51 protein-coding genes, 3 tRNA genes and 1 riboswitch (2 of these 55 running past the window's edge) are annotated in these 57,671 nt (G+C 58.4%); of the genes, 32 read left to right on the top strand and 22 right to left on the bottom strand.

Annotated elements, in window-relative coordinates; genetic code table 11:
- Both ACIP6G_RS09650 and ACIP6G_RS09645 read right to left on the bottom strand, forming a co-directional pair.
- Positions 1-821: the 5' portion of a phytoene desaturase family protein gene (locus ACIP6G_RS09650; RefSeq protein ID WP_400289724.1), read on the bottom strand. Its footprint begins 613 nt before the window's first position; the window shows 821 of its 1,434 coding nt (coding positions 1-821); it begins with the start codon at positions 819-821; the stop codon falls past the left edge of the window.
- Positions 818-2,281: a glycosyltransferase family 87 protein gene (locus tag ACIP6G_RS09645; RefSeq protein WP_133833771.1), complete on the bottom strand. Its 1,464-nt coding sequence runs from the start codon at positions 2,279-2,281 to the stop codon at positions 818-820. The genes ACIP6G_RS09650 and ACIP6G_RS09645 overlap by 4 nt, the downstream gene beginning before the upstream one ends.
- Before the next feature lie 240 nt (positions 2,282-2,521).
- Between ACIP6G_RS09645 and ACIP6G_RS09640 the strand changes: the two genes are divergently transcribed.
- The 7 genes from ACIP6G_RS09640 to ACIP6G_RS09610 all read left to right on the top strand — a co-directional run bounded on the left by ACIP6G_RS09640 (position 2,522) and on the right by ACIP6G_RS09610 (position 10,681).
- Positions 2,522-3,706, top strand: a complete 1,185-nt coding sequence (locus ACIP6G_RS09640; RefSeq protein WP_400289722.1) for a cytidylyltransferase domain-containing protein — start codon at positions 2,522-2,524, stop codon at positions 3,704-3,706.
- Between the two features lie 12 nt (positions 3,707-3,718).
- Positions 3,719-4,612, top strand: a complete 894-nt coding sequence (locus ACIP6G_RS09635) for an N-acetylneuraminate synthase family protein (RefSeq protein WP_105656602.1) — start codon at positions 3,719-3,721, stop codon at positions 4,610-4,612.
- A gap of 87 nt (positions 4,613-4,699) precedes the next feature.
- A complete protein-coding gene (locus ACIP6G_RS09630) occupies positions 4,700-5,695 on the top strand; it encodes a glycosyltransferase family 2 protein (protein ID WP_105656603.1) in 996 nt (331 codons plus the stop codon).
- Positions 5,692-7,035, top strand: coding sequence for a polysialyltransferase family glycosyltransferase (locus ACIP6G_RS09625; RefSeq protein ID WP_105656604.1), 1,344 nt, complete (start codon positions 5,692-5,694; stop codon positions 7,033-7,035). The genes ACIP6G_RS09630 and ACIP6G_RS09625 overlap by 4 nt, the downstream gene beginning before the upstream one ends.
- The gene (locus tag ACIP6G_RS09620) at positions 7,032-8,057 is read left to right on the top strand and encodes a hypothetical protein (protein WP_105656605.1); all 1,026 of its coding nucleotides are present in this window, start codon (positions 7,032-7,034) and stop codon (positions 8,055-8,057) included. Before ACIP6G_RS09625 ends, ACIP6G_RS09620 begins: the two co-directional genes overlap by 4 nt.
- 8 nt (positions 8,058-8,065) lie before the next feature.
- Entirely contained in the window at positions 8,066-9,298 is a 1,233-nt protein-coding gene (locus tag ACIP6G_RS09615) for a DUF6716 putative glycosyltransferase (RefSeq protein WP_400289719.1), read from the top strand.
- Between the two features lie 297 nt (positions 9,299-9,595).
- The gene (locus ACIP6G_RS09610; protein WP_105656607.1) at positions 9,596-10,681 is read left to right on the top strand and encodes an inositol-3-phosphate synthase; all 1,086 of its coding nucleotides are present in this window, start codon (positions 9,596-9,598) and stop codon (positions 10,679-10,681) included.
- Between the two features lie 188 nt (positions 10,682-10,869).
- Here ACIP6G_RS09610 and ACIP6G_RS09605 read toward each other — a convergent pair whose 3' ends face one another.
- Positions 10,870-10,992 carry a hypothetical protein gene (locus tag ACIP6G_RS09605; RefSeq protein ID WP_255209577.1) on the bottom strand — a complete coding sequence of 41 codons (123 nt, stop codon included), beginning with the start codon at positions 10,990-10,992 and terminating at the stop codon, positions 10,870-10,872.
- Positions 10,993-11,575: 583 nt separating this feature from the next.
- Positions 11,576-13,027 (bottom strand): CCA tRNA nucleotidyltransferase, encoded by a 1,452-nt coding sequence (locus tag ACIP6G_RS09600; protein WP_105656608.1) that lies wholly within the window; start codon positions 13,025-13,027, stop codon positions 11,576-11,578.
- A gap of 124 nt (positions 13,028-13,151) precedes the next feature.
- On the opposite strand from ACIP6G_RS09600, the gene ACIP6G_RS09595 reads away from it, so the two are divergent.
- From ACIP6G_RS09595 to trxA, 5 genes are all read left to right on the top strand, one after another.
- On the top strand, positions 13,152-13,691 hold the full coding sequence (locus ACIP6G_RS09595; protein WP_105656609.1) for an NUDIX domain-containing protein: 540 nt from the start codon (positions 13,152-13,154) through the stop codon (positions 13,689-13,691).
- A gap of 37 nt (positions 13,692-13,728) precedes the next feature.
- Complete coding sequence (gene murJ / locus ACIP6G_RS09590; RefSeq protein ID WP_286134650.1) at positions 13,729-15,432, top strand: murein biosynthesis integral membrane protein MurJ; 1,704 nt, start codon at positions 13,729-13,731, stop codon at positions 15,430-15,432.
- 126 nt (positions 15,433-15,558) lie between these two features.
- On the top strand, positions 15,559-17,145 hold the full coding sequence (locus ACIP6G_RS09585) for a hypothetical protein (RefSeq protein ID WP_400289716.1): 1,587 nt from the start codon (positions 15,559-15,561) through the stop codon (positions 17,143-17,145).
- Between the two features lie 100 nt (positions 17,146-17,245).
- Entirely contained in the window at positions 17,246-18,211 is a 966-nt protein-coding gene (gene trxB, locus ACIP6G_RS09580) for a thioredoxin-disulfide reductase (RefSeq protein WP_400289714.1), read from the top strand.
- Positions 18,212-18,239: 28 nt separating this feature from the next.
- A complete protein-coding gene (trxA, locus tag ACIP6G_RS09575) occupies positions 18,240-18,563 on the top strand; it encodes a thioredoxin (protein ID WP_105656613.1) in 324 nt (107 codons plus the stop codon).
- Between the two features lie 112 nt (positions 18,564-18,675).
- Here trxA and ACIP6G_RS09570 read toward each other — a convergent pair whose 3' ends face one another.
- From ACIP6G_RS09570 to rpmH, 10 genes are all read right to left on the bottom strand, one after another.
- The gene (locus tag ACIP6G_RS09570; protein ID WP_400289712.1) at positions 18,676-18,888 is read right to left on the bottom strand and encodes a hypothetical protein; all 213 of its coding nucleotides are present in this window, start codon (positions 18,886-18,888) and stop codon (positions 18,676-18,678) included.
- A gap of 3,445 nt (positions 18,889-22,333) precedes the next feature.
- Positions 22,334-22,681 carry an ATP-binding protein gene (locus ACIP6G_RS09565; protein ID WP_400289709.1) on the bottom strand — a complete coding sequence of 116 codons (348 nt, stop codon included), beginning with the start codon at positions 22,679-22,681 and terminating at the stop codon, positions 22,334-22,336.
- 2,206 nt (positions 22,682-24,887) lie between these two features.
- Positions 24,888-26,081 carry a ParB/RepB/Spo0J family partition protein gene (locus tag ACIP6G_RS09560; RefSeq protein WP_400289706.1) on the bottom strand — a complete coding sequence of 398 codons (1,194 nt, stop codon included), beginning with the start codon at positions 26,079-26,081 and terminating at the stop codon, positions 24,888-24,890.
- Positions 26,082-26,279: 198 nt separating this feature from the next.
- Entirely contained in the window at positions 26,280-27,203 is a 924-nt protein-coding gene (locus ACIP6G_RS09555) for a ParA family protein (protein WP_105658699.1), read from the bottom strand.
- Positions 27,204-27,380: 177 nt separating this feature from the next.
- Positions 27,381-28,022: a 16S rRNA (guanine(527)-N(7))-methyltransferase RsmG gene (rsmG, locus tag ACIP6G_RS09550; protein ID WP_105662203.1), complete on the bottom strand. Its 642-nt coding sequence runs from the start codon at positions 28,020-28,022 to the stop codon at positions 27,381-27,383.
- A gap of 46 nt (positions 28,023-28,068) precedes the next feature.
- Positions 28,069-28,596 (bottom strand): R3H domain-containing nucleic acid-binding protein, encoded by a 528-nt coding sequence (locus ACIP6G_RS09545; RefSeq protein ID WP_133833763.1) that lies wholly within the window; start codon positions 28,594-28,596, stop codon positions 28,069-28,071.
- Positions 28,597-28,598: 2 nt separating this feature from the next.
- Positions 28,599-29,573, bottom strand: coding sequence for a membrane protein insertase YidC (yidC, locus tag ACIP6G_RS09540; protein WP_400289703.1), 975 nt, complete (start codon positions 29,571-29,573; stop codon positions 28,599-28,601).
- Positions 29,573-29,950, bottom strand: coding sequence for a membrane protein insertion efficiency factor YidD (gene yidD, locus ACIP6G_RS09535; protein WP_105662201.1), 378 nt, complete (start codon positions 29,948-29,950; stop codon positions 29,573-29,575). Before yidD ends, yidC begins: the two co-directional genes overlap by 1 nt.
- Positions 29,950-30,303 (bottom strand): ribonuclease P protein component, encoded by a 354-nt coding sequence (gene rnpA / locus ACIP6G_RS09530; RefSeq protein WP_105658694.1) that lies wholly within the window; start codon positions 30,301-30,303, stop codon positions 29,950-29,952. Before rnpA ends, yidD begins: the two co-directional genes overlap by 1 nt.
- Before the next feature lie 64 nt (positions 30,304-30,367).
- Positions 30,368-30,505 (bottom strand): 50S ribosomal protein L34, encoded by a 138-nt coding sequence (rpmH, locus tag ACIP6G_RS09525; RefSeq protein ID WP_075972541.1) that lies wholly within the window; start codon positions 30,503-30,505, stop codon positions 30,368-30,370.
- A gap of 516 nt (positions 30,506-31,021) precedes the next feature.
- Between rpmH and dnaA the strand changes: the two genes are divergently transcribed.
- From dnaA to ACIP6G_RS09470, 11 genes are all read left to right on the top strand, one after another.
- Positions 31,022-32,458 (top strand): chromosomal replication initiator protein DnaA, encoded by a 1,437-nt coding sequence (dnaA, locus tag ACIP6G_RS09520; RefSeq protein WP_105658693.1) that lies wholly within the window; start codon positions 31,022-31,024, stop codon positions 32,456-32,458.
- A 466-nt stretch (positions 32,459-32,924) separates the two neighbouring features.
- Positions 32,925-34,052, top strand: coding sequence for a DNA polymerase III subunit beta (gene dnaN / locus ACIP6G_RS09515; protein WP_105658692.1), 1,128 nt, complete (start codon positions 32,925-32,927; stop codon positions 34,050-34,052).
- Between the two features lie 58 nt (positions 34,053-34,110).
- Positions 34,111-35,274 carry a DNA replication/repair protein RecF gene (recF, locus tag ACIP6G_RS09510; RefSeq protein ID WP_400289700.1) on the top strand — a complete coding sequence of 388 codons (1,164 nt, stop codon included), beginning with the start codon at positions 34,111-34,113 and terminating at the stop codon, positions 35,272-35,274.
- On the top strand, positions 35,267-35,824 hold the full coding sequence (locus tag ACIP6G_RS09505) for a DUF721 domain-containing protein (RefSeq protein WP_400289698.1): 558 nt from the start codon (positions 35,267-35,269) through the stop codon (positions 35,822-35,824). Before recF ends, ACIP6G_RS09505 begins: the two co-directional genes overlap by 8 nt.
- Positions 35,825-36,167: 343 nt before the next feature.
- Complete coding sequence (gene gyrB / locus ACIP6G_RS09500; RefSeq protein ID WP_400290080.1) at positions 36,168-38,171, top strand: DNA topoisomerase (ATP-hydrolyzing) subunit B; 2,004 nt, start codon at positions 36,168-36,170, stop codon at positions 38,169-38,171.
- Positions 38,172-38,229: 58 nt separating this feature from the next.
- Positions 38,230-40,857: a DNA gyrase subunit A gene (gene gyrA, locus ACIP6G_RS09495; RefSeq protein ID WP_400289696.1), complete on the top strand. Its 2,628-nt coding sequence runs from the start codon at positions 38,230-38,232 to the stop codon at positions 40,855-40,857.
- A complete protein-coding gene (locus ACIP6G_RS09490; RefSeq protein ID WP_133833758.1) occupies positions 40,854-41,462 on the top strand; it encodes a DUF3566 domain-containing protein in 609 nt (202 codons plus the stop codon). The genes gyrA and ACIP6G_RS09490 overlap by 4 nt, the downstream gene beginning before the upstream one ends.
- Before the next feature lie 122 nt (positions 41,463-41,584).
- Positions 41,585-41,658: transfer RNA gene (locus ACIP6G_RS09485), tRNA-Ile, on the top strand.
- Positions 41,659-41,689: 31 nt separating this feature from the next.
- Entirely contained in the window at positions 41,690-41,809 is a 120-nt protein-coding gene (locus ACIP6G_RS09480; protein ID WP_219844366.1) for a DLW-39 family protein, read from the top strand.
- 7 nt (positions 41,810-41,816) lie between these two features.
- Positions 41,817-41,889: transfer RNA gene (locus ACIP6G_RS09475), tRNA-Ala, on the top strand.
- 95 nt (positions 41,890-41,984) lie between these two features.
- Positions 41,985-42,057: transfer RNA gene (locus ACIP6G_RS09470), tRNA-Ala, on the top strand.
- Positions 42,058-42,124: 67 nt separating this feature from the next.
- On the opposite strand, the gene ACIP6G_RS09465 is transcribed toward ACIP6G_RS09470, so the two are convergent.
- Positions 42,125-43,267: a glycosyltransferase family 1 protein gene (locus ACIP6G_RS09465; RefSeq protein WP_286134352.1), complete on the bottom strand. Its 1,143-nt coding sequence runs from the start codon at positions 43,265-43,267 to the stop codon at positions 42,125-42,127.
- A gap of 109 nt (positions 43,268-43,376) precedes the next feature.
- On the opposite strand from ACIP6G_RS09465, the gene ACIP6G_RS09460 reads away from it, so the two are divergent.
- Together ACIP6G_RS09460 and ACIP6G_RS09455 are read left to right on the top strand one after the other, a co-directional pair.
- On the top strand, positions 43,377-44,348 hold the full coding sequence (locus tag ACIP6G_RS09460; RefSeq protein WP_400289694.1) for a bile acid:sodium symporter family protein: 972 nt from the start codon (positions 43,377-43,379) through the stop codon (positions 44,346-44,348).
- Between the two features lie 129 nt (positions 44,349-44,477).
- Positions 44,478-45,344, top strand: coding sequence for a DMT family transporter (locus tag ACIP6G_RS09455; RefSeq protein ID WP_105658702.1), 867 nt, complete (start codon positions 44,478-44,480; stop codon positions 45,342-45,344).
- A 6-nt stretch (positions 45,345-45,350) separates the two neighbouring features.
- Here ACIP6G_RS09455 and ACIP6G_RS09450 read toward each other — a convergent pair whose 3' ends face one another.
- On the bottom strand, positions 45,351-45,557 hold the full coding sequence (locus ACIP6G_RS09450) for a hypothetical protein (protein ID WP_105658684.1): 207 nt from the start codon (positions 45,555-45,557) through the stop codon (positions 45,351-45,353).
- A 171-nt stretch (positions 45,558-45,728) separates the two neighbouring features.
- Between ACIP6G_RS09450 and ACIP6G_RS09445 the strand changes: the two genes are divergently transcribed.
- A complete protein-coding gene (locus tag ACIP6G_RS09445) occupies positions 45,729-46,274 on the top strand; it encodes a peptidylprolyl isomerase (protein ID WP_105658683.1) in 546 nt (181 codons plus the stop codon).
- A 237-nt stretch (positions 46,275-46,511) separates the two neighbouring features.
- Positions 46,512-47,231, top strand: a complete 720-nt coding sequence (locus ACIP6G_RS09440) for a rhomboid family intramembrane serine protease (protein WP_332594768.1) — start codon at positions 46,512-46,514, stop codon at positions 47,229-47,231.
- A 481-nt stretch (positions 47,232-47,712) separates the two neighbouring features.
- On the opposite strand, the gene ACIP6G_RS09435 is transcribed toward ACIP6G_RS09440, so the two are convergent.
- The gene (locus ACIP6G_RS09435) at positions 47,713-48,330 is read right to left on the bottom strand and encodes a LysE/ArgO family amino acid transporter (RefSeq protein WP_400289691.1); all 618 of its coding nucleotides are present in this window, start codon (positions 48,328-48,330) and stop codon (positions 47,713-47,715) included.
- 76 nt (positions 48,331-48,406) lie between these two features.
- On the opposite strand from ACIP6G_RS09435, the gene ACIP6G_RS09430 reads away from it, so the two are divergent.
- Positions 48,407-49,285: an ArgP/LysG family DNA-binding transcriptional regulator gene (locus tag ACIP6G_RS09430; RefSeq protein ID WP_133833754.1), complete on the top strand. Its 879-nt coding sequence runs from the start codon at positions 48,407-48,409 to the stop codon at positions 49,283-49,285.
- Positions 49,286-49,290: 5 nt separating this feature from the next.
- A riboswitch (guanidine-III (ykkC-III) riboswitch) is annotated at positions 49,291-49,356 on the top strand.
- An 11-nt stretch (positions 49,357-49,367) separates the two neighbouring features.
- Positions 49,368-49,685, top strand: a complete 318-nt coding sequence (locus ACIP6G_RS09425) for a multidrug efflux SMR transporter (RefSeq protein WP_105658679.1) — start codon at positions 49,368-49,370, stop codon at positions 49,683-49,685.
- A gap of 60 nt (positions 49,686-49,745) precedes the next feature.
- Here the strand turns inward: ACIP6G_RS09425 and ACIP6G_RS09420 are convergent, their stop codons facing one another.
- Positions 49,746-50,003: a cell division protein CrgA gene (locus ACIP6G_RS09420; RefSeq protein ID WP_105658678.1), complete on the bottom strand. Its 258-nt coding sequence runs from the start codon at positions 50,001-50,003 to the stop codon at positions 49,746-49,748.
- Positions 50,004-50,224: 221 nt separating this feature from the next.
- Here ACIP6G_RS09420 and ACIP6G_RS09415 point away from each other — a divergent pair, with 221 nt between their 5' ends.
- From ACIP6G_RS09415 to ACIP6G_RS09405, 3 genes are read left to right on the top strand one after another with little or no spacing between them, the layout of a single operon-like run.
- On the top strand, positions 50,225-50,998 hold the full coding sequence (locus ACIP6G_RS09415; RefSeq protein ID WP_400289689.1) for a class E sortase: 774 nt from the start codon (positions 50,225-50,227) through the stop codon (positions 50,996-50,998).
- Positions 50,999-51,006: 8 nt separating this feature from the next.
- Entirely contained in the window at positions 51,007-51,177 is a 171-nt protein-coding gene (locus ACIP6G_RS09410) for a hypothetical protein (protein ID WP_013347422.1), read from the top strand.
- Positions 51,174-51,818 (top strand): anthranilate synthase component II, encoded by a 645-nt coding sequence (locus ACIP6G_RS09405; RefSeq protein WP_400289688.1) that lies wholly within the window; start codon positions 51,174-51,176, stop codon positions 51,816-51,818. Before ACIP6G_RS09410 ends, ACIP6G_RS09405 begins: the two co-directional genes overlap by 4 nt.
- A gap of 9 nt (positions 51,819-51,827) precedes the next feature.
- Here the strand turns inward: ACIP6G_RS09405 and pknB are convergent, their stop codons facing one another.
- The 4 genes in view from pknB to ACIP6G_RS09385 are tightly spaced (each overlapping or abutting the next) and all read right to left on the bottom strand, a layout consistent with a single transcriptional unit that may run on beyond the window.
- Positions 51,828-53,747, bottom strand: coding sequence for a Stk1 family PASTA domain-containing Ser/Thr kinase (pknB, locus tag ACIP6G_RS09400; RefSeq protein ID WP_400289687.1), 1,920 nt, complete (start codon positions 53,745-53,747; stop codon positions 51,828-51,830).
- Entirely contained in the window at positions 53,744-55,549 is a 1,806-nt protein-coding gene (locus ACIP6G_RS09395) for a protein kinase (protein ID WP_400289686.1), read from the bottom strand. The genes pknB and ACIP6G_RS09395 overlap by 4 nt, the downstream gene beginning before the upstream one ends.
- A complete protein-coding gene (locus tag ACIP6G_RS09390; RefSeq protein ID WP_400289684.1) occupies positions 55,546-57,006 on the bottom strand; it encodes a peptidoglycan D,D-transpeptidase FtsI family protein in 1,461 nt (486 codons plus the stop codon). The genes ACIP6G_RS09395 and ACIP6G_RS09390 overlap by 4 nt, the downstream gene beginning before the upstream one ends.
- Positions 57,003-57,671, bottom strand: the final stretch of a protein-coding gene (locus ACIP6G_RS09385) for an FtsW/RodA/SpoVE family cell cycle protein (protein WP_400289682.1). It continues 729 nt past the right edge of the window; only the last 669 of its 1,398 coding nucleotides appear in the window; its start codon lies beyond the right edge, outside the window; it ends in the stop codon at positions 57,003-57,005. Before ACIP6G_RS09385 ends, ACIP6G_RS09390 begins: the two co-directional genes overlap by 4 nt.

Raw genomic sequence — 57,671 nt, 5'->3', positions numbered from 1 at the left:
GCGTGCGAGAGCCGTTCAGGCAGGTGTCCTGTTGAAAGCTTGGCCGCGTTTTCGGCGGAGGTATCGAAGAGGATGCTCTGCGCAGAAAGCTCATCAACATGGTTGACGCGGGTGCCGGTAAGAATTTTTGCTCCATGAGCCATCGCTTCTTCGGCCAAGGCGTCGCTGATGGCTTGGGAACCTCCACGCGGGATGGCCCATCCCTTGCCGTGCGCTGTTGCTGCAAGGAACAGTCCTGCCCCGGCATTGGCCGGTCCGCGAGAGCCTCCCGCAACGTGGGCGGAACAGCCTGCGTAGAGCGCGGCGGCGCGTTCAAACTTTCCAGAAAAGAGTTCCTTGACGGCCATGCCCGCCACCGTGCTCACGGCAAAGGTCGCCAACGCTGCGGGGTTCGAGGGAACCCTCAACAGAGGATTGAGCAGTGTCTGGCTGACCCCGTCAATCTGCTTGACCAGCGGTCCCAGGAGCCGGGTGTACATCTCGCCGTCCGCGCCTCCAAGTTCCTGCCCGGTGCGTTCCAGGTCCTTGAACGCGTAGGCGGTCCGGCGATCCAGCACATGGGCGAAGGACAGCTCGGGGACGATGAACTCCACCTTGTCGTGGACGCCCAGTTCATGCATGGCTTGGGATTGCATGGCCATCGGATGCACTGCGCTGCCCAAATCGAATTTCGCTGCAGAACCATTCAGCGGCTGCGTTCTGGCGGCCCCGCCGATGGTGTCGTTGGCTTCATATACCGTGACGCTTAATCCAGCACGGGCAGCAACTGCTGCGGCTGCTAGCCCATTGGGTCCCGCACCGACAACGGCAACATCGCTCATGATTTATTTCCCGCCACTTCATTCGTTTTCTTGGATTGAGGCAGCAGTCCGCGCAGGGTCCAGCGGTCCTCCAGTCCGGCGAATGGGCCGGCCAAAGGATCATCCTGGCCCACGGCACGAATCGGGTCGTGGCGTGGATCAAGAATTGAACGTGCCACCAAGAACATCAGGTATCCCAGCATCACCATATGCGCCAGCACCAGCACCGCATAACCGGTCTCAGGGAAGGCCTTCTGCGCTTCTTCCGCAGAGAGGGAATCAAGGTAGAACCAAACAGCGTAAAAGTGCGCGATTTCCACGAGCATCCAGACAACGAATTCGCGCCAGCGCGGCAAGGCGAGGGCGAACAGCGGAATCAGCCAGACGATGAACTGTGGTGAATACACCTTATTGACCATGACAAAGGAAGCAATGATCAAGAAGGCCATGGAGGCCAGGCGCGGGGTGCGTTTAGCAGTCAAGCCCAGCACTGCGACGCCCACGCAGCACAGGAAGAAGAGGACCAGGCCGTAACGGGAAATCTGTTCGGCTTCAAAGAGCGGGACCCCTCCCCTGTTATCGGCGATGACATTCCATGCGTGCCAGAAGCTGGAGAAGCCTGCCCCGCGTTCAGAAGAGAAGTTGAAGAAGTGCATGAACGAGTCGGGGAACGCCAGCGCATAGGGAAGGTTCACCAGTGCCCATGTCGCCGCGGCGGTTCCGCCAGTCACCCAGAAGGTCTTGAGCCTGCCGGTGCGAATGGCCAATACCAGCACCGCGCCGAGGATGAAGAACGGATAGATCTTCATCGCGGCACCTAAGCCGATCAGCACCCCGGCAAGGACGGTGTGCTTTCGTGCGAATGCCAGCATGCCCAGGGCCAGCAAGGCCACAGCCCACATGTCCCAGTTGATGCTGCCGGCCAGGATGATGCCCGGGGCAATAGCCACCATTGCGGCATCCCACGGGCGGCGCCCGGTCATCCGCAGGGTGGCGATCACGGTGACCATCCACAGGATCGCAACGAGCAGCAGGTTGATGTCGAAGTACAGCAGCGAACGGTTTTCGATCCCCGTGGGGATGATCGAGGCAACGGCCGAGGCCACCGTGCTCATCAGTACCGGGTACTCGAACTGGGCGGTCGCGCTGAATGGCGCCCAGGGGTTCTCGGCGAAGCCGCGGGCGGAGAACAGCGGAACCCAGTCGCTGTAGCACGCATAGGCGTACGGGTTGTTGCCAGTCCACCCGTTGACCCGGCAGGGGTTCTTGGCAAGGAGCATCAGCAAGGCGCCCACGGTGGTCATCAGGATAATGACTCGTTCCACGCTGAAGAATCCTGGATCGACTCGGCCTGGATCGCTGTGTCGTCCCAGGCGGCCACCGATCATTGCGGTGAACTGTCGAAGGAACCCGTCAGCGCGTGATGGCACGGTAATCCGCAGGGGGCCACGCGTGGGCTGTGACTGGTTTGGCTCGTGCATACCCTCCAGCCTAAATGTTCTGTGCCTAAGCTCCGCCTTGCACACTCATGTTTCATTAGTCGCTTTGATCTTATATGCGGTTCCGAGGGCTCGAAATCCCTCTTCCGGATTCGCCTACTGGTACGTAAAACGCTTGCTGACCTCGCATTCAGCAAACAAACAGGTGATTACACCGGCACTTCACCGTGCGTTAACCCAGATGCCCCCTCTTAGTTAACTTGTGCCCATAGCGTCTTACTCGTGAGCAAAACCAACCAGCCAAATGCCATGGCGATCATCCCCGCCAGGGGAGGATCCAAGGGCATCCGGCTTAAGAACCTGCGTGAGATCGGCGGCAAATCGCTGCTGGGCCGCGCAATCGAATCAGCCAGATCCGCGGCGGCAGTCAGCGACGTCGTGGTCAGTACCGACCATGAGCAGATCAAGGCCGAAGCGCTTCGCTACGGGGCGCGAGTCATCGATCGACCGGCAGATATCGCCGGCGACACGGCCAGCAGCGAGTCAGTTCTGCTCCACGCGCTAGCGAATGCGGAATCTCAGCCAGAGATCACCGTGTTCATCCAGTGCACCAGCCCGTTCATCGATCCGGAGGATCTGGACGCAGCCATTGCGGCGGTTTCTTCGAAACGCGCCGACGTCAGCTTCGCAGCTGTAGCGGACCACGGTTTCCATTGGGGCCTGGATCCGCAGGGCGAAGCGGTCGCCGTAGGCCACGACAAGCTGCACCGTCCGCGTCGCCAGGATCGCGAACCGCGCTTCCGCGAAACCGGGGCCTTCTACGTGATGGATACCCGGGGATTCCGCGAGGCAGGGCACCGTTTCTTCGGAAAGGTCCGGGTTCACGAAGTTCCGGCAGAGCACGGCATCGACATCGATACCGAGGCAGACCTGCTGCTCGCTGGGCTGGCCGTTCCGGCCACCCAGGAACCGATCGAAGTCGACGCGGTCATCACGGATTTCGACGGGGTGCATACCCCGGACACCGCGTATGTCGATGAGCACGGAACCGAAACCGTGCGCGTCTCCCGCTCCGATGGAATGGGAGTGGCCCGGTTGCGGGCTGCCGGAGTGAAGTTCCTAATTCTCTCCAAGGAAATCAACCCAGTTGTCGCCGCCCGCGCCGCCAAGCTGAACGTCGAAGTGGCCCACGGAATCGACAACAAGGCCGAATACCTGGCCCGCTGGCTGGCTGACGAATCCATCAATCCGGCTCGTGTTGCCTACGTGGGCAACGACATCAACGATCTGGGCGCGATGGCATTGGTCGGCTGGCCGATCACCGTGGCCGATGCCCAGGAAGATGTGCACCGGGCAGCACGGTACAAACTGACCCGCAAGGGCGGGCACGGAGCGGTACGGGAACTAGCCGAACTGGTTCTCGCCGCACGCACCGCTACCAAGAGTTCTCCAAGTTTCACCCACTGAAAGGCAATACCCATGACTTCCATGACTACTGACATCAAGCCTGTTGCTATCGGCGACGTCCAGGTTGGCGCAGGCCAGCAGGTCTACGTCATCGGCGAGATCGGCATCAACCACAACGGCGACATCGAGATCGCCAAGCAGCTGATCGATATCTCTGCTGAAGCCGGTGCCAACGCAGTGAAGTTCCAGAAGCGCACCCCGGACATCTCCACCCCGATGGACATGCGCGACAAGATCCGCTCCACCCCATGGGGCGACATGACCTACCTGGACTACCGCTACCGCGTCGAGTTCGACCAGGCGCAGTACAAGGAACTCATCTCCTACGCAGCCTCCAAGGGCCTGCACGCCTTCGCCTCGCCATGGGATGTTCCATCGGTCGAATTCATGGAAGAGCAGGGTGCAGTCACCCACAAGGTCGCCTCCGCATCGGTCACCGACATCGAGCTGCTCAAGGCCCTGGCACAGACCGGCAAGCCGATCATCCTGTCCACCGGCATGTCCACCATCGAGCAGATCGACAAGGCCGTCGAGACCCTGGGTACCTCGAACCTGGTCATGATGCACGCTACCTCCACCTACCCGCTGCCTCCTGAAGAGGCCAACCTGCGCATGATCGAGACCCTGCGCGACCGCTACCAGGTCCCAGTGGGCTACTCGGGCCACGAGCGCGGCCTGCAGATCTCGCTGGCTGCTGTTGCCCTGGGCGCAGTGACCGTCGAGCGCCACATCACCCTGGACCGCACCATGTGGGGTTCGGACCAGGCCTCGTCGCTGGAGCCAAAGGGCTTCGAGTCGCTGATCCGCGACATCCGCATCCTGGAGCAGGCCATGGGTGACGGCGTGAAGAAGGTCTTCCCAGGCGAGCTGGCACCGCTCTCGCGCCTGCGCCGCGTCGACGCCTAAGCACGCCAACGTATCCGGCGGTTGGACTCACCGACGGGTCCAACCGCCGTTTATTTTTGTCTGCATGAGGAAGGCCTTGAAGCACAGATGAGTTTGATCCCCGGGCGCATTTCCGTGGTTATCCCCGCCTATAACCAAGAAGCATATATTTGCGATGCCTTGTCATCGCTGGTCCGGCAGAAGCTGGGACGCTGGGAGCTGGAAGTGCTCGTGGTTGATGACGCTTCCGATGACCAGACTGCTGCCCTGGTTCGCAGCTACCAAGACCAATTGCCTGGCCTGAACCTGATCTCGCTGCCTGAGAATGCCGGAGTTTCTGCCGCCCGCAATGCCGGGTTGGAACAGGTCACCGGCGAATACTTCACCTTCCTCGACCCCGACGACTGGTACTCCCCCGAGCATTTGGAAGCCCTGGCGGAATCCTTGACCGAACTGCACGTGGACTTCGTGCGTTGCGATCATGTGCGTGTCACCGGCACCAATCGCGTCATCCACCGCGCCCCGCAGGCGTTGCGCGGCATGCCGCTGAACCCGGCCGATGACATTGAACCTATCGATTCGCCGTCCATGGTGGACTACGCCTTCGTGTGGGCGGGCATGTACCGCACCGACCTGATGCGCGCCCGCGAACTGATGTACTTCGACGCGCAGTTGCACAGCGCCGAAGACCGCCTCTGGCTATGGAAGCTGCATCTGAACACCGAGCGCTATTCCGTCGTTTCCTCCCCCGGGGTGTTCTACCGCCGCGGCCTGCCCGGCTCGCTGACCCAGGTCTTCGATCACCGTCAGCTCGGCTTCATTCCGGCCTACTCGCAGATCCTCACCGAGGTGCGCTTGCACCCGGACGCGGATCGCCACCTGCCCAAGGCAATGCGGCAGTTCTTCGCCATCGTGTGCCACCACGAGAAGCGCGCGAAGAACTACCCGCCGGAAGTCCGCTTGGAGATGAAGCAGAAACTGCGCCAGGTATTCACCACTATTGATGCGCCGATGGCCCGCCAGGTTGCCCTCGAGATGGACGTTGCCCGTCGCCGCCATATTCTCTCCTTCCTCCAGCCAGGTCAGATCGGGGCCGCCAAGTGATCGCACTGATTGAAGCCAGCAGCTATTTCCAGCTTGCTTCTCTGGCCGCGATGGCCGATGCAGGACTGCTCCCCGAGGCAGATGAACGAATTCTCGTCTTGGCTAACGGCTCGCAGGTTCCGGAACTGACTACTGCGTTGGATGAAGTCCCGGGCTTCGAGAAGCTTGCCGCCCGCTTTGACCGCGTGGTGGATTTCGCTGCGCTGACCTCCCCGCGTCGCCCGGCACAGTTCAACCCGCGTGAGGACGAGCTGCATATTTTCGAACGCCTCCTGCGCAGCGCTTGGGATCTGGGCAATGAACCCTTGACCTTGGTTCTGGAATCCATCCAGGTCAATCCGGCGCGTGCGCTGGCGCGTATTTTCTTTGATGCCCAGCTGTGGATCCACTCCGACGGCTTGATGTCCTATGGCCCAACCCGTAATCGATTGCCAATGCCGCTTCGCCAGCGCGTCATGGGCACCATCCATGTGGACTTGGTTCCAGGACTGCAGCCTCACCTGCTCGCAGAGCTCGAGCCGCGGCGCGAGGTCTTGGCCACCGGCGGCCTGGCTGCAATCTTCGGCGAACTGGCCCAGGGGGCAGAATTCGATCTGCCAACCGGCAGTGCGCTGATCCTCGGCCAGTACCTGGGTTCCTTGGGCCTGATGGATGCCGAGGAAGAATTCGAGCTGCATCTGGAGATGCTCAACGAGGTGGCCCGCCGGGAAATTTCCACCGTCCTGTTCAAGGCGCACCCATCGGCCAGCGCCACCTCAGCGGCACGCTTGTCTGCAGCCGCCAGGGACATGGGGCTGGATTTCCGGTTGGTCGGCACCGATCATCTGGCGGAAACCGTCATCGCGGCGGTACGTCCAGCCGTGGTGATCTCCTGCTTCTCCACGGGCTTGGCCACCGCCAAGTACATCCTGGATACCGAGGTCTACGCAGTGGGCACCGGCAGACTGCTCCAGGCGCTGGCTCCCTACGAGAATTCCAACCGCATCCCGTTGTCCATCATCCATGCCTTGTTCGTCCAGGACGTGCCGGTTCCGGCGCACGGTGGCGGCAGCGACCGCCTCACCGAACTGCTGGCTGCCGTGGCCTACTGCATGCAGGCCGCGCAACTGCCTCACCTGCGCGAGCAGGCCGAGTCCTTCTTGTCCGCGCACTACCCGGAGTTCTCGGCTCATTTCAAGCGCCGGCGCATCACCAGGCTCGAGCTGCCTCCACGTTGGGCGCACATCAGCTCGCGCCGCTCGCTGCCTTCCAAAGTCCGCGGGGCCTCGCGCCGTGTGCTGCGCAATGGTTCCAAACAGCTGGACACGCTTTCCAAATCCCTGAGCCGACTGGCAAAATGACCCTCACCATGATGAAACTGACTCAACATGACACCCACGAGGTGCCACGCCCGCGTTTCGGCACCGCGCACGTTTGGGTGGAGTCGCCACTGCAGCTGCTTTCGGCGGTAGAAACGCATGCAGCGGGGCTGCTGGGCACGGACATCCGGATCATCCCCCGTCAGGGAATGCCCCTGGAAGCCACGACGCAGGCAATGCTGAATCATGCCCCTGCAGGGGTTCATTTTGAACCGGCCGCTCGTAAGCCTCCGCAGCCCAAGGGCGCTGCCGATCGGTATGTCACCGGCGACGCCTACTCGGGCAAGATCCAGCGCACGCTGCTGGCAGGCGTACGGGCCAAGGAAATCGTGATCATCGATGACGGCATGGCTACGCTGGCCCTGATCAAGCAGCTCATTTCCGATGAGCCCACCCCGTTGGTGCGCGCCCGGACCAGGAATTCCGCAGCACGCGTGGCCATGGGGTTGGCGACCTGGCATCGCTTGCGCCAGCTGGCCCGTGAAGATCGCCTGCTGATCGTTTCAGCGCTGTATGTCGACCCGGCATCCCGTCAGAAGATGGCTGATCTGGGGATCAAATTCGCGCAGCACAAGTTTGAATGGCTCGCTACCCAGCCGGTAGCCGAGCAGTTCACCGAACCTACCTTGCTGATCGGTTCGGCGATGGTGGCTGATGAGCTGATTTTTGAGCAGCCGTATCTGCGCTGGATTGAGCAGATCGCTTCCGAAGGCCCGGTTGCGTACTTCCCGCATCGCCGTGAAACTCCCGAATTGCTGGAGAAGATCTCGAGGATTGATCAGGTGGTGCTCAAGGAGCACACCGTTCCCATTGAAATGCGTTTGCGTGTCCTGCGACCAGGCCAGGAGATCCGAGCCTTGCCTTCCACGGTGATTCCATCCCTGCGCCTGTTGCTGGGTCCTGATGCCCGCTGCCTCTATCCGCAAGCCGTGATTGACAGCTGGTGGACCCCTGGCACCCCATCCGAGTTGCGCGAGCACCTATCCAGTTCATTGAAGGTGTGAATCAGCCGATGAAGCCATCAATACTTGCCATTGCCGACTCGGATTCCTATCTGAAGCTGGCAACGAGCTTCCTGAACCGCCTAGGTCCCTCATGGGATCGCAAGGTGTATTTGGTGCGGACCCCGGTGATGCCGACCGCCGACCAGATCGCAGCCGCCTTTGATGGCACGGATCTGGATCCGGATATCCTGCAGGTGATTTCCGTATCCCAATTAGAAGCCGACACCGTAGATGAAGACATTGTTTTCGCTTCGGCCACCGGGCCGGTAGTTGCCGAGATCTACTCTCGCATGCTTCGCACCGAACCGACTGATGGCCGGTGCACCGCACTGATTTCCGCCCTGCCCGGCGTGGCATTCCCCGCCACGCAGAAGGGGTGGAACTATCGTCGAGCCGGCGATGCGTTCATTTGCCATTCGCATGCCGAAGCCCGTGATTTCTCATTCATGATCGAAGGCCAGATAGGGCACCAGCCGACCATCATGGTCAGCAAGCTCCCGTTCTTGCACTCGGCAGGATTCCCGCCAGCGCAAAAGCAGGTGGTCGAACGCTTGGTGTTCGCGCCGCAAGCTAAGGTACCTGCCCAAGAGAGCGAACGCGAGTCGATCCTGCTGGCTCTCGAGCAGGCCAGCAAGATGAATCCCGAACTTGAGGTGATCGTCAAGCTCCGCGCCAAGGCCGGTGAGCCCCAAACGCATCTCGAGGCGTTCCCGTACGATTCGCTGTTCGAAAAGTTGCAGTCCGACCGGCGGATCGGGACCGAGTCGCGCCTTCGCTTCGATACCGGATCGATGAGTGAAGCATTGGCCGAAGGCAGCGCCTTGGTGACAGTGTCTTCGACTGCTGCCTTGGAATCAATTGATCGCGGGTTGCCAACGCTGGTCCTTTCCGACTTCGGCGTCAGCGCGCAGATGATCAACACGGTCTTTGTTGCCTCCGGCATCATCGGCACCTTGGATGACGTCGCCGGCTTGAGCTTCGGTGAACCTACCAAAGCCTGGTTGCGGGAAAACTACTTCCACAGGGTGGACCACAGTTTCGTTCAGTCCCTCGAAATTCTCGCGCAGCGAGCTCGTGCTGGAAAGCTGCACACCGATCCGGAAATGCTGGCGCATATTCGCCGCCAGCCTTTGCGCCACCGCCTCAGAACCACGTTGCCTGCACCGCTAGTCAGGGTTTTGGTGAAGTTGCGGCACCGCTTCGGGCCAGCGCGCAGAAATGGCGCCAACTCCTGGTCATGACCAACTAAGCATTAGCTCATGAAATGAATTCATGGACTGAATCCATCGTCACCGTCAGGAGTATCCAGCTCTTTGGTGCTTTACATGTTATTGGTGCATCTGCGCTGAGGCAGTGGAATAATCACCTCGGATTCGCTAGCCCAGAGAGGCCGCCGCGATAGTTATTCGGTGATACCGGGCACGATTGGGAATGTTTGCGCTCCATTAAGACTTAAGATCATTATGGGTCAATTTGCGCAATGCGCTTTTGCGCGCCCTATTGCCCAAAGGTTTTATACATTTCAATAAGGAGTTCATGTGTCGGCGAACCCGATTCGCGTTGCCATCGTAGGCGTAGGCAACTGCGCCACTTCCCTTATCCAAGGTGTTGAGTACTACCGAAACGCCGATGCTGATTCCACGGTTCCAGGTCTCATGCATGTGCAGTTCGGCCAGTACCACGTGGGCGACGTTCAGTTCGTTGCCGCCTTCGATGTCGACGCCAAGAAAGTCGGGCTCGACCTCTCGGAAGCCATCTTGGCCAGCGAGAACAACACCATCAAGATTGCCGACGTTCCAACCACCGGAGTGACCGTTCAGCGCGGCCACACCTTGGATGGCCTGGGCAAGTACTACCGCGAGACCATCGAAGAGTCTGCAGCCGAGCCAGTTGACATCGTCCAATCCCTGAAGGACAACGAAGTCGATGTCCTGGTTTGCTACCTGCCAGTTGGTTCCGAGCAGGCCGCCAAGTTCTACGCACAGTGCGCCATCGACGCAGGCGTTGCATTCGTCAATGCCCTGCCAGTATTCATCGCCGGCACCCCAGAGTGGGCGCAGAAGTTCACTGACGCCGGTGTGCCAATCGTTGGCGACGACATCAAGAGCCAGATCGGCGCAACCATCACCCACCGCGTGATGGCCAAGTTGTTCGAAGACCGCGGCGTTGTCCTGGACCGCACCTACCAGCTGAACGTTGGCGGCAACATGGACTTCAAGAACATGCTCGAGCGCGATCGCCTGGAGTCCAAGAAGATCTCCAAGACCCAGGCAGTCACCTCGAACACCTCCGCCGCCCTGGGCGAAGACGACGTGCACATCGGCCCAAGCGACTACGTTGCATGGCTTGATGACCGCAAGTGGGCTTTCGTCCGCCTCGAGGGCCGCAACTTCGGCGATGCTCCGGTCAACCTGGAATACAAGCTGGAAGTTTGGGACTCGCCAAACTCGGCCGGCGTGATCATCGATGCCGTACGCGCAGCGAAGATCGCCCTGGACCGCGGCATCGGCGGTCCGATCCTGTCGGCTTCGAGCTACTTCATGAAGTCGCCACCAGAGCAGTACGACGATGAGACTGCACGCAACAAGGTGGAAGCCTTCATTCGCGGCGACATCGAGCGCTAGCCCTCCGCGTTAGCGGAAAGGCAATGGCCAGGACCGTTCGGTCCTGGCCATTGCTGTATTCGAAAGTGCTCTGGATGCGGAGAAGCCCGCCGGCTGGCAGGCCGGCGGGCCTCTTGGCGATGCCTTGCGAGTTCATCATGGGTACCTCGGATTCTTGTCAGCTGGCAACGGTAATGGCGTTGCCGGCCCTAGCGAATTCGAAGGTACATTTCTGGTGGCACGTGGTTCTTCAGCTCACGCTGACGCATGCGGCGGTTGAACTCGGTGCTATCAAGGTTGGTGAACTTGCGCTTGTCTTGACGCTTTTTCATTTGCTGTCCCTCCCTTCGGTCAAAGTAGAAGGGGAGGGAAGATCTTGGCGCGTGGTTGAAATGGCGCGAGCTTTCAGGCTTTCTGGTCCTGCGAAGATTAATTCCGAGGTGCGAACTGCCCGTTGAGCGGATGAGGAGAACAGTGGACTAGGCATGAAAAAAGTTCCTAAGGGTGAGAGTCGATTACTGACCTGCAACCTCAGGAACTTATGCGGGATTTACCGTGAGTTAGGAATCCGCTTGTCCGGAGGTTGGGGAAATGAGCTTGCACAGACGAGACATGGGAGAGCCGCCAATAAATCGCGCTCCGCGATGAGTCTCTGTGTACCAATTGGTATTAATCATTTCGCCACCTCCTAAAATCTGCTCTCGGCCGGCCATGGATGCCATGGGGCCTCTTTGAAAAGTTTTCTCGATCCGCAAGTCTCATTGAGACTTCCCAATCACAGTATTCAGCATACATGGATTAACCCCGATGCGCTACAAATTTGCGCAGAAACTTTAGGCACTTTCCCGGGGACGGCAAAAGCACCCGAAGCCATGCGGATTTCAGGTGCTTTTCCCTTGGTGCTCAGGTCAGAGGTTACCCCTCGGTAGCCGATTCCTGGGCTTCAGGCTGTTCTTTCCACCAGGCGCGCAAGCGCTCAGTGGCGATTTCCGCGCCGAGCGGACCTTCGTCCAAACGCAGTTCCAAGAGGAACTTGTATGCGCGGCCAACGACCTTGCTCGGCTTGATTCCCAACAGGTGCATGATCTGCTCGCCGTCGAGATCCGGGCGGATTGACTGGAGCTCTTCTTGCTCGGCAATCTGCGCGATGCGCGCCTCGAGGTCGTCGTAGGCAAAAGCCAGGCGGTCGGCCTTCTTGCGATTGCGGGTGGTGACATCCGAACGGGTCAGGCGGTGCAGATGCTCGAGCAGGTCTCCAGCATCGGTGACGTAACGGCGCACCGCCGAGTCGGTCCAGCCGGCCTCGCCGTAGCCATAGAAGCGCATGTGCAACTCGACTAGTCGGGCTACGGACTTGGTGGTGTCCTTGTCGAAACGCAGGGCGCGCATACGCGCCTTGACGAGCTTCGAACCCACCATGTCATGGTGGCGGAAGGATACCGCGCCGCTTGGTTCAAATTTGCGGGTCGCCGGCTTTCCGATATCGTGCATCAGCGCCGCGAAGCGCAACACGAAGTTCGGGCCGGGAACAGGTCCCTCTTCGTCGGTTTCCAACGCCATGGCTTGTTCCAGCACGGTCAGCGAATGCTGGTAGACATCCTTGTGCCGGTGGTGCTCGTCAATTTCCAGACGCAGTGCCGAGACTTCGGGCAGCACCTTATCGGCCAGGCCAGTTTCCACCAGAAGGTCGATTCCCGCGCGCGGGTCTGCACCGTTGATCAGCTTGACCAGTTCATCGCGAACCCGCTCGGAGGAAATGATGTCGATCCGATCGGTCATTCCGCTCATGGCTTCGCGCACCTCTGGACTGACTTCGATCTTCAGCTGCGAAGCAAAACGGGCAGCACGCATCATGCGCAGCGGATCGTCAGAGAAGGAGATATCAGGTGCACCAGGGGTGCGGATGGACCCGTCTTCCAGCGAGCTTACGCCGTCGAAAGGATCCACCAGCTCGAGCTGCGGCAAGCGCAGAGCCATCGAGTTCATGGTGAAGTCCCGACGGAAGAGATCGTCGTGCAGGTTATCACCGAAGGCAACGATCGGCTTGCGCGACTCCTTGTCATAGGCATCAGCGCGGTAGGTCGTGACCTCTAGCGTGTGTTCGCCCTTCTTGAAGGCAATAGTTCCAAACTCGCGTCCCACATCCCAAACGTTATCGGCCCAGCCGGAAATCACCTTGATGGTTTCTTCCGGGCGAGCGCTGGTGGTGAAATCGAGGTCCGGGGATACGCGTCCCAAGTACAGATCCCGAACCGGCCCACCTACCAGCGACAATTCATGGCCCGCCCGAACAAAACGGTCGGCCAAGTCGAAAATAACCGAGGGCAGGATTTGACGCAGTGCGTCAGGCGAGGGAAGTGCATGCATAGTTACTTAAGCGTGCCAGAAATCCCGGAAGAATGCTTGAAATTCCGACGGATTTGCCTGCGAGATAACTTACTTGTCCACGTCGATCAGGCGGCGAACGGTACTTTCTCGATAGAGTGGTTCCATGAACCGACCGATCCCGTCTGCCCCAAAGCGCACCCCATTGACTGCGTCAATGGCTCGCGCGCAGGCAACTGGCGGTCACACGAGCCTGCCGACCGTGGAAGAAGTCTCTTCCGGCGGCATCGTGATCGACTTCAACGACCCCACCTTCCCAGTGGCCATCATTGCCCGGTACAACCGTGGCGGACGGCTGGAATGGTGCCTGCCCAAGGGCCACCCGGAGGGCGTGGAAACCAATGAGGAAGCGGCTATCCGCGAAATCGAGGAAGAGACCGGCATTGCCGGACGCATCCTCGCCCCGCTGGGTTCGGTCGACTACTGGTTCACCGTGACGAATTACCGTGTGCACAAGACCGTGCACCATTTCCTGCTGGAAGCTACCGGCGGGCATCTGACGATCGAGAATGATCCCGATCATGAAGCCGTCGATGTTGCCTGGGTCCCCATCGGTTCCCTGGGCAAGCGCCTGTCCTTCCCTAATGAGCGCCGGATCGCTGATCTGGCACGCGAGGTCCTTACAAAGCATGTCTCAGGTTCCTAATCCATCTGCGGGCTCCGATCAGCTACACACCGGAGCCATGGACGTAGTCGCCGGACCTCCCCCGCAGCAGGCAGCTCAGCCTGTTGGCTCGCGCTCCAGGATCTATGCCCTGATGGCCTCCGGCACGATGGTCTCCCGCTTGCTGGGCTTCGTGCGCACGGCCTTGCTGGCGATGGCCATTGGTTCGGTCACCTCGGTGGCTGACATCTTTGAAAAAGCCAATATCATCCCGACTATCATCTACATGCTGCTGGCCGGCGGCATTTTCAACGTCGTGCTGATCCCGCAGCTGATCAAGGCCTCCAAGGCGAAGGACCGCGGCGCCGCGTACACGTCGAAATTGGTGACGCTGACCGTCGTGGGCATGGGTATCCTGACTCTGATCCTCACGCTCTGCGCCAGGCCATTGATCACAGTGCTCACCAATAACTGGACCGAGCCGATGATCGCGTTGGGAACGGCCTTTGCCTACTGGTCGCTGCCGCAGATCTTCTTCTATGGGCTCTACGCAGTACTGGGCCAGGTGCTGAACGCGAATGGCCGCTTTGCCGCATTCATGTGGGCTCCTGCGGTCAACAACATCATCCAGCTGATCGTCATTGGCGCTTTCATCCTGACTTTCGGCGCCTACTCTTCGGGCGACCCGATGCAGGATTGGAGCGGCGTCAAGACCATGTGGCTGGCTGGCGGTGCCACCTTGGGTATCGTATTGCAGTCGGTGGCGCTGTTCTGGCCACTGAAGAAGACCGGGCTGAAACTGACACTGGACTTCCAATGGCGCGGCATGGGACTGCGCCACGTGGGCAAGCTGGCGATCTGGACCCTGGCGGCCATGGTGATCGGCAATCTCTCCTCGCTGGTGTACTCCAAGATCGTGTCCGGAGCTACCGCGGCTCGAGCGCAGCTGCCTCCCGAACAGGCCGCCTCGGTAGCCGGCGAGTACGCCTTGAACACCTCGCAGTTGATCACCGTGCTGCCGCACTCCCTGTTCGCGCTGACCGTCGCCACCGTGCTGTTCAACGACTTCGCCCGGGCATTTACCGAGAACCGCCGCAAGGATGTTGGCAAGCTGCTCAATCAGGGCATGCGCTCCACCGCAATCCCTATCGTGTTCTGCACGCTGGTCTTCATCGTGCTGGCCGGACCGCTAGGCAGGCTCTTTGCCGGCAACTCCGAGAATGCTGCGCAGGCCGCGGGCGCTCTCGGGCAGCTGCTGGTGCTCACCGCGCTTGGGCTGCCGTTCAAGTCCTTGCAGTTCTTCATGCTGCGTGTCTTCTACGCAGAGGAAGATACCCGCACCCCGATGCTGATCCAGTCGGCCACCGCCGGGCTCGGATTGATCTTGGCGTTCGCCGCTGCAGCCGTGGTCGATCCACTGCATATCGCCGCCGCCATTGCCTTCATCTACGGCTTGACCAACGTGCTGACCTGCATCGGCACCCACTATCTGATCAAGCGCCGCTACGGCAACTACGGTGTTTCCTCTGTCATCGACACCTACATTCGAGTCGGTTGGATGGCTACGCTCTCCTCCATCATTGGATGCATCGCGCTCTGGCTGCTGGGTGGATTCAACTTCGGATTCGCCTACGACTCCGTATTCAGCGCCCTGGTTTCGGTGGCTATTGTCGCGCTGGTGATGGGCATCGTCTTCATTGGCTTGCTGTACAAAACCAAGGTCCCGGAGCTCCAGTCGTTCCTGGGTCCGATCCTTCGCAGAATCCCGGGACTCAATCGCTGATGGTCCGCTGAAACTTGCTAGTGATTCTGGGCAAATAGGCACCAAATAGCTTGATCTGACCGGTAACATGGCAGGTGGTGGTCCGTGGACCGCCACCGAACCAAAATCAACCCCTTGGAGATGCACGTGTCGCAGCCAATCGATGTCGGCTCTGTCCTCAGCGGTCGCTACCAAGTAACCGAGAGTGTCCTTTCATCAGCTGAAGGAGACTTGGTACTCGGTGGCGTAGACCAGGTACTGAACCGCTCGGTCAGCATCATGGTGGCTTCCGTGGAGAATTCATCGCAGCTGGCAACGAGCGCACGCGAAATCGCCATGGGCGAGCGCGCTTCGAACGTTCAGGTGCTGGATCTGGGCATCACCGATGCCAACCAGACCTACCTCGTCGCCAACACCGCGCGTTCCTCGGACCTGCTGGACCTGGTTTTGGAAACCGACGACGCTCCATATGTTGAGCCGTTCTTCACCGACACCCTGGGCACCGAGATCTTCGGCGAGTCCCGCCAGGCCGTCCCAGAGACCTATGAGGACGACAACGAGTACTACGACCAGCTGCAGTACGAAGACGAACCAGAGCAGCAGGGCAAGATCGGTTCCGCCTTGGCTGGTGGCTTCGCGGGACTGAAGAACCGGTTCGGCAAGAAGAACCAGGAACAGCCTGAAGAAGAACAGTTCGACCAGACTGCGCCTAATGAGCAGGTTCCCGCCACCATGGCTACCCCGGTCGCGCCAGCTGAAAAGCCAGCGGCCGAAGACAAGCCGAAGGTCTCCCGCCTGGAAGACGAAGACGAGCCTAATGTCACCGCAACCGCGGCCCTGGCTGCCGCTGCGCAGTCCAAGGGCAAGACGCCGGCCAAGCCTACCCAGAAGCCTGCCGAGGAAGACGAGAAGCCGGCAAAGAAGAAGGCTGCAGCAGCTGGAGCCGTAGCCGGCGCAGGCGCCGCTGCGGGTGCCGCCGCTGCCGCTGCTCCGAAAGCCTCGACCTTCCCCGCAGCTGCCAAGAATGCTCCTGCCCAGGACCCCCAGGTCGGCGAAGTGGAAGAGGAAGAAGGCGGTTCCAAGGGAACTCGCCTGCTGGTTGGCGCCGTCTTGCTCATCGTGCTGATTGTTGCAGTCGTGTTCGCTTTCAACTTCCTTGGTGGGGACAAGAACACCACCGCCGATGGCGAGCAGCCAACTGCCGTGGAGTCCCCGGAAAAGCCATCCGAGACCGAGAAGGAAAAGGACTCAACTGAGGACGCCTTGCCTGCTCCGAAGATCGACGACGTATCCCGCCTGGTTCCCGGCAATCAGCAGCTGAACTCCGAAACCGATGGCAAGCTGGGCCAGATGATCGACGGCAACGCCTCGAGCACCTACTCAACGTACTCGTACACCACCGCTGATTTTGGCGGCTTCGCTTCCAACATGGTCTTCATCCTGGAACTGGACGAGAAGTCCAAGATCTCCGAGGTCAATCTCGAGGGCCTGAACGGCACCGGCGGCAACTACGAAATCCTCGTCGGCGAATCCGAAGACCTGGGCGATGCCAAGTCGGTAGCCAAGGGTTCATTCTCCGGTCCTTCGGTATCGGTAACTGCCAAGGACGACGACAAGGACTACATGGAAGGAACCCACGTGTTCCTGGACATCACCGACCTGCCTCGCAAGGCATCCGGCGGCAATGATTCACGTCCATTCGGTCTCCAGATCGGTGAATTCTCCGCCAAGTAATAGAAGCGGAATTTTTTACGAAAGCAATGCGTTGAGGTGGATAGTGAGGTTAGACCTTGCTATCCACCTCGCATTATTAGAACGAAAGGGTTCTACCCCCGTGACTTCAGCACAGAACGACGAAATCCGCGACGTCATCATTGTCGGCTCCGGTCCGGCCGGTTACACCGCCGCGGTTTACACCGCCCGTGCGAATCTGAACCCACTAGTCATCGCCGGCTCAGTCACTGCCGGCGGCGAACTGATGAACACCACCGACGTGGAGAACTTCCCAGGCTTCCCCGAGGGCATCATGGGCCCAGATCTGATGGACAACATGCAGAAGCAAGCCGAACGCTTCGGCGCCGAGATCCTCTTCGACGACGTCACCGAAATGAACCTCGAAGGCGAAATCAAGACGCTGTCCCTGGCTGACGGCACCATCTACCGTGCTCGTGCTGTCATCGTCTCCACCGGCTCCGCCTACCGCGAGCTGGGCCTGCAGGATGAAAAGCGCCTCTCTGGCCATGGCGTCTCCTGGTGCGCCACTTGCGACGGGTTCTTCTTCCGCGACCAGACCATCGCCGTGATCGGCGGTGGCGACTCCGCCATGGAAGAAGCACTGTTCCTGACCAAGTTCGCCTCCAAGGTCATCGTCGTGCACCGCCGCAACGAGCTACGCGCTTCGAAGATCATGGCTGACCGCGCCCTGGCCCACGAGAAGATCGAATTCATCTGGGACTCCGAAGTCATCGGCATCAACGGTGCCGATAAGGTCGACGGCTTGGTCGTGAAGAACCGCACCAGCGGTGAAGAATCCACCGTGGACGTCACCGGTATCTTCGTGGCCATCGGCAACGACCCACGCGTGGATCTGGTCAAGGACCAGCTGCAGCTGACTTCCGAGGGCACCATCGCCGTTGAAGGCCGCACATCCAAGACCTCGCTGCCAGGTGTCTTCGCCGCCGGCGACGTCATCGATTCCACCTACCGCCAGGCCATTACCGCGGCCGGCTCGGGCTGCGCCGCGGCCCAGGACGTGGAGCACTACCTGGCCAACGTTTCCGAAACCCTCGCTACCGCCTAATAGTTTTCTCAGAAAGGGGTTGTCTCTCATGAGCAACGCAAAAGCAGTAACTGAAGCAACCTTCCAGGCCGATGTCCTGGATGCCGACAAGCCAGTGATCGTCGATTTCTGGGCTGAATGGTGCGGCCCTTGCCGCCAGCTCGGTCCAATCCTGGATCAGATCGCAGAAGAGCACGCTGCGAAGGTCGACGTCGTGAAGGTCAACGTCGATGAGAACCAGGCAATTGCCGCGAAGTACGGCATCACCAGCATCCCAGCCGTATACGTCTTCAAGGGCGGCGAGCATGTCGCTACTTCCATCGGTGCCAAGCCGAAGGCTGTCATCGAAAAGGACTTCGCAGAATACCTGTAAGCCAAGAACATGATTGAAGTGGGGATCAACCGCAAGGTTGGTCCCCACTTCTTATTCAACCGTGGCGCCGCGAGAAGTTCACTTGCTTTCGTTTTCTGGCCGTTTCCGAGCCTTACCCCAGCTCAGGTTGAGCCGGTTCTTCATCTGAAGGCTCTTTTGACATGCTGTTGCGAATATCCAAGGCAAAATATTTGTTTTTATTATTCTGGCTCTGTTCTATGACGCTTTGCACCGTTCTTTGGCACCCGTCAGCCAAGATGCGCATTTCATGCTCAGCAATGGACCCGGCAAGTTCGGGTTCGCATTTGATCGTTTCTCTGGCCACCTAGACAGGTTCCCGAATTCTGAATCTTGATGTCCTATGCAAAATTCAGCGATCCGCAATCTCCGTATTTCTAGCCCTTCAACTTCGGCCCACAATTCCAGACTTCACTGTGAAGGGCCGCGGAAACGCATCCGGATACGCCGCACATGCTAGCTGATTGGATGTGCTTTCTGAGAGACAGCCAAAACCAATTCCTCATGGGACTATCCGCTTCCGGTCGAAATTGCGTCAAATTCTGTCCATGGGTAATCCAGGCCATGCCGACTGCCGCATCCCCGTGTCGCCGCGACACTCAGTTTTCATGGGCGTCTTTAGCTGGAACAGCATCTCTTGGTCTTGATTATTGGGGAGGGTTCAACGCGCAGTGAGAACTGCCAGGGCTAACGGAGTTCCAGGGAATTAGCGGAGCACTCCCCTTCCGCGTATCCACTGGTTGCTCACTGAGCCTACTGTTTCGCCGTCAATCGTCAGAATCCATGACGCTATCTCTTCCAAAGTCCGAACGGTTCAGCAACGAGTTCCTGAGGACGTTCTCCGGCTAAACTGGCACGCAGTAAGCAGAACAGAATCTTTCGGCTTGTGAGTTGTTGTCGTAAGTCAGTTGCTGCGGCCCAAACCATGTTTCGTGCCGATACGTCATCACCCACTGCGCAACTGTCACATGGGCCGCTGGGTAATGATGAGGTGCGACCTGTCGAAGATTGAATGAATCTGAGGTCGATTGCCGTGGAGCGAACGAGCCACATCATCGCTGAATAGCTGTTCATACCCATCGGGGCGAAGCTTGCCGGTAGAACCTGCATCAGGGACAAAGGCCTTAGACTCATGCTCGTTGCCCTACTGTCGACTCGCGAAGAGAAGGCCTGAATCTCCAATCTGCTAGTGATCGGAGGGGTTTCTCTCTGATCAGGTCATTGCGATTCTGCACTAGGTCCTAGTGCAATCAACTAACTCTGAACAGCGCGCTACCTATCTTTCGGGAAGTCGGTTTCCCCGAGGGCCAGTACTAACCCCACATATAAGTTCTTTCATTCACACGCTTCCCTCCTTCAGGTTCTCTTGCCTTTCAATTAATGGAGGTCTTCGCCCAGTTCTCCAACCCTGAGAAATTTAGGTTGATCACTACTACGGACTTCGGCACCTGGGGCTTCGCACTCCACGGCATCATGCCTACCTATTGCGCGGCTGGTGCATGGACAGCTTGGTCCGAATGCCCGCGCTAGTTACCTTGGGGCTTTTTTCTAGTGAATAGTTCCTTCGGACCGGGATAAAAGCAGGAGCGGGTTGAGCCGGGTTTGCGAAGACTCTAGTGAACCTATTTCACCGCTAATCCTCCTACTCTCTTGGATTGAAGGTTGTGATCCTTCTGGATTTCCCTTCGCTCACCTTGCTCATGAGCGGGATCTGGAGCACTGCCGGGCCGCTCATGCCCGACAGGGCTCCCGGAGACCCATACATCCGCCTAGGACGCGCTTCTGCGGCCTCATAAGTCACTCCTAAGGCTTTCTGGCCATCTGTTGCCTCGACCCCTCCCTAGGGCCTTGGCGTCATTTCCTCCTGTCAGCTGCTGGCGTTGAAGTGGTTGGACGATCGTATCCAGGCTTCACCTTCCGCGCGCATGGGACCAAGGGTCAAGTTATCCCTCGGCATCTCGCGACGCTCTTACTTTCCTGCACGCCGTGCGTGCTCGCCGGGTTTTTGGCGCTGGAACGAACTTCCTCATGTCCGCGCCGCAAGCCGCAGACTGATCACTGTCCTCTCACGTAGGCACCGGCCAGACAGGTCCTCTCCGGCGCTCGTACAGGCCTACGCATGTATTCAGCAAGCTTCTTATGCCTCATCTCAGCAAAGGCTGTCAGCCTGCGGGTAGTGGGTATAGCATCATTAGCTATTCATTTCGGGGGCGGGGTGCCCAGGTCGTGCGTGGCCGCTCCATTCTGTGCAACGTCAAACCTGCATGTGCTTTCATGTCGTTCTGGTTGTTTCACGTGAAACACCAAGCGCATCGTTGAATTCAGGACAATCAAAGGGCGGTCTAGTTACTGTTTCACGTGAAACACGTTTCGCTTCGCAGACGTCAGCAGGTTCGAAGGGCGGTCTGGATTATGTTTCACGTGAAACGTTGCTTCAAGGCAGCTGCTTTCAGTGTCCATGTTGCGGTTCCGCTCCCCACCAGTCGCAGTCGCCGATTCAAGAAATTCGAGAGACGGTGACACGATTTCATGACAGCTCGAACTCGGATTTCTAGAGATCTGGATGTCGGTTCGGCAAGGGTGCGCACCAATGTTAATCCCACACCTGCGTCAGGAATCTTAATGGAGTCGTTGATTCTCATCAGCGTGCCCTGGCTCAGGGTGCGCGTAATGGCTTCGGGAAAAGCTAGTACCACTCCCCCATCGCACGGCATGGCGCATTCGACATAAGAAGTTCCGGTCATGCCCGCAACGCCAACTGAAGATCGCCTTCTTATCGTCAAACGGAATCGGACCTGTACCGTCCAATTCTCCCTACGCCAGCTCGGCATTGGTCAGCAAACCGGACGGTTCTTCGCCCGATATGGATGGTTAGGCGAAGACAGCCTCTCCTCAGGGTGAACCAAGCAATCAGTATTCGCCGAGGCATCAACCTCGGCACCATTGGCCTCACCCCAGCGGACAATCGGCGGATTGAACCTGGTTAGCACCGACTTCTGTTAATAACGATCGGCTGCATCAACGGCCGCAGCACCGAATGGAACGTAATCCACCTTGACGATGATCAACAGTTTGTATTGCATAAGACGCAGCAACTCATGAGTCGATTTCCCTCCGTGATGCGCCGCCACCAACCTTTACGCGCAGCCAGAGCTGTTCATCGAAGAGCATTGGATACCACTGCCGGCAGGCTTTGACACCCAGCGCAATACGCGAGTTAGTATTCACCGCCCATGGCGGTCCTCTACAGGTCACGAGCATAGCTGTCGGGATGATCGCCGTCCTGGCCCGGCAGGCTTCACGATTCCATCCCTCATCATGTGCTGGATCAACATGCTACTTGCACGTCCGACAGATTGATGGCATTTTCATGGCTCTCGCCAACTGCTCAATCGTTTCTTCCGAAGTACGCATTACTGGTCATCATGAAAGTCGTGGATGTCCAGGCAAGGGATTCTATTGCCGGCCGATACCTAGCGTGACGCGACCACGCGGCCGTGGTCGTGGCCAAATAACGGTTGTGCGTCGGATCTTGCTCAACGCACAACGCAGTAATCTGCACATGTGCCGGATCGGTAATCATCTGGTGCTTGTGAATATTCGGTGGTTTGAGAGCCACCCAATATTGCGCTTCTGGGCCAGTCGTTATTGTGGTTCAGATCCACCCAATAGTCTCCCTTAGAGCCACCTGCCGGATCATCAGTCCGGCAGGCAGTCCTGAACGAGGATTCCATCGAATCAACGCCCCGTGGCTAATGCTCCGGCCGAGAGTACACCTCACACATGTTGAGCCCACCGGTCTCAACCCAAATCGTATCGTGCACGACATGATCCATGATCGCGTCGGCCATCGCACCAGCGTCCAGCCGGGCACGCCAATCCGATTGCTTGTACTGCGTACAGAAAATGGTGGATGCAGCGTCATACCGCCACCCTATGAGCTCGAAGATGATTCTCAGCAACCCGCCGGCTGGAGGATCCAAAAGCCACTCATCCATCAGCAAGACGCAACCACCGGCGCGCGCGGACAGAATACTGGGTGGCTCAGAACCGCAATACTGGCGGCTCTCGAAAAGTCCAATATTCAGCTTGTCCAGCACCGCGGAGGATCAGCCACCACCAACTGGCCGCAGACCCTCTATCCATGGTCACCGTGGAATCAACAATCCGGCCAATGTCTGAAGGATGCACCAAATAATTATTGCGGCCCAGACTCATGCTATAGGTCCTTCTCCATCGTGCCCGATGGCTGAGCCCGGTACTGATGGCATCGAAGGCGAGATGATCATTGTGCCTAGAGCCTACGGCGACCGGTCGATGCTCCGGACCTGGATCGGGCTGAACGGTGTACATTGGCTTTCGGTAGACACCCGTCGAGCTGTTTGCTGAGATTCTGAAGGGAAGAGGATTCAAGCAACTGGTTGCATTCGGTTTGCTCTTTGAACTCAGAATCTCTCGGTGGAGCCAGAATGGTCCTGCTAGCCAGCGGCTCGGCAAGCACTGAATTGGCTTCCGTGTCTTTCCTTTTGCTTCCGAATCGCGGATTCACGGTCCCAGATTCTGCTCTTGAGGACCGCGTCATCATCGTCGTTCTAGCTCCACATCCCAACGCTCAGATCCGGGCATTGCCAACTAGGAATCATCAGCGCTTTGAACACCCTCAAATGCGACAGCCTCATCATCAGCTCCGGCAGCATCAGAGCCTGGTCGGATCCGACAGGTGTCCGTAGCTTGGGGAACCACAGATCCACTTGCGCGGCTTGCCCTGATTCGTGGACCAGCCGGTCCGCAGGGCCCACGTTCGTGTATTCCGGACATAGCAGTGCGACCCGGTTCTTCAACGTGGAGATGGAATTCGTTCATTCGATTCGTTCGTCGATGGCCGTCGCCGGCATGCGCGGATACTCGCAGACCAGCCTGCGGGTTTCTGGTTCGAAAGCGTCAGCGATGGAACCACGCTTCGTCTACAGGTCATTTGCAGACTCGGTGACTGCCAATGCTGAGCATACGGTGTTACGTGGGATGCCAAGTCGCCGCGAGATCGCCGTTATTGGCACGCTTTCTGCTCAATGCAGTCGACGGATCTCTGCGTACTGTTCCACATTGATCCTTCCCTCAGAATGTCTGTTGAATGGATCAGGTGGGGTGAATATTCAAAAGTCGTTCAATGGTTAGCATTCAGTTAGCGTTGGCACCCCTCCGAACTTGCCCCCGGTTGGTCCTGCCATAAGTCCATAGCGGCCTTCCTTGGCCCTTCACGGCCTTCGTGCGAGCCTTCCTCTCCCCTACCCGACTCCCGGCTCTCGTGGCGTCGCTACACGCCCACCTTGCTGCTCAGAGAGTCATCACGGTATGCCTGACTATCTGATCTTGCTGTTCCAGAATATGCTGTATGCAGTCCTTGCTCAACGCCGTTGCATATCTGCCCTAAGCAAGAACGATGAAACATACCCTTGGAATCGCCCGATACGGCTTCTCGGTCCAATGTTTTCGGAGTTGTGCTCAGTTGCGGACAGCATCCTGGCTCCCTTGCACATCAGTCCTCGAACAATCTAAGAAGCATGGCTGACACATGCCACTGCGCATTAGATGGAGTAGAGCCAGGCAGGGATAGACCGCGAAAACCATCAGTGTCTCTACTGATCGCACCTTGTGTTCTCCTTCGCACTGGAAGGTAGCCGGAATACTGTGCACCAAATGCGGCACCTATCGCCCCGGATGTCCTACCAAGCAGAATACTGGCTGCCCAAATCCGTATCCGCGGGGGTAGTTCCCGCAGCCAGGCGGGTCGAATCATGCGTTCTATCCTCTTCCCGTTCTCCGTTGAATTCATTAAGTGGAGGCATTTCGGTGACCTAAACTGAATGGCTCGCTGATCCTCAGGAGCAGGCATCGGAGAATGGTTACGAAGCGAGGTGAAGGGCTCGGCTCAGCGATGCGGTGCCAATCCCGAACCTGGTACGGTGTGTCCTGCTTTCTCTACATTTCTGGACAGTGTCGTGGCTACTTCGTGCTCATGCCATCGGCGTGTACGTTCCCTCTTTGATAAGCCAACGGCGGATGCCAACAATCAGTTTTATGCTTGCTGTGGTTCATGATCCATTTGATGCGAAAGCTATGCGGGCACACCTAAGTATCCGTTTATGAACAGCAGCGGTTTCCTACCCACCAACGATTCATCTCCATGTGCCGCCCTCATACTTGGTTGGCAGTAACCTCGCATGGAGTATTTGTTCCACGTGAAACACAGGCTCTAGATACACGAAAGGCGCATGTTTCACGTGAAACATGCGCCAGTACATGAAATTACGAGTTCATAGTCGGATCAATAACCTGCATGATGCGGTTCAGATCATCCACCGAAGCGAACTCGATGCTGACTTTGCCCTTGCGGCTGCCAAGCTGAATCTTGACGTTAGTGTCCAAGCGGTCCGCGAGCGAAGTTGCCAGGAAGTCCAGGCGTTCATTGCGCTGGGTCTCTCGCGCCTTCTTTGCTGGCTTTCGTGGCTTGTCGTCACTGAGTGCCACTGCTTCTTCGGTCGCGCGCACGGACAAGCCCTCATTGATGATTCGCTGAGCCAGCTGCTCGATGACTTCGTTGTTCGACAGTCCTAGCAACGCGCGCGCATGACCGGCAGAAAGAACGCCAGCCGCAACACGACGCTGAACGAGTGGAGGTAGTTTCATCAAGCGAATCGTATTGGAAATCTGCGAACGGGATCGTCCGATTCGTTCTGAAAGCACTTCCTGGGTGCAATTGAACTCTTCTAGAAGCTGCTGATAAGCAGCGGCCTCTTCCAGTGGATTCAGTTGTGAGCGATGCAGGTTCTCGAGCAAGGCGTCGCGCAACAGATCGGTGTCATGCGTGTCGCGGATAATGGCCGGGATAGTCGCTAGGCCAGCCGCCTGTGTCGCGCGCCAACGGCGTTCACCCATGACCAGCTCATACGGAGCGTCATCTTTCTCGCGGGAAGGGCGGACCACGATAGGTTGAAGCAATCCAATTTCGCGGATCGAATGGATGAGTTCATCCATGTGCTCCTGATCGAAGTTGGTACGCGGCTGCTTGCGATTTGGGTGAATCAGCTGGACGTCGAGTTCAGCGAACTGTGCGCCAGGAACTTCGACAAGATCGGGAGAGTCTGATTTTACAGGTTGCGGCTCGGTCTTCTTAGGTGCTGGTCTCTCAGCTGATGCGTCTTCCTGAGGTGCAGAGGTATTCTTTCCCCCAAGAGTTGTATTCAAGCCAGGCATAGTTGCGCGAGCGCGCTTTGCCGGCTTTGCGGGAGTGGTTGGCGCTTTAGGTGCCGAAGACTTGCGTCCCGGTTCGAAGAACATATCGACAGGACGTGTAGCGCGCGTCTTCGACGCTTCCGCGGCCGGTTCTACAGGAGCTGTTTCACGTGAAACATTCTGGTTTTCTTCAGGAGCCGCCGTCGCCGGTGAGCTGGAAATAAGGGCACCCAGTCCCCTGCCCAATCCCCGCTTCTTATCTGCCATGTTCTTCGCACGCCCTTTCATCCGAAATTTCAGCCCGAGACTAGTCTACTGTTTTTTGGCTTTGAACCGGGGATGCGCACAGTGCGTCAGCTGTGGCTCCCACCGTACGAATCTCGCATCCGCATCAGATAGATCTGGAAAAACAAACGAAAATCTAAGGGGATGATCTTTTTCAGCGTGAAACGTATTTATAAGGTCTTAAGCGCCTCGTTCAGCCATCTCTACGGCTGCTTCGGAGTACGACAATGCACCAGTCGAATTTGGATCATAAGTAATGACGGTCTGCTGGTAGCTCGGCGCTTCAGAGATTCGTACCGAACGAGGGATGACGGCCTTGAGCACCTGCTCTGGGAAGTGCTCACGGACTTCGTTGGCGACCTGCGCGGCCAAATTCGTGCGACCGTCGTACATGGTCAGCAGTATCGTCGAAACCGTCAGCTTGGAGTTCAAATGCTTCTGGATCATTTCAATGTTCTTCAGTAACTGGCTCAGGCCCTCGAGCGCATAGTACTCGCACTGGATAGGGATGAGAACTTCACGAGCGGCAACGAAGGCGTTAACGGTCAGCAGGCCTAGGCTTGGTGGGCAGTCGATGAAGACGTAGTCCAAGCGAGGCAGCCCCTTGCGCTGGCGGGTACGCGCGTAGTCATCCAGGGCGCGCTGCAGGCGCTGTTCGCGGGCTACTAATGAAACCAACTCGATTTCAGCGCCTGCCAGGTGAATGGTTGCAGGAGCGACCTGCAGGGTTGGCAAGTCTGGGCATGTGGCTACTACGTCAGCCAATGGAAGATCATTGATTAACACGTCATAAATGCTGTCTACTTCAGCGTGGTGTTCAATGCCCAGCGCGGTAGAAGCGTTGCCCTGCGGGTCGATATCAATGACCAGGACGTTTAGCCCGCCCTTGGCCAGGGCGGCGGCAAGGTTGACCGTGGTCGTCGTCTTGCCTACGCCACCCTTCTGGTTGGAAATGGTGAAATAGCGGGTCTTCTCAGGCATTGGCACCTTGCGGGCCTCCAAAGCTTCGCGACGACGATGTTCACTAGCTATCTGAGTAGCCAAAGGCGAGGACGAGTCGTTGAAATCAAACGCGCTATCCGATGAATCCTTAGTCTTAGACAAAGGTAAAACTCCTCCTCGTGAATTGATGCACCTAATGCTCATGGCGTGCACCGATAATGTTTCACGTGAAACATTCAAAACAAGTCATGCAGATTGCGAAATGGCTTCATCCTCGAAAACTATGAGGATGAAAGCCATTTCGCTTCTATAACTATTTAACAGACTATCGCGTCAACCTTAGCCAACCTTGATGCGAACCACCGTGGTTGGCTCTGCAAGGATGCTTTCGCCCACAGTGAGCACTTCGGTTTCCCTGCCGCCAAGCTTGCGGATCGCCTTGGTAGCCTTAGCGATCTCTTCGACAGCGGAGCGGCCCTTGATGGCGATGAGCTCGCCCTGTCCGTGTAGCAATGGAATAGTCAGTCCAGCCAAGTTGGTCAGAGCAGATACGGCACGGGCCGTGACATAGCGTGCGTTGACGACGTCGACCATCTGCTCTGCACGGCCACGCATCACGGTGACGTTGTCCAGACCCAGATCATCGATAACCTCGGAGAGCCAGATGCAGCGGCGCTCCAGAGGCTCAATAAGCGTCAATTTGAGGTCCGCGCGGGCGATTGCCAAGCAGAGCCCTGGAAGGCCAGCACCGGAGCCTACGTCGGCTACCTCGGCGTCCTTCTCCATGACCTCTTCGATCACGGCGCAGTTGAGCACGTGACGGGACCACAGACGGGGTACTTCCCGTGGGCCAAGAAGCCCGCGCTCAATGCCCGAGGTCGCCAGATGCTCCACATAGCGCTTGGCAAGATCCAGGCGGTCACCGAAGATCTTCTCGGCAGCCAGGGTCTCTTCTGCAGTAAGGCTGAGGTCCTCAGTCATGGTCGTTGGTCCTTAGGTCGATCAGCACGCTCTCGCGTGATGGTTCTTAGCTGTCCAGTACCGAAATAACGATATGGCGTCGGGTCGATTCACCCTCGGATTCCGAGTGCAGTCCTGCATCGGCGATCACGTCGTGCACGAGCTTGCGCTCGTAGGCGCTCATTGGATCCAAGTGGGTCTTCTCGCCGGTTTCGCGTACCGACGCAATAGCATCTTCAGCGATCTTGCGGAGCAGTTCTGCGCGCTCTGCGCGGTAGCCGGCAATATCCAGGATCAAGCGCGAACGTTCACCGGTAGCAGTGAGCACTGCCAGCCGGGTGAGTTCCTGGAGGGCATCGAGGACTTCTCCATCCTTGCCTACGAGGCTCTCCAACGAGGCGTCTGCGTCCTCGGCAAGGATCGAGATGTAGGTGCGGCCACCGCGGATCTCGATGTCGATATCGCCGTCCAGATCTGCAATGTCCAGAAGCTCTTCGAGGTAGTCGGCGGCGACGTCGCCCTCGTCCAGAACTTCCTGGTCGTCTTCGATCTGGTTTTCCAGTTCTGGTGCGTCGATGTTCTCAGTTGCAGTCATGGCTACTTCTTCTTTCGACGGTTCTTGCGCTGCGGCTGTTCACGCTGGCCCTTGGCCTGTTGCTCCGCCGCGGCGGCGGCAGCGGCGTCAGCGTCTTCCTTCTTCACGCCTACTGGAGGCAGGCCCTTGGCGGCGCGGCGAACGTTAAGTTCGCGCTCTGCTTCCGAACCAGGGGTCGGGTTGTTGCGGATAACCCAGAACTGCTGGCCCAGGGTCCACAGGTTCGAAGCGGTCCAGTAAATCAGCACACCGATTGGGAAGTTGATACCACCGATACCGAAGACCAGGGGCAGGATGTACAGCATCATCTTCTGCTGCTGCATGAACGGGCCCTCGAGGGCCTCCTTGCTCATGTTCTTGGTCATCAGCTGTCGCTGGGTGAAGAACTGCGATGCGGTCATTGCAAGGATCATGACCACCGCAACGATGATCACTGCCCAGTTGATGGCACCGGAATTGATGGTGCCCAAGAAGGTCTCGGACAGCGGAGCGCCCAGGATCGAGGAATTGTCGAAGCTGCGGATGTGCTCAGCGGACAGAGCGCCGATCGAACGTCCATCATCGCTGGCGCGGGAGGCTTCGTTCAGAACGCGGAACAGCGCGAAGAAGAACGGCATCTGCACGAGCAGGGGCAAGCAGGAAGACAGCGGGTTGGTCTTATGCTTCTTGAACAGCGCCTGCTGCTCCTGAACCATAGCCTGGCGCGACATCTGGTCGGTCTTGCCCTTGTACTTGGCCTGCAGCTTGCGCAGATCAGGCTGCAGTGCCTGCATCGCGCGCTGGGACTTGATCTGCTTGACGAACACTGGGATCAGCAAAGTACGGATCAGCAGCACGAGGAAGATGATCGACAAGGTCCAGGTAACACCCGAATCCCCGTTCATTCCAATCGCGGTGAACAGTTCGTGGAATGCCCACAGAACCCACGAGACTACGTACGTAAACGGAGTCAGTATCGTGTCTAGGAAGTTGTTCATCAGTGGTCGAGCTCCTTGCGGCCGCTTTCCGCGGCGTCTTCATCGTCGGGAATCACAGGATGATTCAGAACTATGATCCTCGGCAGTTTGCCTTCTGGCCAAATCCTCGGTCCCTCAGGAACGTGGTCGACGCCTCCGTGGGACCACGGATTGCATCGGAGAATCCGCCAAGTGGTCAATCCGGCGCCTTTGACAACGCCGTGCTGAGTCACTGCTTCGAGCCCATAGGCAGAACAGCTAGGAAAGTATCGGCATACATCGCCATATAGTGGCGAGATGAGTTTTCGGTAAGTCTTGAGCAGCCCGATAACGATGTTGCGTGGGATATCGATGATGAACCACAGCAAACCGGTACGCGGAGCTAAGTCCTTACGCATCAGCGCGCCTCAATCTTGCGCAAAACAGCGGAGAAGGCTGAATTGACCTGGGAGTTGAGTTCTTCCCAAGAGAGTTCGGCGGCGCCAGGAAGTGCACGGAAGACGAAATCGACGTCGCCGTCCACGCGCCGCAGCTCGTGGGCGATTTCCCGCATTCGTCGTTTGGTGAGGTTCCTTTTAACGGCAATACCTACAGCCTTGGAAACAATGAATCCAAACCTGTCACCAAGGAACTCTTCGGTTTCTCGGTGCCGTGCATATAGCACGACGTTCCGGCGTCCGCTTCGGACGCCGGAACGTACAGTGGCTGTAAGGTCTTGCGCTAGGCGCAGTCGCTGATTCTTAGGCAACATCGGCTTCGGGTTGCTCTTTAGCTGAGCTCGTTGAAGTCATGCTGCCAAGAGCTGTTTCGCAAATTTATGCGGACAGCTCGGTGCGACCCTTGCCGCGACGTGCCGAAAGGATGGCACGACCTGCACGGGTACGCATACGAAGGCGGAAGCCATGCTTCTTCGAACGACGACGGTTGTTAGGCTGAAAAGTCCGCTTGCTCACGGTGACACTCCAAAACGTTTTAGATGATGCGTACTACCCGTTACTAGCTAGCTGGATAACAACAGGATGACGCTCGTGCTTTTTATAAAATGCGCTTTTTTCGCGGGCTCTTCCAAAAATGAGCAAGTCGCAAAAAGATGCGCATAGGACTGAATAACAATAGAAAACTATGCGCGCAAGGTCAAATTGGCGCAAGAGTTCTGCCCATGCTCCCTGCTTCGAGAGTCGGCCTGTGAATAATCTACCCCAGACTTGTGGATTAAGGCTGTGTATAACGAAAGAAAATTCACAGTTTTCCGCAAAACAGCTAGTCATCTCGCAGCGAAAAACGCTTGATTTCAAGGGAAAACCCGTTTTCCACAGTAATAACACCCGGTTTTTCCACGGAGCTGTGCATAACTGTGTGGATGATGGATAGAATCAATGCAGACGTGGTCCAGAAAACGACGTTTTAGAAGCCTGGAAACAGGATTCTTGTGACCAAGATTGCATTTAAACGGAAGCGGGGCGCCCTTAGTGAGCAGCGACGAAACCAATAGCATTGGTAGCTCTTGGCGCCAAGTCATCCGGAAGATCGAGGATGATGATCGCGTCAAGGCGCGTTACCGTGCCTTCGTATCGCTGGCTAAACCTCAGGGACTAATCGGTACGACGCTCTTAGTTGCGGTACCCAATGACCTCACCCGCGATATTCTGCAGACTCAGCTGCGCGAGCCGCTGGATGAAGCACTGCGAGAAGTCTTCCAGGACGAGATCCGTTGCGCCGTCAGCGTTGATCTCTCGCTCTCGGATGAGCTCGAAGAAGATGAGCCTGAAGCCAAAGCCGCCGCGCCGTCAGCTCCAGCAGTCGTTGAGACTCCTGGTCCGCGCCCCCAGCCAGCACCGCAGCCAACTCCCCCATCGAATTCGCAGGAGTTCGGCCGGCTGAACCCGAAGTACATTTTCGACACCTTCGTGATCGGCTCATCGAACCGCTTTGCCCACGCCGCAGCCGTTGCTGTTGCCGAAGCGCCGGCCAAGGCCTACAACCCGCTGTTCATCTATGGTGATTCAGGTCTGGGCAAGACTCACTTGCTGCATGCCATTGGCCACTACGCACGCCATCTCTACAAGGGCATCCGCGTGCGCTACGTTAACTCCGAAGAGTTCACCAATGATTTCATCAACTCGATCCGCGACGACGAGGGCGCAAGTTTCAAGCAGACTTACCGCAATGTCGACATTCTGCTCATTGACGACATTCAGTTCTTGGCCAACAAGGACGCTACCCAGGAAGAGTTCTTCCATACCTTCAATGCGCTGCACAACCACAACAAGCAGGTTGTCATCACCTCTGATCTGCCTCCCAAGCAGCTGCAGGGATTCGAAGACCGCATGCGTTCGCGCTTCGAGTGGGGCCTGCTGACCGATATTCAGCCACCAGAGCTGGAGACGCGTATTGCGATTTTGCGTAAGAAGGCCGACGCCGAAAATCTTTCAGCTCCAAGTGATGTCATGGAGTACATTGCTTCGCGTATTTCCACGAATATCCGGGAACTCGAAGGTGCTTTGATCCGTGTCACCGCTTTCGCGTCGCTGAATAACCAGCCCGTGGACCTTGCATTGGCCGAAACCGTGCTCAAGGACTTGATCAGCGAAGACGGGGCCCAGGAAATCACGCCGTCGACCATCATCAAGCAGACCGCAGAGTACTTCGGACTGAGTATTGATGAGCTGAACAGCAAATCGCGAACTCGTACTTTGGTCACCGCGCGCCAGATCGCCATGTACTTGCTGCGTGAGCTTACCGACATGTCGTTGCCGAAGATTGGTGCAGAACTTGGCGGCCGCGACCACACCACCGTGATTCACGCAGATCGTAAGATCCGTGAGCTCATGGCCGAGCGTCGAGCGATCTTTAATCAGGTCACCGAGCTAACCAACCGGATTAAGCAGAGCCAGCGGGAGCACTAGCGGCGAGAAATCACAGGTGTGGATAAGACTGTGGATGATTTGGTGAAGACCTGCGGATAAGTGCGCAAACCATGTGGACGTTAAAAATCGTGGAACTGAGTATCAACAGGATGGTGGAACTGAGTCTCACGTTCAACCACAGATTGTTCACATGCACAATCGTGGGCGGGTCTGGGGTTACAGGCCTTATCCACAGTATCCACAAGGGTTATTAACACTTCTCCTTTAAACCCTTAATCATCCAAATAACGAGTCCACTCCACACCCTCGAGCCAAATCCTGTGCAGAACAATTTTTTTGTTGCATCGTCCACACTTCGTTCATTGAGCAGACGTTGCGCTATCAGGGCGTGGCAAGATTAGATGGATAAAACGTGCAATTACCTGCTCTATGCTTAAGAACTTGGCGAGGGAACAACCTTCTTGGCCTGACTTAAGACTTATGGGTTCCGAAAGGCGGATTTTTCGTGAAGTTCAGCGTTGAAAAGGATGTATTGGCAGACGCCGTATCCTGGACTGCCCGGTCCCTGGCACAGCGACCACCATCACCTGTTTTGGCTGGCATTCTCATCACCACCCATGAAGGCCTGGTTCGGCTCGAGGGATTCGACTATGAGATTTCCTCGCATATTGAGATTCCCGCGGACATTTCTGAGCAGGGTTCGATCTTGGTTTCCGGCAAGCTCTTGGCTGAGATCACCCGATCGCTGCCTAACTCGACGGTCACCTTGGAGACCGAAGGCTCGAAGATCTCGCTGACCTGTGGCCGTTCACGATTCCACCTGGCCACCATGCCAGTTGATGAATACCCAACCCTGCCTGAACTTCCAGCTATCGCCGGCACTATCGATGGCCAAGCATTCTCCGAAGCTGTATCGCAGGTTATCGTTGCGGCGTCCAAGGACGACACCTTGCCAGTTCTCACCGGCATCAAGGTTGAAATTGAAAACGACCTGATCACGTTCTTGGCCACGGACCGCTACCGTCTGGCTCTGCGTGAACTCAATTGGACTCCTAACCAGGCGGAAATCTCGACCTCCTTCCTGATCAAGGCCAAGACCCTCAACGAAGTTGCCAAGACTCTCTCGAGCTCTGGCGAGCTGAAGCTTGCAATGAGCGAGAACGGCGAAATGGTTGGCTTCGAAAGCTCCAACCGCCGGACCACTTCGTTGCTGATCAATGGCGAATACCCGAAGATCCGCTCGCTGTTCCCAAGCGACACCCCAATCCATGCCACCGTTCGCACCAGCGAGCTGATGGAAGCTGTTCGTCGTGTATCGGTGGTTGCCGAACGCAATACCCCAGTTCGCATGGCTTTTACCGATGGCCAGCTGACCTTGGATGCCGGCACCGGCGAAGACGCGCAGGCTGAAGAAGCTATTGTTGCGTCTCTTCGCGGCGAAGACATCGTCGTGGCCTTCAACCCGACCTTCTTGTCCGAAGGCCTGAACTCCTTCAATACCGATTTCGTGCGCTTCTCCTTCACCAGTGCGCCCAAGCCGGCCATGCTGACCGGCCAGAAGAAGCTGGATGAGGATGACCAGGACCAGTATCGCTACCTCGTGATGCCGGTTCGGTTGCCCAACTCGAACTAAGCCAATTTCGTGGTGGATGGCTTTAACCATCCACCACCTTCTTTCTGTCAGGACCTCGGTGTATATCTCGCAGCTTTCACTCACGGGCTTCCGCTCGTATGCGCAGGCCGACGTGCACCTGGCCCCTGGGATCAACGTTCTGATCGGCCCCAACGGCGTCGGCAAAACCAATATCGTTGAGTCCGTTGGCTATTTGGCCAATCTCTCTTCGCATCGCGTGAGCAATGACGCCCCGTTGCTGCATTTCGGTTCTGAGCGCGCGCTGATTCGCGGCACCGTGCATCGTGGCCCGCAAACCACGGTGATCGAGGTCGAAATCACCAGTGGGAAGGTCAATCGTGCCCGCATCAACCGGGCCAACCCGGTTCGCGCTCGGGAGATCCTGGGCATGGTGCGCACCGTGCTCTTCGCCCCGGAGGACATGGCACTGATCAAGGGCGACCCGTCCAACCGCCGCAAGTTCTTGGACGAGCTCCTGGTAGCCCTGCGCCCGGTAGACGCCGGTACCAAGAACGACTACGACCGCATCGTGAAGCAACGCAATGCCCTGCTCAAATCCATCCGCGGCAAGTCCAAGCTGAGCACCTCGCAGGAAAACACCCTCAAGGCCTGGGATCTGCAGTTGGCCTTGACGGGCGCTCGATTGATCCGCGGACGCCTTGACGTCCTGGCCTTGATTCGCCCGTACATGCAGGCCGCCTACGCGGATTTGGCCGATGGCGCGAAGGAAGCGCGCGCCGTCTACCGGTCCTCGCTCGAGGGCGAACTCGATGAAAACAGCCTGCCGGCAGAGGATCTTGAGTCCTTGGACCAAGAAGAAATCCAGGAACTGCTGCTGAACGCCATTGAAGTTAATCGCGGTCGGGAAGTCGACCGCGGAATTTCGCTCTTTGGACCGCACCGGGACGATCTGACCCTGATCCTGGGACCGACCCCTGCCAAGGGCTATGCCTCGCACGGGGAAACCTGGTCCTTTGCCCTGGCCCTGCGCCTTGCCGCCTACCGTGTTTTCGGCGATGACGATCCCCGCCCAGGTTCTGGACCCATCCTGATCCTTGATGATGTCTTTGCCGAGCTGGACACCACCCGTCGTGATCGTTTGGCGCATATCGTTGCCGGAGCCGAGCAGGTTCTGGTGACCGCCGCCGTTGTCGAAGATGTTCCAGAAGCACTGAAGGGACATTACTTCCAGGTCTCCCCTGGCCAGGTTGTCGATGCATGAGCCATCAGAACGGGATGAACACCGCTTCGATCCAGAGATCGATGCGGCCAAAGCACTGCTCAACCGCATGCGAAAGCTCGCCGAAGAACGTGGCGAGAAGCGAATAGATGCGGCGCGCATGGACAAAGTGCGCAAGCGAAAAGCCGCCCGCCGCGGATTCGCCGCGGAAAAGCCGGAATCCGCCGAGGGCGCGATCCGCGATCCGCGCGCCATCGGCGAAGTAGTCTCCCGCTTGTCCAAGTCCCGCGGCTGGAACACCCAGGTCGCGGTCGGATCGGTACTCGGCCGCTGGCCCGACATCATTGGCGTGGAGAACGCGAAGCACTGCAAGCCGGAATCCTTTGAAGACACTGTGGTGGTGATGCGCTGCGATACAACAGCGAGAGCTGCGCAAATGCGCCTGCTCAGCCACGATATTCTGAAGAAATTCGATGCCGAGTTGGGTCCCGGGATCGTCACCGTGCTCAAGGTGCTCGGGCCTAATGCTCCCTCCTGGCGCCATGGCATGCGTTCGGTGGCCGGCCGGGGTCCACGCGACACATACGGGTAGAAATTGCTGGCACGGCATATGGCGCACTCACGGACCCGGAGGGTGGATCCCCCCACACTTGATCGCCACAACTGCCTCAGAACGTCAATTAGCAGCTTTTGGTGGGCGATTTAGGCCTCAAAGTCACCGTTTATTTTGGTCTACGCGGTAGAATTAGAGGTAGTGAAATGACTCCGCTGCGGGCTTGCCCGGTGGCGGTGTCCCTCCAGACCATGATTGCCTGACGCGCTGAATCCATCGCAGCGGGCAATCGCGCGCCAAATCCGAGGAGTTCGTAGCACCCGTGTCTACCGAAAATGCTTCACCGCAGGAACCGGCTGAAAGCCAAGCCCCCGCGGAATCGATGACTTCCAAAGTCGAACACACTTACGGCGCCCAGGATATTACCGTCCTCGAAGGACTCGAAGCGGTACGCAAACGTCCGGGCATGTACATCGGTTCCACCGGCCCTCGAGGCCTGCACCACTTGGTCTACGAAGTCGTCGACAACTCCGTCGATGAGGCGCTGGCTGGCTACTGCGACACCATCAACGTCACGCTGCAGGCAGATGGCGGCGTGCGCTGTGAAGATAACGGCCGCGGTATCCCAGTAGACATCCACCCAACCGAGGGCAAGCCAACCGTAGAGGTTGTCATGACCATCCTGCACGCAGGCGGCAAGTTCGGCGGCGGCGGCTACGCGGTCTCCGGCGGCCTGCACGGTGTGGGCATCTCCGTGGTGAACGCCCTGTCCGAGAAGGTCGACACCATCGTTCGCCGCCAGGGCCATGCGTGGCGCATCGGCTTCGGCAACGGCGGCCACACCGTCCAGGAGCTGACCAAGGGCGAAGAAACCGAGCTGACAGGCACCAGCCAGACCTTCTACCCGGATCCGGAAATCTTCGAGACCACCGAATTCGATTTCGAGACGCTTCGCGCCCGTTTCCAGCAGATGGCCTTCCTGAACAAGGGCCTGCGCATCACCCTCACCGATGAGCGCGTGCAGGACAACGAAGAGCCCGAGGCCGAGGTCGAGGAGGAAATCGAGAACCAGGTAGTCAAGCCGCGCACCGTGGACTACCTGTACAAGGACGGCCTGCTGGACTACGTCAAGCACCTGAACGCCGCCAAGAAGATCGAACTGGTCCACGACGAGGTCATCGCCTTCGAATCCGAAGATGCTGCCCGCGGCATCAGCCTGGAAATCGCGATGCAGTGGACCAGCGCCTACGCCGAATCCGTGCACACCTACGCGAACACCATCAACACCCATGAAGGCGGCACCCACGAAGAGGGCTTCCGCGCGGCCCTGACCGGCCTGCTCAACCGCTACGCACGCGATAACAAGATCCTGCGCGAAAAGGACGACAACCTCACCGGCGAGGACGCCCGCGAAGGGTTGACCGCCGTGATTTCGGTCAAGCTCTCCGAGCCCCAGTTCGAGGGCCAGACCAAGACCAAGCTGGGCAACTCGATGGCCCGAGGCTTCGTCCAGGGCGTGGTCAACGAGGAACTGGGCGACTGGTTCGAGCGCAACCCGAACGTGGCCCGCGACATCATCCGCAAGGCCCAACTGGCTTCGCAGGCCCGCATGGCCGCCCGCAAGGCCCGCGACAACGCCCGCCGCAAGTCGCCGATGGAATCCTTCGGCATGCCGGGCAAGCTCTCGGACTGCTCCTCGAAGAACCCTGCCGAGTGCGAAGTGTTCATCGTGGAGGGCGACTCCGCAGGAGGCTCCGCCAAGCGCGGACGCGACCCGCACACCCAGGCCATCCTGCCGCTGCGCGGCAAGATCCTGAACGTGGAGCGTGCCCGCCTGGACCGCGCGCTGGGCAATGCCGAAGTGCAGGCGATGATCACCGCCTTCGGCACCGGCATCGGCGAAGAGTTCGACATGGCCAAGCTGCGCTACCACAAGATCGTGCTGATGGCCGATGCCGACGTGGACGGCCAGCACATCACCACGCTGCTGCTGACCTTGATCTTCCGCTTCATGCGCCCGCTGATCGAGCACGGTTACGTCTACCTGGCAGCCCCGCCGCTGTACCGCATCAAGTGGTCCAATGCGCCGCATGACTACGTGTTCTCCGATAAGGAACGCGATGATGCGCTGCTCGCCGGCCAGGCATCGAACAAGCGCCTGCCCAAGGACAACGGCATCCAGCGCTACAAGGGCCTGGGCGAGATGGACTACTCGGAACTGTGGGACACCACCATGGATCCGGAACACCGTACGCTGCGCCAGGTCACCATGGACGACGCCGCAGCCGCGGACGAGGTGTTCTCCGTGCTGATGGGCGAGGACGTCGAGTCCCGCCGTAACTTCATCCAGCAGAACGCCAAGGACGTGCGCTTCCTGGATATCTAGCCGGCCGCCGCCACCACAGATATCCACCGAAGACTTTTTTGACTTGTAAGGGAAGAAATTGAGCGACGAGCAAACCCCTGAGAACGCACCAATGGACGGCGAGATCATCGAGCCGGTCCCAGAAGGCGGTCGCATCGACCAGATCGACCTGCAGACCGAAATGCAGCGTTCGTACCTCGACTACGCCATGGCCGTCATTGTCGGCCGTGCGCTGCCGGATGTGCGCGATGGCCTGAAGCCTGTGCACCGCCGCGTGCTGTACGCAATGTACGACGGCGGCTACCGCCCTGAGCGCTCGTACAACAAGTGCGCCCGCGTGGTCGGCGAAGTCATGGGCCAGTACCACCCGCACGGCGACACCGCGATCTACGATGCGCTGGTCCGCCTGATCCAGGACTGGGTCATGCGCTACCCGCTGGCCCTGGGCCAGGGCAACTTCGGCTCCCCAGGCAACGACGGCGCCGCCGCCCAGCGTTACACCGAAACCAAGATGGCCCCGCTGGCCATGGAAATGGTCCGCGACATCAACGAGAACACCGTTGATTTCCAGGACAACTACGACGGCAAGAACCAGGAACCAACGGTTCTTCCGGCGCGTTTCCCCAACCTTTTGGTCAACGGCTCCTCCGGCATCGCCGTGGGCATGGCAACCAACATCCCGCCGCACAACCTGCGCGAAGTCGCCGAGGGCGTGCAGTGGTACCTGAAGAACCCGGAAGTTTCGCGCGAGGAGCTGCTCGCCGAGCTGATGCTGCGCGTGAAGGGCCCGGACTTCCCATCCGGCGCCATGATCCTGGGCACCAAGGGCATCGCCGATGCCTACCGCACCGGCCGCGGCTCGATCACCATGCGCGCAGTGGTCAACGTGGAGGAAATCCAGGGACGCACCTGCCTGGTGGTCACCGAACTGCCGTACATGGCCAACCCGGATAACCTCGCGGTGAAGATCGCCGAACTGGTCCGCGACGGCAAGATCGCCGGCATCGCCGACATGCGCGACGAGACCTCGGGCCGCACCGGCCAGCGCCTGGTCATCGTGCTCAAGCGCGATGCCGTGGCCAAGGTAGTGCTGAACAACCTGTACAAGCACACCGAGCTGCAGTCCAACTTCTCGGCCAACATGCTCGCGATCGTCGACGGGGTGCCGCGCACCCTGCCGCTGGATGGATTCATCCGCCACTGGGTCACCCACCAGATCGAAGTGATCGTCCGCCGTACCGAATACCGCCTGAAGAAGGCCGAGGAAGAAGCCCACATCCTGCGCGGCCTGCTCAAGGCCCTGGATGCCCTGGACGAGGTCATCGCCCTGATTCGCCGCTCGGCTACCACCGAGGCGGCGCGCGACGGGCTGATGGAACTGCTGGACATCGACGAGGCGCAGTCCCGCGCCATCCTCGACATGCAGCTGCGCCGCCTGGCCGCCCTCGAGCGCCAGAAGATCCAGGATCGCCATGCCGAGCTCGAGCGCATGATCGCCGAATTCCAGGCGATCATCGCCGATCCGGCACGCCAGCGCCAGATAGTCTCCGAAGAACTGGCCGAGATCGTCGACAAGCATGGCGACGACCGCCGTACCAAGGTGCTGATGGGCTACGACGGCGACATGAGCGTCGAAGACCTGATTCCCGAAGAGGAAATGGTCGTCACCATCACCCGCGGCGGCTACGTCAAGCGCACCCGCATCGACAACTACCGTTCGCAGGCACGTGGCGGCAAGGGCATCAAGGGCGCGAACCTGCGCGGGGACGACGTGGTGGAGCACTTCTTCGTCACCTCGACCCACAACTGGCTGCTGTTCTTCACCAACCACGGCCGGGTTTACCGCACCAAGTGCTACGAGCTGGCCGAGGCCGGCCGCGATGCCAAGGGCCAGCACGTAGCCAACGTGATGGCCTTCCAGCCGGATGAGCACATTGCCCAGGTGCTGGACCTGCGCACCTACCAGGATGCGGCCTACCTGATGCTGGCTACCCGCAACGGCTTGGTGAAGAAGACCCGCCTGGAGGATTACGACACCAACCGCACCGCCGGCGTGATCGCGATCAACCTGCGCGAGGACGATGAACTGGTCTCCGCGCAGCTGGTCAGTGAATCCGATGACGTGATGCTCGTCTCACGCAAGGGCCAGTCGGTCCGCTTCACCGCCACCGATACCGCGCTGCGCCCCATGGGCCGTGCAACCTCGGGCGTGACCGGAATGAAGTTCCGCGAAGACGATGAGCTGCTGGCAGCCGATGTGGTCCGCGAAGGCTCCTATGTCTTCACCGTGACCAACGAGGGCTACGCCAAGCGCACCACGGTGGAGGAATACCGTGTGCAATCCCGCGGTGGTTTGGGCATTAAGGTGGCCAAGCTCAACGAGGAACGCGGTGAGCTGGTTGGCGCGCTGATCGTCGACGAGACCGATGAGGTCTTGGTGGTGATGGGCTCGGGCAAGGTGGTCCGCTCGGCCGTTTCACAGGTTCCTTCGAAGGGCCGCGACACGATGGGCGTCATCTTCGCCAAGCCGGACAAGAAGGACCGGATCCTTGCGGTTGCCAAGAACTCTGAGACCGAGCTCGAAGAGAACTTGGAGGAAGATGCCGTAACGTTGGACGCAGAAAACACGATCGATGAGTCATCGGCTGTGCCAGAAAACGAATCCGGCGCGGAAAACGATGACGACACTAACGGAGGTAACGCATGAGCACGCCCTCGACGCCACGCCCCAGCGGCGGTGCCCCGAAGAGCGCAGCGCCGCGACCTACCCAGGTAAAGCGTCCGGCTCCGACCGGTACTGGCGCCCGTCCGGCTAGCGCCGGCGCACGACCAGCAACAGGCCAAGCGCGTCCAGCGGGCCAGCGCCCGACAGGAGCGCCGCAGCGCCCAACCAGCCAGCAGCGTCCGGCCAATGGCCAGGATCGCCTGGTTCGTCCAGCGCCCAAGGCAAAGGTCCGCAAGGCCCGCCTGCTGGTTTCCAAGGTGGAGCCCTTCTCGGTTCTGAAGCTGGCCTTCCTGCTCTCGGTAGCTTTCGGTGTGATCACCGTGGTTGCCGCCGTGGGCATCTGGGCTGTCTTGGATCTGACCGGAACCTTTGATGCGTTCAACCAGCTGATGCGCGAGGCCATTGGCGCCGACGGCAACTTCGACCTGCGCGACACCATGTCGCTGGGCCAGGTGGCTTCCTACGCGACGATCATCGCAGTGGTGAACGTAGTGGTAATTTCCGTGGTCTCCATGCTTGGCGCGGTGCTGTACAACATTGCTGCTTCACTGGTCGGCGGAGCCGGAGTGACCCTCACCGACGACTAGGAACACCCCAAGTCGAGCCCGGGATTCATGCTGTGATGCATGACACCCGGGCTCGATTTGTATCTTTGGGAGAACACCGGTAAAGTTTTATTTCGTTCCGAAGGGAACAAAAACAAAAGCAAGGGCGTATAGCTCAGGCGGTTAGAGCGCTTCGCTGATAACGAAGAGGTCCCAAGTTCAAGTCTTGGTACGCCCACGGAAACCTTGCTGGAGAGAAAGAGGGAGTGATGAAAAAGTTCCTGGTTCTCGCATCGATCGCGGCTGCTGCAGTAGTCTTGGTCAAGAAAGCGAAGGCTTCGTCGGAAACGAAGGAAACCTGGCATCAGGTAGCCGATAAAGTTTCCTAAAGCTTTTGGGGCCTTAGCTCAGTTGGTAGAGCGTCTGCTTTGCAAGCAGAATGTCAGGAGTTCGATTCTCCTAGGCTCCACAAAAGAAAGTGGCGGAAAGTGAAAACTTTCCGCTAATTCTTTTTGATTGATTCGGATGAATTGATCTTGGAGTGGAAACTTCAAAATTGAATACGGGGCCTTAGCTCAGTTGGTAGAGCGTCTGCTTTGCAAGCAGAATGTCAGGAGTTCGATTCTCCTAGGCTCCACATTTGCCAAAAGGCGGAAAGTGAAAACTTTCCGCCTTTTGCGTATCCAGAAGAAAATTCTATTTCGCTAGTGCCGGATCCGGGCCATCCGGACATGCTCATAGTGTCCAATAAGCTGCTCGCCAATGCTGTGCCAGGACCGATCCTGGACACTGCTAAGCGCAGCGCTGGCAAAAGCCAGCCGTTTCGCATCGTCATAGGCCAAGTCGCTGACCCGACTGCGCAGCTCACTAAGGTTTCCTGGCTGATAGAGCCAGCCCGTGCGCGAGGAATCCACCAGATCCAGCGGTCCCCCACGGCCTACGGCCACGACAGGCACACCACAGGCCATGGCTTCCTGAATGGTCTGGCAAAAGGTCTCTGAGGCGCCAGGATGCACAAAGATGTCCATCGAAGCCATGACCTCGGCCAAGCGTTCCCCGGAAAGGAAACCGGTGAAGTGGGCGTTGGGCAAAAGGCTGCGCAGTTCGTCCTCGAGTGGGCCGGAACCGACGATCACCAGCCGAGTATTCTCAAGACTCGCCAGGGCCTGCAGGTCCGCGACCTGCTTCTCTGCTGCCAGCCGGCCGACGTAGCCAATGACTACCTCGTCATTCGGGGCAACCGCCTGCCTGAACTGCTCGCTTCGCCGTCTTGGCGTGAACTGCGCTGTATCTACTCCCCTGCCTGAAATGGCAAGCCGCGGAACGCCCAGAGATTCGAGCTGGTGGTAGGAAAACGTGCTTGGAACCAGAGTGAGGTCCGCACCCGTGTGGATCGCTCTGACGTGCTCCCAGAGCCTCTGCGTCAGCCACGGCATTTTGTAGCGTGCCGCGTAGCTGGGAACCTCGGTCTGATACAGCGCCACGGTGGGCAATTCGAGTTCCTGTGCAGCGCGCAGAGCCTGCCATCCAAGGATGAACGGGCTAGCCAGATGAACTACGTCGACGCGCTCTCGAGCCAGCATCTTGCGCAGGCGCGCCACACTGGTGGCAGCTACCCGAACCTCGGGATAGCTTGCCAAAGGCATCGACGGAACTGTGAGGATCTTGAAGCCCTGATAGAGCTTTGGCACGCCATGGCCTGACAGCTCCCCTGCCAGCGAGCCTGCAGGGGTAATGACCACGGCCTCCTGGCCAGTCTGCCTGAGGTGATCCAGCGTCTTGAGGATTGAGTTGGTGACCCCATTGAAATGGGGAAGGAACGATTCAGCGACGATTGCTACCTTCACATCTTCAGCATACTTTTCGTCAATTACACGCAAGTGAATATGACAAGGGCAGTGGATTAACTTCAGTTGTCTCGTTGTGGCCGCAACTCTTTAGTGGCAAAATACCTAGGTGCCCTATGAACAGTCCAGCCCTTCCGCCGCGGCGGCAAATGCCAACAAGAACGAAAAAGACTCCCGCATCGCGGTACTGCTCTTCCCTGTGCTGATTTTGCTGGGCGGACTGTGCGGAATGCTTGTTCCCCAAGCGTTCGTGGGGTTTTCCGGATGGATAAATCCCCTGCTGATGGTGATCATGTTCTGCATGGGGCTGACGCTGACCTTGCCAGACTTCGCCCTGGTGTTCAAGAACCCGTTGCCGGTGCTCGGCGGTGTCACAGCGCAGTTCATCCTGATGCCATCCATGGGCTGGCTGGTCGCCACGCTGCTGCAGCTTGACCCGGCCTTGGCCGCCGGCCTGATCCTGGTTGGCTGCGCACCAGGAGGCACGGCATCGAATGTGGTTTCCTACCTGGCTCGAGGCAATGTCGCCCTGTCCGTTGCCATGACTTCCGTGTCGACCTTGCTCGCACCGCTGCTGACCCCGGCGCTGGCCTTGTGGCTGGCTGGCCAGTACATGCCAGTCGATGCTGGATCCATGGCCGTCAGCGTCATCAAGATCGTACTGATCCCTGTGGTCCTAGGCATCGTCCTGCGCATGCTGTTCAACCAGTTCGTGGCGAAGATCGGTGGTGTGCTGCCATGGCTGTCGGTACTAGCCATCACCTTCGTGGTGACGGTCATCGTCGCGGGCAGTGCACAGACGATTTTGACTGCTGGCCTGCTGGTCCTGGTTGCGGTCATTTTGCATAATGCCCTGGGCCTGGCTTTGGGGTATGCCATGGGTGTCCTGTTGCGCGTTCCCGAAGCTTCCCGGCGAACAATCGCCATCGAAGTCGGCATGCAGAATTCAGGCCTCGCCGGTGGGCTAGCGAAGCAATACTTCTCGCCTGAAGCCGCTCTGCCAGGTGCCGTATTCTCTGTTTGGCATAACTTGTCCGGCGCATTGATCGCAGCTTATTGGCGGAGAAAAGACGCTAAATAGCTCGAGAGTGCGGGCACAGATAAAAGTATTCCATCATAAGAATATCTTGATCTGTCCAAGTATTCGCCGGATCCGGCACGTTCCAAGTTCGAATGAAGCCCATGCGCTGGGAAACTGTAATCTTGGTTGGTGACCATCTTGCTTGCCTTGGTCGGAATTCTCGGGATTTCGGCATCTGGCCCCATTATTGCCGCCTTCCCTGGTGTCCCGGTTCTCTCCATGGCCTTTTGGCGCAATGGAGCTGCGGCGGCCGCGCTCAGCGCACCGGCACTGCGAAAGAACTCCAAAGCTTATCTGCAGATGACCGGGCGAGAATGGTTCTTCACCGGGGTAGCAGGTGTAGCTCTCGCACTGCATTTCGTGTGCTTCATGTATTCGATGCGACTAACCAGCGTGGCTGCTGGAACGGCACTGGTGTGCATCCAAGGTGTCTGGATCGCGATTTACCAGGTTCTTCGCGGAACCAAATATCGAACGCAGGTTTTCCTTGGCATGGGCATTGCGCTGCTTGGTGCAATCATCATCACGGGATTCGACATGGGGCTGGGACGTGATGCCATCATTGGCGACCTCTTGGCACTAGCCGGTGGCGTCTTGGCCGCTGTGTACACGCTGGCCGGATCCGTGGCTCGCAGGACCTTGGGAACTACAACGTATGCCTCGAGCTGCTATGCCATTACCGCCGCAGTGCTGCTAATCCTTTGTTTCCTGACTGGAACGCCGATTTGGGGTTTCGACGCCCGAGGATGGATGGCGATCATTCTGCTGACGCTTTGCGCGCAGATCTTTGGCCATACCGCCATGAATCATTTGCTCAGCGTGCTCGGTCCGCTCACGGTCTCGACGCTGATTCTGCTCGAGATTCCTGGCGCGGCAATCCTAGCGGCAATGTTCTTGGGGCAGGTAGTTCCTATCGCTACCTATGCCGGGTTGGCCGTGATACTTGTTGGGCTTGCCCTCGTGATTCGAGGGCAAGCCCAACCAAAAGCAGCCTAGACGGCTTTATTTGTCATCTTCGAGGATTTCGCGGATTTCTTCCACGCTGGCTTCACGCGATTCAACAGGCTCGTGCGGTTGTGCAGGAAGTGGTTCGTTTTCCCATGGATCCTCAATTGGTTTCGAGGCCTTCCACACGGCTACCAGCACTGCGACAAGTCCCGCAATCAAGCCAACGGCTAGTACTTTTCCTGCTTTGCTCTTCTTGCTCATGCATTGCTCCCGATCCGAAAAAATTCACGCTATCCGACAGTTCAAGACTAGGCAGTTCTATGCCCAGTGGCCAGCAGTATCGGACAAGCAACCTAAGAATGGTCCAAATTTTCTCTCAACGCGTACGTCAGTATTTAGCGGGTCGAGCATAGATCATGGAAGAATGAAGGCATGACCGCAAACGCAACTCATAAAGCCACGATTCACACTACTTTGGGCGATATCGTTGTCGATCTCTTCGGCAACCACGCGCCAAAGACCGTAAAGAACTTCGTTGGCCTCTCGACCGGTGAGCAGGAGTGGGTACACCCAGAATCCGGTGACAAGAAGACCAACACCCCGCTGTACAGCGGAACCATCTTCCACCGCATCATTTCTGATTTCATGATTCAGGGTGGCGACCCACTGGGCCAGGGCTTCGGCGGCCCAGGCTACCAGTTCGATGATGAGATCCACCCAGAACTGAACTTCAACGAGCCTTACAAGCTGGCCATGGCCAACGCGGGCATCCGCATGGGCCGCGGAACCAACGGTTCGCAGTTCTTCATCACCACCGTTCCTACCACCTGGCTGCAGGGCAAGCACACCATCTTCGGTGAAGTCCTTGACGCTGACTCGCGCAAGATCGTTGACGCGCTGAACGCCGTTGCTACCGATGGCCGTGACAAGCCACTGGAAGACGTCGTTATCAACTCGGTCGACATCGAGACCCTGTAACAACACAGGCGCACCAACCCGAGGCTCCGACGATTCCCTAGCGGCATTGTCGGGGCCTCGAGTATTTAATCCTTCTCCCCCAACTCAAGGCAGGTACTGATGTCCTTTGGACAGGTTTTCCCAGAGGGCCAAGCAACTCCGACGTGCTATCGACACCCGCAGACGGTGTCCTATGTTTCATGCCACCGGTGCGGACGTCCGGTCTGCCCGCAGTGCCAGGTCTCTGCGCCTGTAGGTGTGCAATGCGTAGACTGCGTCGCGCAAGCCAATAAGAACCTGCCGCGGCAGAAGACCCAATTCGGTGGCCGGGCTCGATCCGGTGCTCCTGTTATCACCTACACTTTCATCGGCCTGAACGTGCTGGTGTATCTGCTGCAGTGGATCATCCCTGGATTCACCAATCAGCTTGTACTTGCGCCGGCTCTGGCCGCCTATGAGCCATGGCGCCTGATCACCAGCGCCTTTGCCCACTCCACGAGCTCCTTCTTGCACCTTGCCATGAACATGTACGGCGTCTACATCTTCGGCACCATGCTCGAACCAAGGATGGGACGGCTGCGCTTCACCTGGCTATACCTGCTCAGCGCTTTTGGCGGTTCACTGGGCGTTCTCCTGCTGAGCAACCCGATCAGCGCCACGCTCGGCGCTTCGGGCGCACTGGCAGGCTTGTTCCTCGCAACTTTCGTAGTGTTCCGTTCCAATAAGCAGGCACTTCGCTCCATGGGAATTATCCTGGCGCTGAATGTCGTTCTCGGCTTCGTCATTCCCAGTATTTCGTGGCAGGGGCATCTGGGCGGAGCGATATTGGGTATCCTCGCAGCCTGCTGCATTGTGCTGATCCCGCGAAGTAATCCACAGCGTGCGCGTACCCAGATACTTTTACTCACGGCCTTGTCGATTGCGTTGCTGGCAGCCCTTTACCTCTCCACGGAAGCAGTGAAGTGGCCCTTGGGATAGTTCGAAAAGAGGCAATACAGTTATCCACACTGCTTATCCACACTGTTAATAACTTACAAGCGTGTAACTCTCGAGGCCTAGTGGTTATTAACAGCCCCTAGGCCCCGTGATATCAGGGATATTCGCCTTCGAGTACCCAATACTCACAACCTTGTCCCCAGTTGTGGATAACTTTTTAACAACCCCTGTAGATAGTGCATATACGAATCCACCGACTGTTAATAACTTCGGGTTCGAAAGTTTAAACGAATCATGAGAATCACGGTTCAATATGCGGAATCACGCCTTATCCACAGCCGGAATCCACAGTGTTAATAACTTACAAGCATGTCATTTCAGTTTCCAATATCTCCGTCGACCTGTACTTTATCCGAAAAATCATGAACTCCACCCAAGTTCTCCCCAGCTGTGGATAACTTTGTGAACAACTGTTTGTGAAAGTTGTTCACAGTCATTGTGGATAAGAGTGTTTGCCTGTGGATTACTTGGTGAGAACTGGCAGGATCAGCATGCTGGCAAAGATGAGCATGACGATTCCGATAAGTACATCAAGTACCTGCCACGCCTTGGGGTTGGCAAAGAGCGGGGCAAGGAAGCGTGCGGCGTAGGCAAGTGCGAAGAACCAAGTGACGCTGGCAATGATCGCACCAGTGGCGAAATAGGGTGCGCCTGCGGCTTGGGAAGTAGCAATTGAACCAAGAAGCAGTACCGTGTCGATATAGACATGTGGATTCAGCCAGGTGAGGGCCAACGTCGTTCCGATGATCGAGACGGCTGTTGTTGCACCGGGGAGCCCTGAGACTTTCAGCGCCTCGGGCTTCAGTGCTCGGCGGAAAGCGAAAATCGCGTAGCTTGCCAGGAAGATGAAACCGCCTATTCGCGCAATCACCAATATCCAGGGCGCTCGGTCGACAAGCGCTCCCATGCCGCTGGCTCCGGCGGCAATCAGGATCGCATCTGATAATGAGCACACCAAAGCGGTGATGAAAACATGCTCTTTCCTGATTCCCTGGCGCAGCACAAACGCATTTTGCGCACCGATGGCGACGATGAGGGACAGGCCAGTGGTAAAGCCGAAGAACAAGGATCCAGAGAGCATGTAGAAACTGTAAGAGATTAGCTGATCTGCGTCGAACTTAAGTTTCTGATTCTAGATTAGAGTTCCTAATGTGAACATGGATGTAGAACACCTCGAAACCCTGCTTGCGGTAGTTGATGCGGGAAGCTTCGATGATGCCTCGATTGATCTGGGAGTGACCGCTTCGGCCGTCAGCCAGCGCATCAAGGCCTTGGAGAACCGCCTGGGCGCAGTCCTGCTCGTCCGCAGTCGCCCGGTTAGGCCTACCGAGCATGGACTTAAAGTTCTGCGCTATGCGCGACAGATGACGCTGCTCAGTGCAGAGTTCTCCAAAGAGATAGCCTCCGAAAATCCGATCCCGATCGCCATTGGAGTCAACGCGGATTCGCTCTCCACTTGGTTCGGTCCGGTATTCTACGAGCTCGCGAAGTTCGAAGACCTCTCCTGTGAAATAGTGCGTACCGATGAAAACAGGGGACTGGAGCTACTTCGAACCGGTCGCGTCAGCGCCGTGGTCACCAATGCGGAGGAGAATATCCAGGGTTGCATCAGTGACAAACTGGGTGCACTGCGCTATCGCGCAGCCGCGCAAGCTTCGGTGGTTCAACGCCATGTACCAACTGGGGCCGTGGAAGAGCTCATTCGCACTCCGATGGTGGTCTTCGATCGTGAGGATCCCTTGCAGCATGAGATGCTCCAGCGGGTTGCCGGGGCTAAAGCGCGGCCGGAAGGCCAAGTCCACCATGTTCCAGATTCCATGCAGTTCGTTGCGGCCATAGAAGCGGGGATGGGGTGGGGGATGGTTCCAGAAACGCAGCTGCAGAAAGCCAGCGGGCTGCAGGTACTCAACGAGCAATGGTTTATCGATGTGCCACTGTATTTTCAGCGCTGGGCTGTGGACTCGCAGATCCTCGCGAGGATAGGTGGCATTTTGGTCACAGCCGCGAGACAGCAAGGCCTGCATTTGCTAGCCTGAGGTGGTCACCAGCAATCATTGCTTGGACCCGGACGAGGGAGCCGTACCCGGAGGGCGACAAGACGGCCAGAAAGTATCTGGCATGCATTGGGTAATTTTGATCGTTTCCGGACTATTCGAAGCGGTATGGGCCATCGCTCTTGGCATGAGCGAGGGGTTCTCCAAACTCGTTCCGACCATCGTCTTCTTCGCGGCGCTGGTTGTGTCCATGGGTGGACTGGCCTACGCCATGAAGGAAATTCCCGTCGGCACTGCATATGCCATCTGGGTAGGCATCGGAGCCTCGCTTGCCGTCATTTACTCGATGGCCACCGGGCAGGAAGCCTTCAGCGTACTGAAGATGGTCTTCATTCTCGGATTGGTTGGTTGCATCATCGGCTTGAAAGCCGTCAGCCACTAATATCAAAAGCCGCCATTAAACAACTTCGCCGGCCCCCTCAGCAGGGGGCCGGCGATACGGCTATTTCCAGCCCGTTGTCATGAAAAAGCCGACCATCGCAATACCGAAGCCGACAACGATGTTCCAACCGCCGATATTCGGAATCGGGTACAGGGTCTGCGAAACATAATAAACGATGATCCACAGCAGGCCCAGAAGCATCAGTCCGAACATGACTGGCTTGTACCAGCCTGGCATCGGCTTATCGATGGCATGGGCGCTCTGGCGCGTCTCCTGCGGCTGTGAATTCTTCTTGCGTCGTGGCTTTGACTCCGGCACTCGAATGCTCCCTCGGCTTCATCTGCTTAATGTAGTAAATGTGGGTGACCTTCAGGTCTTCCCGGTAGGCTTGGGTGCAAGAATGCTGAGAACTGCTTAGTGCATTCCTACGTAGCTTCCATACTAGCCGTTACCCGCTGGAACTCTGGGTTTTGGCCAGTATCGACCCATCTTAGTTGACCTATTTCGCGCATTTCTTTCCCTTAAGGAGCCAGACCGCCGTGAACCGATCAGCCACTGCGCAGGGACGTCGCATGCAGCACCGACGACCGTCGGCAGGAAACCGTATTGCCGGATTCTTTGGCGAACTGCTGATCACCCTTGGCATCTTGCTGATGCTCTACGTGGTGTGGGAACTGTGGTGGACGAATATCGATTCGGCCCAGGCCCAGAAGGAAGTCACCGCAAACCTCGTGCAAGAACTCGGCGAGGTCGTGGTGCCGGAAGGCGACGAGAAGGAAGAGGAGAAGAACTACGGTCCGGCTCCGGTCACGGAAGTGGCTCCCGGAGAAACTTTCGGGATCATGTATTTCCCGCGCTTTGGCGCTAGCGGATCGCACCACCCGGTGACCTACGGCGTGGAAGACCACGTGATCGATAATCTCGGCATTGGCTATTACCCGAGCACGCAGCAACCGGGGGAGCTGGGCAACTTCGCCGTCGCGGCCCACCGCCAGACCCATGGCCAGGTCTTCTGGGATATTGACAAGCTGCAAGACGGCGACAAAATCTATCTGCAGACTGCACAGGGGTATTACACCTACACCTGGTATGCCACCGAGATTGTGGCTCCATCCAATGGCGATGTCCTGTTGCCTACCCCGCACCAGTGGGGAGTGGAACCAACGAAGTCCATCTTGACCATGACCACCTGCCATCCGAAGTACTCGACCCAGCAACGCATGATCGCGTATTCGGAACTCACCGATTGGCGTCCACTGGATGCAGGTCCGCCGAAGGAAATCCGTGACATGGTCATCGACGCAACGAGCTAGGAGAAGAGATGTACGCCTGGATATTTAGAAATCTGCCCGGCCCTTTGTGGCTTCGTATTTTTGAAGCATTGATTCTCATTGCCGCGATCGTGCTATTACTGATGATGTACGTTTTCCCATGGCTGAACCAGTACATCAGCCCATTCACCGATTCAACGATTGGCCAGAGCACCCCGTGAGCAGCACCAGGATCCTCGTGATAGATAACTACGACAGCTTTGTGTACACCCTCGTGGGTTACCTGCAGGAGCTGGGCGCGGAAACCACCGTATACCGCAACGACGATTTGAGCGTTGGGGAAGCAACCAATTTGGCTGCGGAATACGACGGTGTACTGATCTCCCCGGGCCCGGGCGAGCCTGCAGGAGCGGGTGTCAGCATCGATCTGATCAAGTGGTGCGGGCAGCAGCGCAAGCCAATGCTCGGTGTCTGCCTTGGGCATCAGGCGCTCGCTGAAGCTTATGGCGGCACGGTCACGCACGCCGAAGAACTAATGCACGGCAAGACCTCGCTGGTGAGCCACGAAAACCACCCGGTCTTCAACCAGGTAGCCAACCCCTTCACCGCAACGCGCTACCACTCCCTGGCAGCCGTACGCGAGAGCATCCCTGCTGAGCTTGAAATCATCGCTGCTACCGCCGGGGGAGTCATCATGGGGCTGGCGCACCGGGAAGCACCACTATGGGGCCTGCAGTACCACCCAGAGTCGGTGCTGACCGAGCAGGGATACCAGATGCTGGGCAATTGGCTGGAATTCGTAGGACTTCAGGGGGCAGCCAAGAAGGCCACGACCCTGAGCCCGCTCTTCAGCGGAGAGTAGCCTAGCAGCCTATCGGTCGCGCCCGTTTTCCCGTGGCGGGTTAATCCGATCTGGCGGGCCGTTCCCATTGGAAGGAGCCGGAGCGTCACTGGTCGGCGAAGCACTGTCGGACGGATCATCGGATTCTTCTGAATCTGGAGATTCGGTCTCGCTGGGCGATGGTTCTTCACTTGGTTCTGGTGCCGGCGGAGCCTTGGCCACAGAAATCTTCACCAGGCTTCCCTGAGCCACGTCCTCGGAGGCCTCGGGGGACTGCTTGAACAGGGTTCCCTCAGGGTAGTCGTCGGTTGCCACCTCATCGAACTGAACTTCCAACCCGATGTCGTCCGCAGAGAGCTTCTCTTCAGCTTCCTCACGGCTCATCTCGGTAACGACCGGAACGGTCACCATGCCGGTAGAAAGGATCAGGTCGACTTCGCTGCCGGCCTTCACCTTGGAGCCCAGCTCCGGGCTGGTGCCAATAACCCAGTCGGTTGGAATGGTTGCAGAGTTCTCCCGGCTGACTTCACCCACTTCGAGGCCAGCTTCACGCAGGGCATCGCGGGCAGCCGTCTCGGACTGGTTCGCTAGATCCTTGGGAATCGTGCGCTGTTCCGAACCATCGGAAATGAATAGCGCAACCGTGGATTCCTTGGAAACCATGGACCCTTCTGCCGGGTCGGTTCGGGTCGCCTTGCCCTGCTCTACTTCATCACTGAATTCCCGCTCTACACGCACCTGGAAGGTGGAATCGCGCAGCAATTCACGTGCGTCGTCTTCGGACATCTCCAGGACCTTGGGCACAGCAACTGGGGCACGCTTTTCAGCCTCGGCCTGGATCGAGCGGATCACCAGGAAACTGGCGATACCCACAGCGATCAGGGCAATGATGGTCAGCAGGATGATCAGGCCGCGGTTGGACTTGTGCCGTGCAGGAGCTTCGGGAGCCTCATCTTCGACGAAGACCGGGTGCTGGCTGGTGCCTGGCGCTGACTGCGCGATGAACCCGGTTTCAGTCTCGCCGTGCATGCCGTATATCGGCAAGGTGTAGGTTGATGGTGCCGGTTCGTCATCATGGAATTCAATGCCGTTCAGTGCATCTTCCAACGCAGCCGCGAAAGCGCCTGCGCTCTGGAAACGGTCATCGCGTTCCTTGGACAGAACCTTGGAAACGATCGGGTCGAAGATCGGGTCAACGTCGTGCTTGACCTCGCTGGGCGCTGACGGAATCTCGCCAACGTGCTGGTACGCGACCGAAACCGGCGAATCACCGGTGAACGGGGGGCGCTGGGTCATCAGCTCGTAGAACAGGCAGCCAACAGAGTAGATATCCGAACGGAAATCGACCTGTTCGCCGCGTGCCTGCTCAGGAGAGAAGTACTGGGCGGTTCCCACCACAGCGGCGGTCTGCGTCATTGTCGCCGATGTGTCCAAGGCACGGGCTATGCCGAAGTCCATCAGCTTCACGTGGCCGGCATCGGTCACCATCACGTTGGCCGGCTTGATGTCGCGGTGGACGACATTGTTATTGTGCGAATGATCCAGGGCATTGCATACGCCGCGGGTGACGTGCACAGCGAAGGAAGCGTCGACATCGCCCGAAGCGATCACCTGCTTCAGGGTCCGGCCGGTCACGTATTCCATGACCATGAAGGGCAAGCGCTCACGGCTATGATCGGTAGCAGGCAGCTCGCCGGTGTCGTAGACGGCAACGATATTCGGATGGCTCAGGCCCGCGACGGCCTTGGCTTCACGGCGGAATCGATTGACCACCATGGGGTTGCTTGCGGTATCCGGGCGCAGCACCTTGACCGCGACCTTGCGCGAAAGCACATGGTCGGTGGCAAGATAGACATCCGCCATGCCGCCGCGGCCTACCAGCGATTCGATCTCGTAGCGATCGTTGATCAATCGTGGCAAGCCGGGGGGCAAGGCTTCGACTTCACTCATGGCGCTTCGCTTTGGTCCGGCTCTGCAGCTTCTGGGGATTCAGATGCCGACGGGGTAGCGGACTCGGATGCTTCGGGCTCTGGGCCCATGGAAATATCCAGGGTCACCGTGGTGCCCGGCTCTACTTCGCTGCCGGCTGGAACGTCCTGCGCAAGCACCGTGCCAGCGACCGAAGAGTCATGGCGTTCCTCGCCCTTGGCCACGGCCAGCCCAGCGTCCTGGATGCGCTTCTGCGCAGCTTCGTAGCCCATGCCGGTTACCGAAGGCACGCCAACGGTTTCAGGAGCCATGGCGTAGGTAATCGAAATGGTTTCGCCCTTTTCGACGCTGCCGGTCGGGTTCAGCGAAATGACTTCGCGTGGGTCGTACTCGTTGGTTTCCTGCGGGGTCGCGTCAACGACCAGGCCCTTGCCCTCAAGCTCTGCCGTCACGGTGTCGATATCCTGGCCCACCAGCGAGGCCGGAACCTCTACGTAGGTCACGGTTTCACTCGGGGTCGGGGAAGAGGACTCGGAGGTCTCCGATGCTTCGGTGGTTTCCTCCGAAGGATCGGTGGATTCCTCGGTCGGAGAAGGGGATTGGGAAACATCGGTGCTCTGCGTGACCGAAGCCGTCGGCTGATTGTCCTTGTCGCTGCTCATGGCAGGGATCAGCCACGCCAGCAAGGCAATCACGGCGGCCAGCGCGATGATCACGATCAGCGGGATCAGCCAAGGGCTGCGTTTGGCCCCGGCCTCGCCAGCCGGATCCTGGGTATCCACGTCCTCGTCATCGAATCCGCCGGCTGCGGCACTAGACCCGGATAAACCGCTGGTAGCGCCGGCAGGTTCCACCACGGTTGGCATCGCATTGGTCATTGTCGGCGCGGAATCAGCACGCGGCACCACCTGGGTGGCGTCGTTACCTATGTTGACCACTTGGGTTGCGTCGGTGGCGATACCGGTGGCAAGCATGCCGGGAACGGCCAAGGTCGCGGTATTGGTATCACCGGAGCGCAGTGCATCGGCGGCCTTCGCCAGCGCCGTTGCGTCCTTCGGGCGATCCGACGGGTTCTTGGCCAGCATCGACATGATCAGCTGGCGTACCGGTGCCGGGATGGTGTCCGGCAGCGCCGGGGGAGCATCGTTGACCTGTGCCAGGGCGATGGCGATCTGCGATTCGCCGGTGAACGGGCGGCGTCCTGCCAGGCACTCGTAGCCGATCACGCCCAAGGCGTAGATGTCAGAGCTGCCGGTGGCGATCTGCCCGGTGGCCTGTTCCGGGGCCAAGTACTGGGCGGTTCCCATTACCTGCCCGGTGGCGGTCAGCGGAACCTGGTCAGCAAGCCGGGCAATGCCGAAGTCGGTGATCTTCACGACGCCCGAAGGCATCACCAGGATGTTACCCGGCTTCACATCGCGGTGCACCAGGCCGTGCTCGTGGGCTGCTGCCAGCGCGCGGGCGGTCTGCGCGATCAGCGAGAGCGTACGGTCCACGTCGAGCTTGCGCTCGCGCTCGATAATGGTGGACAGCGGCGGGCCGGGAACCAGTTCCATCACCAGATAGGCGGAGCCCTGTTCCTCGCCGTAGTCGAAGACGCCAGCGATGCCAGGGTGGTTCAGCAGCGCGGTGTGGCGTGCTTCCACGCGGAAACGCGTCAGGAAGCTCTCATTATCGGTGTATTCCTCTTTGAGGATCTTGATCGCTACCAGACGTCCTAGGACCTGGTCGCGTGCCTTCCAAACTTCGCCCATGCCACCGATCGCAATGCGGTCGGTCAGCTTGTAACGACCGCCCAAGGTGGTGCCGGTTACTGGCCTCACTTGTTGAACACCGCCTCTAACATCGTCTTCATAAGTGCACCTGCCGTGTTGTGGCCGGTGTTGTAATCTACGTCTTGAATATTGACCGTGATGGCAACCTGCGGATCATCGGCCGGTGCGAAACCGGTCATCCAGGAGTTCACCATGCGGACTCCGTTCTCTGACGGTCGCTGCGAGGTGCCGGTCTTGGCTCGGAAATCCACGCCGGGAACGCGGGCATTCATGGCCGTACCGCTCACAACCGGGCCTTCCATCAGCTCGGTGAGCTGTTCGGCAACTTCCGGGGTGGTGGCCGTGGAGAACTTCTCCGGCTTCGGGTCCTCGATAACTCGAAGATCCGGCGCGATGACCTTGCCGATCAAATTCGGCTTCATGATCACGCCGTCATTGGCGATGGCCATGGCGGCCATGTTCATCTGCAGCGGAGTAGCCTTGTTTTCCCATTCGCCGATTGCCATCTGCGCCATCTGCGCTTCATTGGCCTCAGCAGAAGGGAACTCGCTTGGAACAACATTCTGCGGGATGCTCAGCTGCTGCCCGTAGCCGAAGCGCTCGGCAACCTCGGTGAAGGCATCCTTGCCGACGGTCTGGCTGATTTCCATGAACGGGGTGTTGCAGCTCTGGGCAAAGATGAACTCGAGCCTTGCCCGGGTATCCCGCGCGCAGATGCCCTCATTGAAGTTGTTCATCTTAGCGGTCGAATGCGGATAATTCACCGACACCGGATTGTCGATGGGGGTTTCCATATCGAACTTGCCCGATTCCAGGGCCGCAACGGTGCTGAGGATCTTGAACGAGGAACCTGGGGTCACCGGATTGCTGATGGCCGGGTTCCGGTAGGGGCTCAAGCCGTCGATGTTGCTGATGTCCTTCAGATTCTGGGCCGCCTGGGAGGTCGAGTGCACCGCCAGCTGGTTGGTGTTGTAGCTTGGCTTGGAAGCCATCGCCAGGATGTCGCCAGTCTTCGGATTGGTCACGATGATCGTGGCCTTCAAGTCGTCAGGAATCGCTTCGAAGGCAGTCTTCTGCAACTGCCCGTCAATGGTCAGCTCAACCGAGGCGCCTTCGGAACGGGTACCGGTGAACATGGCCGACAAGCGGTCGAAGAGCAGATCCGAGCTCGTGCCGGTCAGCCAGTCGTTCAGCTGCGATTCGAGCTGGGTGGTGCCATTCGCGAGCGAATAGTAGCCAGTCAGGTGGGCGTAGGTTTTCGCGTCGTGGTAAACACGCTGGAATTCGAACTGGCCATCATCGGTCGGAACGGATTCGGCAATCGGCTTGCCGTCGACCAGGATCGCGCCGCGGGGCAGGTCGAACTCGCGGTAGAGTTCGCGCTTGTTCAGCGCATTCTCCGAGAGCGGCTTGGCGTCGAAGAACTGGATGTAGCTCAGTCCACCCAGGCAGATGACGAACAGGACGGTTAGCGCAACCCAAACGCGCTTGATTGCATGATTCACTTTTTCGTCACCGCCTTGGTGCTGGAGGTAAGGGTCGTGCTGGCACTTGCAAATTCATCGGTTGGTCCTACGCCGCCAGTCTTCGGGCGGCGCGAGTTGTGGGAGATCAGGAGCAGCAACGCGATGATGATCCAGTTCGCCAGCAGCGATGAGCCGCCGGCGGCCATGAATGGCGTTGCCAGGCCGGTCAGCGGGATCAGCCGGGTGACGCCTCCGATGATCACGATGCATTGCAGGCCCAGGGTGAAGGACAGGCCTGCAGCTAGTAGCTTGCCGAAGGTATCGGCCGAGCCCAAGGCGGCCCGCAAGCCGCGGGAGATCAGCAGCATGTAGAGCAGGATGATCGCGGCCACGCCGATCAGGCCAATTTCTTCGCCGAAGGAGGCAATGATCATGTCGGAGTTGGCCAGCGGAACACGGTAGGGGGAACCAGCGCCCAGGCCGGTGCCGAACAAGCCGCCGTCAGCCATGCCGAATAAGCCTTCGACGATCTGCATGCTGCCACCCTTGGCCTGGTAGATCGCAGGGTCAAAGGCGTTGAGCCAAACGTCCAGGCGGCGGGTTACGTGGCCCATGGTCAGGCCCGCGACGATGCCGCCGGCAACAACCATCAAGGCGCCAATGAGCACCCAGGAAATACGCGCGGTTGCCACATAGATCATCAC

Source organism: Glutamicibacter sp. NPDC088483, from assembly GCF_044753145.1.
Lineage (GTDB): Bacteria > Actinomycetota > Actinomycetes > Actinomycetales > Micrococcaceae > Glutamicibacter.
The sequence above is the reverse complement of the archived record's forward strand: the minus strand, read 5'-3'. Positions and strand labels throughout refer to the sequence as shown.

Coding starts and splice junctions, on each gene's coding strand:
- ACIP6G_RS09645 (WP_133833771.1), bottom strand. CDS start 2,281: ATGCACGAGCCAAACCAGTCACAGCCCACGCGTGGCCCCCTGCGGATT.
- ACIP6G_RS09635 (WP_105656602.1), top strand. CDS start 3,719: ATGACTTCCATGACTACTGACATCAAGCCTGTTGCTATCGGCGACGTC.
- ACIP6G_RS09630 (WP_105656603.1), top strand. CDS start 4,700: ATGAGTTTGATCCCCGGGCGCATTTCCGTGGTTATCCCCGCCTATAAC.
- ACIP6G_RS09620 (WP_105656605.1), top strand. CDS start 7,032: ATGACCCTCACCATGATGAAACTGACTCAACATGACACCCACGAGGTG.
- ACIP6G_RS09615 (WP_400289719.1), top strand. CDS start 8,066: ATGAAGCCATCAATACTTGCCATTGCCGACTCGGATTCCTATCTGAAG.
- ACIP6G_RS09605 (WP_255209577.1), bottom strand. CDS start 10,992: ATGAAAAAGCGTCAAGACAAGCGCAAGTTCACCAACCTTGATAGCACC.
- ACIP6G_RS09600 (WP_105656608.1), bottom strand. CDS start 13,027: ATGCATGCACTTCCCTCGCCTGACGCACTGCGTCAAATCCTGCCCTCG.
- ACIP6G_RS09595 (WP_105656609.1), top strand. CDS start 13,152: ATGAACCGACCGATCCCGTCTGCCCCAAAGCGCACCCCATTGACTGCG.
- murJ (WP_286134650.1), top strand. CDS start 13,729: ATGGACGTAGTCGCCGGACCTCCCCCGCAGCAGGCAGCTCAGCCTGTT.
- trxA (WP_105656613.1), top strand. CDS start 18,240: ATGAGCAACGCAAAAGCAGTAACTGAAGCAACCTTCCAGGCCGATGTC.
- ACIP6G_RS09560 (WP_400289706.1), bottom strand. CDS start 26,081: ATGGCAGATAAGAAGCGGGGATTGGGCAGGGGACTGGGTGCCCTTATT.
- rsmG (WP_105662203.1), bottom strand. CDS start 28,022: ATGACTGAGGACCTCAGCCTTACTGCAGAAGAGACCCTGGCTGCCGAG.
- ACIP6G_RS09545 (WP_133833763.1), bottom strand. CDS start 28,596: ATGACTGCAACTGAGAACATCGACGCACCAGAACTGGAAAACCAGATC.
- yidC (WP_400289703.1), bottom strand. CDS start 29,573: ATGAACAACTTCCTAGACACGATACTGACTCCGTTTACGTACGTAGTC.
- yidD (WP_105662201.1), bottom strand. CDS start 29,950: ATGCGTAAGGACTTAGCTCCGCGTACCGGTTTGCTGTGGTTCATCATC.
- rnpA (WP_105658694.1), bottom strand. CDS start 30,303: ATGTTGCCTAAGAATCAGCGACTGCGCCTAGCGCAAGACCTTACAGCC.
- ACIP6G_RS09505 (WP_400289698.1), top strand. CDS start 35,267: ATGCATGAGCCATCAGAACGGGATGAACACCGCTTCGATCCAGAGATC.
- gyrB (WP_400290080.1), top strand. CDS start 36,168: ATGACTTCCAAAGTCGAACACACTTACGGCGCCCAGGATATTACCGTC.
- ACIP6G_RS09490 (WP_133833758.1), top strand. CDS start 40,854: ATGAGCACGCCCTCGACGCCACGCCCCAGCGGCGGTGCCCCGAAGAGC.
- ACIP6G_RS09480 (WP_219844366.1), top strand. CDS start 41,690: ATGAAAAAGTTCCTGGTTCTCGCATCGATCGCGGCTGCTGCAGTAGTC.
- ACIP6G_RS09450 (WP_105658684.1), bottom strand. CDS start 45,557: ATGAGCAAGAAGAGCAAAGCAGGAAAAGTACTAGCCGTTGGCTTGATT.
- ACIP6G_RS09445 (WP_105658683.1), top strand. CDS start 45,729: ATGACCGCAAACGCAACTCATAAAGCCACGATTCACACTACTTTGGGC.
- ACIP6G_RS09435 (WP_400289691.1), bottom strand. CDS start 48,330: ATGCTCTCTGGATCCTTGTTCTTCGGCTTTACCACTGGCCTGTCCCTC.
- ACIP6G_RS09430 (WP_133833754.1), top strand. CDS start 48,407: ATGGATGTAGAACACCTCGAAACCCTGCTTGCGGTAGTTGATGCGGGA.
- ACIP6G_RS09425 (WP_105658679.1), top strand. CDS start 49,368: ATGCATTGGGTAATTTTGATCGTTTCCGGACTATTCGAAGCGGTATGG.
- ACIP6G_RS09410 (WP_013347422.1), top strand. CDS start 51,007: ATGTACGCCTGGATATTTAGAAATCTGCCCGGCCCTTTGTGGCTTCGT.
- pknB (WP_400289687.1), bottom strand. CDS start 53,747: ATGAGTGAAGTCGAAGCCTTGCCCCCCGGCTTGCCACGATTGATCAAC.